At 41.6% G+C, this 42,345-nt stretch carries 41 protein-coding genes and 1 pseudogene; 21 read left to right on the forward strand and 21 right to left on the reverse strand.

What is annotated here, in order from left to right; all coding sequences use genetic code 11:
• From PGR74_RS13355 to PGR74_RS13455, 21 genes and pseudogenes are all read right to left on the reverse strand, one after another.
• Positions 1–105, reverse strand: a pseudogene (locus PGR74_RS13355) (UDP-GlcNAc--UDP-phosphate GlcNAc-1-phosphate transferase); the annotation flags it as partial.
• Positions 106–174: 69 nt separating this feature from the next.
• Positions 175–1,155, reverse strand: a complete 981-nt coding sequence (locus PGR74_RS13360; RefSeq protein ID WP_270517313.1) for an NAD-dependent epimerase/dehydratase family protein — start codon at positions 1,153–1,155, stop codon at positions 175–177.
• A 4-nt stretch (positions 1,156–1,159) separates the two neighbouring features.
• Positions 1,160–2,362 (reverse strand): glycosyltransferase family 4 protein, encoded by a 1,203-nt coding sequence (locus tag PGR74_RS13365; RefSeq protein WP_270517314.1) that lies wholly within the window; start codon positions 2,360–2,362, stop codon positions 1,160–1,162.
• Positions 2,363–2,368: 6 nt separating this feature from the next.
• Positions 2,369–3,502 carry a non-hydrolyzing UDP-N-acetylglucosamine 2-epimerase gene (gene wecB / locus PGR74_RS13370; protein ID WP_270517315.1) on the reverse strand — a complete coding sequence of 378 codons (1,134 nt, stop codon included), beginning with the start codon at positions 3,500–3,502 and terminating at the stop codon, positions 2,369–2,371.
• Positions 3,503–3,522: 20 nt separating this feature from the next.
• Positions 3,523–4,656: a polysaccharide biosynthesis C-terminal domain-containing protein gene (locus PGR74_RS13375; RefSeq protein ID WP_270517316.1), complete on the reverse strand. Its 1,134-nt coding sequence runs from the start codon at positions 4,654–4,656 to the stop codon at positions 3,523–3,525.
• A 21-nt stretch (positions 4,657–4,677) separates the two neighbouring features.
• Complete coding sequence (locus PGR74_RS13380; RefSeq protein ID WP_270517317.1) at positions 4,678–5,694, reverse strand: polysaccharide biosynthesis protein; 1,017 nt, start codon at positions 5,692–5,694, stop codon at positions 4,678–4,680.
• Position 5,695: 1 nt separating this feature from the next.
• Positions 5,696–6,847, reverse strand: a complete 1,152-nt coding sequence (locus tag PGR74_RS13385) for an N-acetyl sugar amidotransferase (protein ID WP_270517318.1) — start codon at positions 6,845–6,847, stop codon at positions 5,696–5,698.
• Positions 6,844–7,617, reverse strand: a complete 774-nt coding sequence (locus tag PGR74_RS13390) for an AglZ/HisF2 family acetamidino modification protein (protein ID WP_270517319.1) — start codon at positions 7,615–7,617, stop codon at positions 6,844–6,846. Before PGR74_RS13390 ends, PGR74_RS13385 begins: the two co-directional genes overlap by 4 nt.
• Position 7,618: 1 nt before the next feature.
• Entirely contained in the window at positions 7,619–8,233 is a 615-nt protein-coding gene (gene hisH, locus PGR74_RS13395; RefSeq protein WP_270517320.1) for an imidazole glycerol phosphate synthase subunit HisH, read from the reverse strand.
• The gene (locus tag PGR74_RS13400) at positions 8,230–9,465 is read right to left on the reverse strand and encodes a glycosyltransferase (protein ID WP_270517321.1); all 1,236 of its coding nucleotides are present in this window, start codon (positions 9,463–9,465) and stop codon (positions 8,230–8,232) included. The genes hisH and PGR74_RS13400 overlap by 4 nt, the downstream gene beginning before the upstream one ends.
• A 1-nt stretch (position 9,466) precedes the next feature.
• On the reverse strand, positions 9,467–10,639 hold the full coding sequence (locus tag PGR74_RS13405; protein WP_270517322.1) for a glycosyltransferase family 4 protein: 1,173 nt from the start codon (positions 10,637–10,639) through the stop codon (positions 9,467–9,469).
• A gap of 27 nt (positions 10,640–10,666) precedes the next feature.
• Positions 10,667–11,755: a glycosyltransferase gene (locus PGR74_RS13410; RefSeq protein ID WP_270517323.1), complete on the reverse strand. Its 1,089-nt coding sequence runs from the start codon at positions 11,753–11,755 to the stop codon at positions 10,667–10,669.
• A gap of 27 nt (positions 11,756–11,782) precedes the next feature.
• A complete protein-coding gene (locus tag PGR74_RS13415; protein WP_270517324.1) occupies positions 11,783–13,762 on the reverse strand; it encodes an alginate lyase family protein in 1,980 nt (659 codons plus the stop codon).
• Positions 13,763–13,793: 31 nt separating this feature from the next.
• Positions 13,794–15,143, reverse strand: a complete 1,350-nt coding sequence (locus PGR74_RS13420; RefSeq protein ID WP_270517325.1) for a lipopolysaccharide biosynthesis protein — start codon at positions 15,141–15,143, stop codon at positions 13,794–13,796.
• On the reverse strand, positions 15,133–16,437 hold the full coding sequence (locus tag PGR74_RS13425) for a hypothetical protein (RefSeq protein ID WP_270517326.1): 1,305 nt from the start codon (positions 16,435–16,437) through the stop codon (positions 15,133–15,135). The genes PGR74_RS13420 and PGR74_RS13425 overlap by 11 nt, the downstream gene beginning before the upstream one ends.
• The gene (locus tag PGR74_RS13430; protein ID WP_270517327.1) at positions 16,418–17,557 is read right to left on the reverse strand and encodes a hypothetical protein; all 1,140 of its coding nucleotides are present in this window, start codon (positions 17,555–17,557) and stop codon (positions 16,418–16,420) included. The genes PGR74_RS13425 and PGR74_RS13430 overlap by 20 nt, the downstream gene beginning before the upstream one ends.
• 193 nt (positions 17,558–17,750) lie before the next feature.
• On the reverse strand, positions 17,751–19,040 hold the full coding sequence (locus PGR74_RS13435; RefSeq protein WP_270517328.1) for a nucleotide sugar dehydrogenase: 1,290 nt from the start codon (positions 19,038–19,040) through the stop codon (positions 17,751–17,753).
• Positions 19,041–19,068: 28 nt separating this feature from the next.
• Positions 19,069–20,220: a non-hydrolyzing UDP-N-acetylglucosamine 2-epimerase gene (gene wecB / locus PGR74_RS13440; RefSeq protein WP_270517329.1), complete on the reverse strand. Its 1,152-nt coding sequence runs from the start codon at positions 20,218–20,220 to the stop codon at positions 19,069–19,071.
• A 2-nt stretch (positions 20,221–20,222) separates the two neighbouring features.
• The gene (gene wecC / locus PGR74_RS13445; RefSeq protein ID WP_270517333.1) at positions 20,223–21,431 is read right to left on the reverse strand and encodes a UDP-N-acetyl-D-mannosamine dehydrogenase; all 1,209 of its coding nucleotides are present in this window, start codon (positions 21,429–21,431) and stop codon (positions 20,223–20,225) included.
• A 128-nt stretch (positions 21,432–21,559) separates the two neighbouring features.
• Complete coding sequence (locus tag PGR74_RS13450) at positions 21,560–22,135, reverse strand: acyltransferase (RefSeq protein WP_270517330.1); 576 nt, start codon at positions 22,133–22,135, stop codon at positions 21,560–21,562.
• Positions 22,136–22,147: 12 nt separating this feature from the next.
• Positions 22,148–23,272: a DegT/DnrJ/EryC1/StrS family aminotransferase gene (locus PGR74_RS13455; RefSeq protein WP_270517334.1), complete on the reverse strand. Its 1,125-nt coding sequence runs from the start codon at positions 23,270–23,272 to the stop codon at positions 22,148–22,150.
• Positions 23,273–24,047: 775 nt separating this feature from the next.
• Between PGR74_RS13455 and PGR74_RS13460 the strand changes: the two genes are divergently transcribed.
• The 21 genes from PGR74_RS13460 to PGR74_RS13560 all read left to right on the forward strand — a co-directional run.
• Positions 24,048–25,322 carry a lipopolysaccharide biosynthesis protein gene (locus PGR74_RS13460; protein WP_041502349.1) on the forward strand — a complete coding sequence of 425 codons (1,275 nt, stop codon included), beginning with the start codon at positions 24,048–24,050 and terminating at the stop codon, positions 25,320–25,322.
• Positions 25,323–25,325: 3 nt separating this feature from the next.
• Entirely contained in the window at positions 25,326–26,255 is a 930-nt protein-coding gene (locus tag PGR74_RS13465; protein ID WP_052634387.1) for an AAC(3) family N-acetyltransferase, read from the forward strand.
• 4 nt (positions 26,256–26,259) lie between these two features.
• The gene (gene fabD, locus PGR74_RS13470) at positions 26,260–27,198 is read left to right on the forward strand and encodes an ACP S-malonyltransferase (protein WP_041504792.1); all 939 of its coding nucleotides are present in this window, start codon (positions 26,260–26,262) and stop codon (positions 27,196–27,198) included.
• Positions 27,195–27,422 carry an acyl carrier protein gene (locus tag PGR74_RS13475; RefSeq protein ID WP_041502351.1) on the forward strand — a complete coding sequence of 76 codons (228 nt, stop codon included), beginning with the start codon at positions 27,195–27,197 and terminating at the stop codon, positions 27,420–27,422. Before fabD ends, PGR74_RS13475 begins: the two co-directional genes overlap by 4 nt.
• Entirely contained in the window at positions 27,422–28,483 is a 1,062-nt protein-coding gene (locus PGR74_RS13480; protein WP_041504791.1) for a 3-oxoacyl-ACP synthase III family protein, read from the forward strand. The genes PGR74_RS13475 and PGR74_RS13480 overlap by 1 nt, the downstream gene beginning before the upstream one ends.
• A gap of 23 nt (positions 28,484–28,506) precedes the next feature.
• Positions 28,507–29,244: an SDR family NAD(P)-dependent oxidoreductase gene (locus tag PGR74_RS13485; protein WP_041502353.1), complete on the forward strand. Its 738-nt coding sequence runs from the start codon at positions 28,507–28,509 to the stop codon at positions 29,242–29,244.
• 7 nt (positions 29,245–29,251) lie between these two features.
• Positions 29,252–29,875: an acetyltransferase gene (locus PGR74_RS13490; protein WP_041502354.1), complete on the forward strand. Its 624-nt coding sequence runs from the start codon at positions 29,252–29,254 to the stop codon at positions 29,873–29,875.
• A 4-nt stretch (positions 29,876–29,879) separates the two neighbouring features.
• Entirely contained in the window at positions 29,880–30,518 is a 639-nt protein-coding gene (locus tag PGR74_RS13495) for an MBL fold metallo-hydrolase (protein ID WP_041502355.1), read from the forward strand.
• Between the two features lie 212 nt (positions 30,519–30,730).
• A complete protein-coding gene (locus PGR74_RS13500; RefSeq protein ID WP_147625513.1) occupies positions 30,731–31,798 on the forward strand; it encodes a hypothetical protein in 1,068 nt (355 codons plus the stop codon).
• A 62-nt stretch (positions 31,799–31,860) separates the two neighbouring features.
• Positions 31,861–33,066 (forward strand): UDP-N-acetyl-D-mannosamine dehydrogenase, encoded by a 1,206-nt coding sequence (gene wecC / locus PGR74_RS13505; protein WP_041502357.1) that lies wholly within the window; start codon positions 31,861–31,863, stop codon positions 33,064–33,066.
• Positions 33,067–33,068: 2 nt separating this feature from the next.
• Positions 33,069–34,214, forward strand: coding sequence for a non-hydrolyzing UDP-N-acetylglucosamine 2-epimerase (gene wecB, locus PGR74_RS13510; protein WP_041504790.1), 1,146 nt, complete (start codon positions 33,069–33,071; stop codon positions 34,212–34,214).
• A gap of 16 nt (positions 34,215–34,230) precedes the next feature.
• Positions 34,231–35,337 carry a glycosyltransferase gene (locus PGR74_RS13515; protein WP_041504789.1) on the forward strand — a complete coding sequence of 369 codons (1,107 nt, stop codon included), beginning with the start codon at positions 34,231–34,233 and terminating at the stop codon, positions 35,335–35,337.
• Between the two features lie 16 nt (positions 35,338–35,353).
• Positions 35,354–35,770: a sugar 3,4-ketoisomerase gene (locus tag PGR74_RS13520; RefSeq protein ID WP_041502360.1), complete on the forward strand. Its 417-nt coding sequence runs from the start codon at positions 35,354–35,356 to the stop codon at positions 35,768–35,770.
• Positions 35,754–36,170: a sugar 3,4-ketoisomerase gene (locus PGR74_RS13525; protein WP_041502361.1), complete on the forward strand. Its 417-nt coding sequence runs from the start codon at positions 35,754–35,756 to the stop codon at positions 36,168–36,170. The genes PGR74_RS13520 and PGR74_RS13525 overlap by 17 nt, the downstream gene beginning before the upstream one ends.
• Positions 36,167–36,688: an acyltransferase gene (locus PGR74_RS13530; RefSeq protein WP_041502362.1), complete on the forward strand. Its 522-nt coding sequence runs from the start codon at positions 36,167–36,169 to the stop codon at positions 36,686–36,688. Before PGR74_RS13525 ends, PGR74_RS13530 begins: the two co-directional genes overlap by 4 nt.
• The gene (locus PGR74_RS13535) at positions 36,685–37,785 is read left to right on the forward strand and encodes a DegT/DnrJ/EryC1/StrS family aminotransferase (protein ID WP_270517331.1); all 1,101 of its coding nucleotides are present in this window, start codon (positions 36,685–36,687) and stop codon (positions 37,783–37,785) included. Before PGR74_RS13530 ends, PGR74_RS13535 begins: the two co-directional genes overlap by 4 nt.
• Complete coding sequence (locus PGR74_RS13540; RefSeq protein ID WP_041502364.1) at positions 37,785–39,038, forward strand: glycosyltransferase family 4 protein; 1,254 nt, start codon at positions 37,785–37,787, stop codon at positions 39,036–39,038. Before PGR74_RS13535 ends, PGR74_RS13540 begins: the two co-directional genes overlap by 1 nt.
• A gap of 9 nt (positions 39,039–39,047) precedes the next feature.
• The gene (locus PGR74_RS13545) at positions 39,048–39,905 is read left to right on the forward strand and encodes a GNAT family N-acetyltransferase (protein WP_052634389.1); all 858 of its coding nucleotides are present in this window, start codon (positions 39,048–39,050) and stop codon (positions 39,903–39,905) included.
• Positions 39,906–39,949: 44 nt separating this feature from the next.
• Positions 39,950–40,807, forward strand: a complete 858-nt coding sequence (locus PGR74_RS13550) for a polysaccharide deacetylase family protein (RefSeq protein ID WP_041502365.1) — start codon at positions 39,950–39,952, stop codon at positions 40,805–40,807.
• Positions 40,804–41,700, forward strand: coding sequence for an NAD-dependent epimerase/dehydratase family protein (locus PGR74_RS13555; protein WP_041504788.1), 897 nt, complete (start codon positions 40,804–40,806; stop codon positions 41,698–41,700). The genes PGR74_RS13550 and PGR74_RS13555 overlap by 4 nt, the downstream gene beginning before the upstream one ends.
• 7 nt (positions 41,701–41,707) lie before the next feature.
• The coding region (locus PGR74_RS13560; RefSeq protein ID WP_270517332.1) for a UDP-GlcNAc--UDP-phosphate GlcNAc-1-phosphate transferase at positions 41,708–42,345 on the forward strand (638 nt) is incomplete at its 3' end.

Raw genomic sequence — 42,345 nt, forward strand, 5'->3', positions numbered from 1 at the left:
CGAGCTCCTTTCGTTCGGTTTATCGATAATATTGAATCGGTTCGCTATACGGAAGTAGATCAATTCTGTTAATAGTAACAGAATAAAAACGAGCAGATAATACATACTAAAATGAGATAAATAGCGTACTGGAGCGGATATTTTGTGGAATTTTAAATATCCCTCAATTCTTGTTTATTGCTGAAAGCTCCGGATTGTTTTTTCGAGTCCATCCCTGGCACGCACGGGCATCCGGCCGATCTCCAATGCTGCTTTTATTTTGGCGTTCGACACCACGTAAGTTTCGGTCAGTTTTTGAAGCCTTTCCAGGTTTAAAGGCAGATGAATGACACTGCCCAATCGGGCGCATCCCGTCATAAACCCTTTATTGACTTTCCAGATACGCGGTTTTTTGCCCATTGCTTCGCACATCAGGGCAATGAGTTCATTCGTCGAAAGTGCCTCATCGTCGGCCATATGGTAGATACCGGAAGGTATATCCTTACTGATCAGCCCGTCGATCACATAACAAAGATTGTCGATAGAGGTAAATGTCCGCCGGTTCTCGAAATCCCCCAGCGGCCAGGGCAGTCCTTTTTGCACTACTTTATACAAAAGGTTCAGGTTCCCTTTATTTCCCGGTCCGTGAATCATACAAGGTCGTAAGATATACACTTCCTTACGATTTGCCCACCGCGCCTTTTTCGAAAGGATATACTCTTCCGCTGCAATCTTACTCTCACCGTAGGGTCCTACCGGAGTAGGAATCACTTCTTCAGTCAACACGTCACCTACCACGAAATCCGCCGCCGCTTTTACGGAACTGAAAAAAATAAATTTTTTTGCATTGGATTGTAGGAAAAAGTCGAAAACTTTCTTGGTCAATCCCGTGTTGATATCGAAATATTCCTGTGCCTGCGTCCGGTTTTTCGTATCGTGGGCTTTCCCGGCCAGATGGATGATTGTGTCAATGTGATGTAGTAGTTTGGCTGTTTCCTGTTGGTACGGAGTGAAAGGTTGCCGGTATGTGTCCATGTCTTCCCAACTGAAAGTGGTATGTACGCCTTCTTTGGAAGGGGATATTATATCTAAACCGTATATGCAATGTTTTTTAGATAAGGATTTAGTCAGATTTGATCCGACGAAACCATGTATGCCGGTTATGAGTATATTCATCGTATCAAATTTTTAATATCTCAATTAGATGATCGATACATATTTGTTTATTAAAGTATTGAGAGCAATATTGTTTGCCTTTTTCTCCCATTTGCTTTTTTTGAGTTGTTGGAATAGTTTTCAAAAGCAAAATGTTTTTGGCAAGGTCTGTATAATCTCCGGCATTCACGACTAAACCACAAGCTGCTTCTTTTATGATTTCAGCACCTTCTCCGTTAAGCATGGCGATAACAGGTTTTCCTGCGGCCATATATGCCTGAAGTTTTGCCGGGACTGTGAGATTAAAAATCGATTCATCCTTGAGTGCCAACAACATAGCATCTGCTTGTTCAAAAAATGCGGGCATAGCCTCTAATGGAAACCGGCCTAAGATATGGACTGTTTTTGTCAGATTATGCTTTTTAATAAATTCTTCTATCCAGGGACGTTTTCTGCCATCACCAATAAAAATAAACTGAATGTCCTGTTTTTCTTTTAATAATAAGATTGCTTGCATTATATGCTCGAAATCTTGAGCTTCTCCGATATTTCCGGCGAACATAACTTTAAATCCATCTGGTAATGCAGGTATTGGGTAAGCGGTCGAATTTTTGAATACATCTTCTGCCCAATTTGGAAAATAGATCAATTTTTCAATAAAATTGCCTTTCTTAATAATGGAATCTTTGAATTTTCTAGAACTGATCAGGAGTTTATCTGCATTTTTGTATACATATTTGACTATTCCATTAAAAAATGAGAGGACTAATTTATTATGAACTCCTCCTGCTGAGATCAAACTTTCCGGCCAAAGATCCAATACCCAAAAATACAAAGGTATTTTCTGTATTTTTTTTACGATTATAGCAGGTATCCCTTGGGTAATCGGAGAGGGTTCATGTACGATAATTGCATCATATTTATACCAGATTCCTAACCAAAGAGCTTTCCAAGAAGCAAAAAATGCCCAACTGAAATAATTTAATGCCAAACGAAATCCACTGCAATGTCCTCGTGAGATAAGCCACGATCGGATGATCCTGACTCCTTGAATTGTTTGTTTCCTTTTTTTGAAAAGACCGTATCCTTGGAAAAATTTTCCAGAAGGATAATTAGGTATTCCGGTTAATACGGTAACTGTATATCCTTTTCGTTGCAGTTCAAAAGCAATATCATTACTTTTAAAATTTTCGGGATAAAAATATTGGGTGACTAAAAGGATTTTCATTCTGGTTTATTTTTCATTCCACACCACTCTTTTTACATAATCAGTATAAGAAATGATAATCCGTACGACTTTATCTGATACGTTCGGTATGCTGTAATCATATACCGGGCGAAAGTTCCGTTGCTTCAGGTGTTGGTTTTGTAGCTCTGCCAATCCCTGCATTATCCGTTCGGGATTCAATCCTACCATCATCACGCTTGCTTCTTCCATCGCCTCTGGCCTTTCGTGTGCTTCCCGTATGTTCAGCGCCCTGAAATTCAGAATAGATGACTCCTCGCTGATGGTGCCGCTGTCCGATAATACGGCACAGGAATTGATTTGTAGCTGGTTGTAATCGCTCAGGCTCATAGGTTTCATTAGCCTCACCAACGGATTGAATGTTACCTCTTTTTTCTCTATCATTTTTCGGGTGCGGGGATGGCAAGAGACGATGAGCGGATAACCGTAGGTCTGCGCCACGTTGTTCAGGATCTCTACCAGGTTGAAGAAATGCTTTTCATCGGCTATATTTTCCTCGCGGTGGGCCGATACCACAAAATATTTACCTTTCTCCAATTGCAGGGTTTCCAGAATTCCGGAAGCTTTTATTTTGGGCAGGTACTGGTTCAACACCTCGTACATGGGGCTTCCGGTTTTGATAACCCTGTCTGCCGGCAATCCTTCCCGGAGAAGGTATTCCCGGGCGATGGAACTATAAGTAAGGTTTATATCGGAAATGTGATCTACGATCTTCCGGTTGCTCTCCTCCGGCACCCGTTGGTCGAAACACCGGTTACCGGCTTCCATATGAAATATCGGGATATGTCTTTTCTTGGCGGCTATGGCACACAAACAGGAGTTGGTATCTCCCAGTACCAGAAAGGCATCCGGAGCTACTTCGGCCAGCACCGGATCTATGTTGATAAGTATCTGTCCGGCGGTTTCCGTTGCATTTTTACCGGCCGCATTGAGAAAATAATCCGGTTTCCGCAGTCCCAGGTCTTCAAAAAACAGCTCGTTTAATTCGTAATCATAGTTCTGTCCGGTATGGACCAATGTATGCTCTATGGCTGGACTTTTATCTAATTTTTGCAGTACACAGGCCAGGCGGATGATCTCCGGACGGGTTCCTACTACTGTTAAAACCTTTAATTTTTTCATGATATGGATGGATGATTTTATTATACTTTTTCAAAATAGGTATCTCCGTCTGCCGGATCATACCATTCATTTATCCAAAACTGGGTGTACAGTTCTTCTGTACCTGTATTGGTAATGTTGTGGGTATACCAGACCGGCATATCCACATAGGCCGGTTCCCGACCGTCCAGGTAGAAATCAAGCACCTCCGGTGTCCCTATTTTCCGGAGTTGTATTCTGGCCTTTCCTTTAATTACTATGAAACGCTCTATTTTCCGGGTATGGAAATGATTTCCCCGGGTGATCCCCGGTACGGTAGTGGAAAATGAAACTTGACCGCCAATGCCGAGTTTTATCGTTTCGACAAAGATACCCCGGGGATCGGCATGTTGCGTTAATTTTACTGGAAAATGGCCTGGCAGGTCTATATAGCAGCGGAAAGTGTTGAAAAGATTGACTTCATTCCGGTCCTTTAGTTCTGGGATGATGCCCTGATCGAAATAGAGTGTTTTGTAATTTTCGAACAGAGTAAGAATGTCGGTTACTTTTTTTTCAAAATCATGAGGGATGTCTGTTCGTTCGACGACAGGTTCATCGTGTCGTGCTTTTTGAAATATCTTTTCGAGTATGTATTGGCATAGTGAGTCTACATAGATCAGGCGGACATTGCTGTCTACCAGTACTTCGGGTTGCTCTCCGTGTGTCAGTTTATGACAGAAGGTAGCGATAAACGAATTGTAGCCGGGACGGCCAAAAGGACCGTATACGTTCGGTACTACCATTCCCGTGAACGATGCTCCGTTGCGTTCAGCCCATTTTTCGAGCAAGGCTCTTCCTTCCCGTTTGGATTTTCCGTATTCATTCTCTCTCTCTTCCTGGGTGGAAGAGGAGAATAAAACATGCGGAGTTACATTTTCCGCCTCCATGGCCTCTATGAGCTGGTCTACCAGCCGGATGTTGGTCTCGTAAATGACTCGGGGGTCCGGGTGCCGGTTCATCGCGGCCAGGTGTACGATCACATCGCATTCTCTGACGAAGGAGCGAAGCTGCTGTCGGTTCTGAAAATAACTGTCTTCAAAGGGAATCCGCCGGATTGTATCGGGATACAACCCCAATGTGTTGTAAAGATGTGTTCCTACAAAGCCGGCCTGCCCTGTAATACCGATTCTTAGCATAGGATAGTATTTTTTGAATTATTACAGCGATTGCAGGTCTGCCCGGATCATATCCAGCTTCAACAGGAGTTGTTTCATTCCTTCTACATCCAGACGGGCCGTATTGTGCGAATGGTAATCTTCTATTCCGGATACTTTTTCGTTTCCCTCTACAAAGAACTTATCATAATTCAGGTCCCTCGTATCGCAAGGTATCCGGTAATAGTCTCCCATATCTTCCGCCTTTGCCATCTCTTCCCGCGTAACCAGGGTTTCATAGAGTTTCTCGCCGTGGCGGGTCCCGATGATTTTTACCTGTGTCTCTGCCCGGTAGAGTTGCTTTAAGGCTTCCGCCAATACCGACAATGTGGCGGCAGGGGCTTTCTGTACGAACAGATCCCCGTTCTCCCCGTGTTGGAAAGCGTAAATCACCAGATCCACCGCATCATCGAGGGTCATCATAAAACGGGTCATATTCGGATCGGTAATGGTAATGTTGTGCTTGTTTTTGATCTGCTCTATCCAGAGGGGGATAACCGAACCGCGACTGGCCATGACATTTCCGTACCGGGTGCAACAGATAGTGGTAGTGCTGTTTTTCCCCAATTGCCGTCCTTTGGCTATCGCTACCTTCTCCATCATAGCCTTACTGATACCCATTGCATTGATGGGATAGGCCGCTTTATCGGTGGAAAGTACCACTACGTTTTTTACGCCGTGCGCAATGGCCGAGTCCAGCACATTCTCCGTACCGAGCACATTGGTACGGACAGCCTGTGTGGGAAAGAACTCGCAGGAGGGAACCTGTTTCAGGGCTGCTGCATGGAAGATATAATCTACGCCGGGCATTGCCCCGTCCACGGATCGTTTATCGCGTACGTCTCCGATGTAAAATTTAACTTTCGGATTTTGCAAAGCATGACGCATGTCATCCTGCTTTTTTTCATCGCGGCTGAAAATCCGTATCTCTTTAATGTCCGAGTTCAGGAAACGCCGAAGAACGGCGTTCCCGAATGAGCCTGTACCGCCCGTGATTAATAACGTTTTGTCTTTGAACATTTTATTTAAATTTTCGTTTTTCAATACCTACTAACTGCATGATACGCGTCCCAAGCGTAATGATTCTGAATTTGTTTTTATAGTCCCGGAAGGTCTTGTTTTCTCCTTCGAAGATATTTTGTAGTTCTTCTCTGGAAATTCCGAGTTTGCTGCAAATAAAATTCTTGTCCTGCTCCATTATTTCGTCGCTTACTTCGGGACGGGATAATCTTTCCAGCGCCTCGTCTCGTGTCATTTGGCCCGTCAGGATCAAACTGGAAAAATGGGCGCGGCGTTTGTCATACCCGAATTTTTCAGGCAGCCAGTATGTCTCAAAAAAGCGGGTGAAATAAGATTCGTGATGTTTATGCTGATAGGGTTGCCATCCGAATTTTTCGTTTAGTTCGGCGATGGCCGTCTCTTTAAAATAAGGCATCAGATCCAGCGGCTTGATCACTTTGATTCCTTTAAAATACCGGTAGAATATCTTATATTTTAAGATATCCGATAACGGAAAACTTTTTAACTTTTTCTTCCCGTACTTTTTATGAACATCTTTTACAAATGTGACATCTGTTGCATAATAGCTGCCCCACTCCAGCGGTTCCCGTACACATTCGGTAGAATAGTTGCCTCCGGTTAAAATATATTTTATATTGTTTCTGGAGGCGTAATTATATAAGACGGAGAAGAAGGCGACATCCTGCGGCGTATCTGCATCCGGCACCTGCGATTTGAGAAACGCAAGCTGCAGATCTTTCATCTCTTCCCAATCCACTACAAATGTTTCCAGATCCAGTCCCAGTCCGTCTACGATACATCTGACATTGTTAATGGAAACAGGAGTATTCCAGCCGGCATCCACATGCAGCAACAAAGGCCGCAATCCGAATTTCTCTTTGGCATAATAGGCCACAAATGAACTGTCCAGACCTCCGCTTAATCCTATAAGACAATCGTATTCTTTCCCTTTTCCCTCCGCTTTTATTTTTTCGATCAACGGTTTCAGCTTCTCCATTCCGCTCTGATCCGGATGCCACATGGGCTTGATATTTTCATAAAAGTTATGGCAGTGATCGCACATGCCATTGGCATCAAATTCAATTAATGAATCTGACGTATCCATTACACAATTGGTGCAAATTCTATATTCTTTCTCCTCTTTTCTTCTCATAATGATTGTTGTTCAAATAATTTATCAAAATTCTCAGATCCGGGATAGTTTATCAGCACGGCCCTGCGCACTCCTTTGTAAATGAAAAACGAACCGGCGGCTACGGCCGAGGCATAACCTGAGGTTACGGCATCTCTGAAATCTTCCATTTTGCCTGCGCCTCCCATCGCTACCACGGGGATGGTTACGGCTTCGGATACCGATTTTATTAACTCCGTATCGAAACCTTGCATGGTTCCGTCCCCGTCAATGGAATTGATAATGATCTCTCCTGCTCCGTTCGCTTCCATTTGCCTGACGAATGATAACAGGTCTGCATCGGCTTGTTTTCTTCCGTTATGAATGAATATCTTGTATTTGCCAAAGAAGTTCTTTTTTACATCCACGCATACCGATAAGGTAGAGGAGCCGAACTCGGCCGCCGCCTGTTTAATGAAAGCGGGATTTTTAACGGCGGCGCTGGAAATGATTACCTTTTCAGCCCCTATATGAATAATATCCCGGATGTCTTCTATACTCCTGATACCGCCTCCGGCTGCAAAAGGCATACTGGCTTCATCGGCAATACGTCTGAGCAGGTCCAGATCCATTAACCGTTTTTCATTGGTAGCCTCAATGTCCAGAAAACATAGTTCATCCACCTTTAATTGATTGAAAAGATTGACGGCATTGATGGGGTCACCGATATACCGGTGGTTTTTAAATTTTTCTGATTTTACCAACCCGTTGTTCTGGAGCAAAAGAGTAGGTATGATTCGGGGCCTGAACATATTACAGATTATAAAAATTTTTCAGAAGCTGCGCTCCGTGTTCGTGACTTTTTTCCGGGTGGAATTGTACGCCAAAGAGATTTTCTTTAGCCAGGGCCGATACGAACGGATATTCATAATCGGTTGTTGTTAGCACCTCTTCCGCGTTATGCGATATAACATGGTAAGAATGTACAAAATAAAATTTTTTAGCAGGATCTATTCCGCAGGTCAGGGGCGAGTCTTTTTTATAAGTTACGTCATTCCATCCGATATGCGGGACTTTGTATCTCAATTTATCTTGTACGTGAAAACGGACGACATCCGCATCAAACCATCCGAACCCTTTCGTATCGCCTTCCTCGCTGCTCCGGGTCATCAGTTGAAGACCTAAACATATCCCCAGAACAGGCGTTTGTTTCTCCAGCGCCATGTAATTCAGCAGATCCCACAGTCCCGATTCCCTGAGTTTCCGGACGGCCGATCCGAAATGGCCTACGCCGGGGAGGATCAGTTTATCCGCTTTTTCTATTTGGTTTAAATTACCGGAAATGACAGCCGTTTTTCCGTCCCGGTCGATTTTTCTTTGAATGGACCGCAGATTTCCCATTCCGTAGTCCACAATAACGATATTCATTTTTTTGTTCTGCCTAATAGATTATTATACAATTGAATATAGTCTTCAAAACGGTTGTTTTTGTCATATAGCCCTGCGGCGCGGTCCAGGCAGGCGTTTTTGTAGCTCTCTTTTGTATTTTTAAGTATATCGGATGTACGCTCCTTAAGCGCCTGTATATCCCCTTTTTCCACCACATACCCTGTTTCGCCGGAAACGGACTCCACACTTCCTCCCGTATTGTAAGTTATGACGGGGGTGCCGCATGCCATGGATTCCAGGTTGGTGGTCGGAAAGGTATCTTCCCAGGTCGGATTGATAAAAACAGTAGACATCGTATACAGAGTAGCCAGCTGCCGTACGTTTTCTGTTCGCTCCATACCGGTAATATTGGCCGGCAGCAGTTTTAACTGCTTCTTTGTCAGTCCTACCAATACAATGCGCCAGTCGGACGGGATAATCTGCGACAACCGGATAAAGTCCGCCAATCCTTTGCGTTGATCCCAGGTACTGGCTACCCCGAGTAAAATGGGAGCGTTCCCGGGGATTCCCAGCTTTTTCATCATATTCTCCGTGTCGCATAAAGGTTGGGGGGAGAAAGTATGCAGATCTATGCCGTTTTGGATTATTTTTACCGGATATTTCTGTAAAAAAGACTGTTTTACAATTCTGCCCAGCCATTCTGAAACAGGAACGATCGTCATGTTGGGAACCGCATTGAATAACTCTTTCTTAAGGGTATAATTTTTATAGGATCTGTCTGTCATATAGCTTGCCGGATATACTTTTTTCTGAATGCAGTCGCTGCATTGGGTTTGCCATTTGTAACATCCTGCATAATCGAAATGGGCGCAGTGACCGGTAAAGGCCCAGCAATCATGAAACACCCATACCACCGGCGTATTTATAGAGGATAAATACCGGAATAGCACCTTCATATTCAGAAAATAACCGTGAATGTGGTGCAATTGGATAATATCGGGCTTTATCTCTTCGATTTGCCGGATCAGTTTCCGGGTAGCCCTGGTTGAGTGGAGACAGTGGCGGTCAAACAACCGTGTCATGATGCCGTGCCAATATATGCCGGGTTTTGCTCCTATTTTGATGGTTTGGGATCTGCTTGGCAGGTGATTCCGGGCGTAGGTAATGTAACTTTTCCAGCCGTGCGATATGGCCGTTTGCCCTATTTGCTCCGCGATCCGGCCTACGGAGCCGGAGTTTACTTCAATACTTATCTGAAAAAGAGTTGGCATGCTACAATGAATTGTAATCTTCTATAACGGATTGTGCGATCCTTTCATAGCTGAAATACTCCTTGCCTTTCGTCCTGGCATTGTTCCTCATGTTTTCCAGCATTTCCGGGTTTGAAATCATCTGCCGGATGCACTTTTGCAGATCATCTGCGGAATCTTCTTTTGTAAATAATATGGTATCGGCCGTATTCAAATATTCCGCACCGTCCCAGTATTTGCAGATCAACGGCAGTCCGCAGCAAATCGCCTGTTGCCATAGAACGGACTGACTGCCTGGAAAACAGGCAAAATCAGATGCCATAAAGAAATTATATATTTCGGAGGGACTTTTCCAGCCTGTAAAAATAATGTCGGGATCATTACCGGCCAATCGGGATAATTCATCCCTGTATTGCGGATCTTCAATGCTCCCGATAAGCAATAACTTGGAATGGGCCGGTTTATGCGTTTTCTTATAGGCTTCAATTAAAAGGTGGATATTTTTTTCTCTGTTCATTTTTCCGGCCGATACGATCATCAGATCTTTTTCACCCATCTTCAATCCGGTTCGGATCTCTGTCCGGATGCTGCCGGCACGGGCTACGTTCATCTTGTCCCAATCGCCTCCGAGCGGCAAAAGCTTAATTCTGGAGTCTGGAATGCCGTACATCTCTTTCATAAACTTACCTGTTCCGGGGGTCACCGCATATCTTATCCCAACATATTTATCTGTGACTTTTGTAAGAAATCGGTATAAACCTTTGTGAAGAATGAGGCGGGATATAAGATTATTCCCGGAGTTATGTATATCACAATGATAGTCGATAAATAATTTGCAATTCCTGTTTTTCCGGATATATTTTACAATATCCCAGAGACAGAAATAGGGCAATTCATGAAAATAGATAAGATCGGGCCGTTCGGCAACCAATGTACGGTACAGCCCCCTGTACATAATAAACCTGTAATTTGCTTTGTACCGGAGCGGGAGTCTTATGATCCTGCACCTGCCGACGGTATAAGTATATGATTCAAGTGCCGACAGATCGGGAACTTTATAATTGAAGCATCCCGCATAGTCCCGGGTGGAAATAACCGTAACATCCGCTCCTAATTTAGCCTGCGCTTCGGGAAGCTCGTTTTCCTGGTAGGAATAATTGTCAATATATGTATGTGCGATATGAACGATCTTCATTCTCTTTTTATAGCCGGCAGTTAAATCTTATTTATATATCTCCTGTAAAATATGTTCCTGGTTTTCCCATGCATATTCTGTCCGGTTCATTTGCTCTCCGGCATGGCTTTGGATCTGTCGTATGGACATAGCGATCTCTTCCGGCCGGATCTGATTCACCAGAAAAAGATGCGGGTCCTCTAATCGCAATAATCCCGGCGTGCAATAGGCAATAACAGGGGTGCCGGAAGAGAGATATTCATAGATTTTATTACTTGCGGAAAAATAATTGTTAATACTTGTCGGCCTGTACAGACAGATGCCTATATCGGTGGACTGGGCTATGGAGAGCACTTTTTCCTGGGGAGCGAGAGGTTTCAGATAGATCCGGTCGGTGAGATTCTCTTGCCGGATAAGTTTTTCCAGGCTCTCTTTATAGGTTTTACCGGCGTTGCCTATCAGGAATAGAACTGCCTTGTCTACGTATTTCATAGCGCAGATCAACTCTTTAATGCACCGGTCGTCATCCATCACGCCGGAATAAGACAGAACGGTGCGTCCTTCGGGCCGGAAGTCATATTCCGAAGTAAAAAAGCCGGTTTGGCCCGGTGTGATCCGGGCCGGAAAATTTTCCAGCAGAAAAAGTTTCTCCGGAGCTACCCTGTATTTCATCCGGATCAGATTCAGGCGGTCCGTCTGGGGCACAATCACAGCATGCGCGCGGCGGATCAGAGAGCTTTCCAGCCTGGTAAGAATGTATTCTTTAAATAATGCCGGAATACCCATATTCATTTCATGGGCGTCATACACATATTTAACCCCCTTTATCCTGAAAAACGACATTACAAAAGTGTTCAGATCATTGCAGTGAACGTAATCCGGTTTTATTTTTTTTAATGTACGGCGTACTTTCCTGTAAAATAAAAGATTTCTGAAAAGTATGGAGAATGTGCTTCCTCCGCTGTTTTTGGGGATTAAAATAGTCCGGATACCCAGGCTCTCATCCGGCTGTTTCTGCCTGGAAGCTGAATAGATCAGGATCACTTCGTGCCCTTGTGATTTTAAAGACCGGATCTCTTTTTTTACCCGTCCGTCGTGGGCTATATCTCCAATTAATAGAACCGCAATTTTTGACATATATATATTCTGATTATAAGCTGATTTTTAGATATTGCCGGAACTTATATTCAGTAAAAACCTGAAATTCCCTTTTTGCCGGAATTCAATAATGAGTTGAGTGGTGGCGGTCAGACAGCCGTAGTCGTAAGAGACCGATGCGGGTTCCGTCCGGATAGTTACCTTATAATCGGTCAGAATTTCCAGTTTTAATTTCCGGTTATGCGGTCCGTGATGTAATTTTATCACATTATCTTCCACGGATTCCACTTTTATTCCGGCATCCAGCATAAAGCGGGATTGATACAGATGTTCCCCGGTAGCGGAGATTTCGTCTGCTAACAAGACCCTTCCGGGGTGTAATTCCAGTGTACGTTTATGTGTTACGGTATCTCCGGGCAATGTCCAAGTGTATGCTCCCGCTATACGCTGGCAATCCTTGTCTTGCGAATATTCCAGGCAGGAGGGCATGTTAAATCCGGAATAGGCCCAGAAATTCTCCTGTTCAACATGATATTGATCGCAACCGTCTATATTGATGGTATTGTGTTTTCCGGTAGACCTGAATTCATTATGCGCTTTCAATGACGAAGTATATACATAGGCTCCGGCATCGGTGAATACATTGCATTTTCCATACGAAAGGTCGAAGGAGAGCAGATCGGCATGATTGTGTGTTGCGATCATTTTTTTATTTAATTCCGGGTAATACATTCCTATCCCGGAGTTATTGAAAAAGATGTAGAAATGTTCATTTTTCAAAACGGCAAATCCGGCGTCCGGAAATATTTTCGACCCGGAAGAAGTGGATTCGGGCGGTACGGATACGGAGAGCGGATAATGCTCCGGCAATAGAAAGAAAGCATCGGCTCCCGTCCCGGATTCGTAATCCGTATTGCCGAACATACGTGCAGATACGGAGAGCAGGTAATCATGTCTGTTAAATGCATGCTTTACGAAGGGCAGCAGGCGTCCGTCGTCATTGTCTCCCACCAGCGGAGCGCTCCCGTCGGGTTTGGTATAGGCCCGGATAAAATCGAACATGGACCGGATGCGGTAATGTATATCCGGAGGAATATCGTATCCGTTTTTTTGCAATAAGATAACCGGATAGGCAAATAACTCCGTCATTAACCGGTGGTAAGAGATGCTTTTTTCATAATGAACGCCGGTGGGCAATACTTCATTGCGGATCTCGCGGAACAATTCGGCTTTTCCGAACTCAAAGCAGCTTTTTATATGCTGATCGTCCTGAAATAATAACCCCAGCATAACTAGCCCGGTTAGATTGGAGGCATAATGATTCCCGCTGTACGGGGCTCCTTTTTCCAGGTTCTGATAAATAAAATGGATATGTTCCAGTAAGCTCCCGGTAATTTGTTGGCAAAATCTGTCGTCTACCGCATCCGAAGAGATTATCATATTCAGGGTATAGATCCAGTTTACGGCCCGGATAGCCACATCCATAGCGCAACTCCAGTTAATACTGTATGCGTACGGGTTTTCTTTTATCCAATTGCGGATCTGGGCTACGATCTCTTCCGGGTATCTTTCATCTCCGGTTATTAAATAGGCTTCGCCCAGCCATAGCAGGTGATGACAACGGCTAAGTTCGATAGGCACTTTAACGTCGGAATCATCTGTTTTATTGATACGTATGTATTTTTTGTAATATTTGCCCCCGGGCCATCTGTGTCCACTCTTGAAATCACAATGCCAGTCGATCGGATCGGAAGTGACCGGCCCGGAGCCTAAAAGTTCGAACCGGTGAGACAAAGCGTTACCGGCATCCCGGAGGATGATCTCTTTTTCCCGCTCCGAAATGTATTTCTCCGGAAAGTTCTGAAAATTCCCCAGCGTTTCCGCCAGCCGTTTTTGCAACCGGGCTTTGGTGATTTTCGCTGCGGTCTTTTTATATCCGGACGGAAGTAAAAAATGTGCCGGAACAAAAGATAAGAGACGATTGTAACGATCGTTCAGTACGATAAGTAACTTTGTGAAAAATATATATCTTGGAATGAAGTTCATCTGTTTATTGCATTGTCGAACAAATAGATATCTATTTTAACCATATGCCGGTTGCCGTGGAATTCAGGATCTTTTTTAATTGGATATGCCCGGAGATACATTGCCCCGCATAAACCAATGTGGTTACCATGATAATTCCTGTCATGCCGTACAGTTTACAGAACAGGAGCATCAGCGGGATGGCTACCGTCCCGAAAATAAGATAAATAATCATTTGGATATTAACGGTTCCGATGCCGTTTAACAAATACATATAGAGACTGGCCCGTGACATAATGAGTATATACAGGAACATTCCGGCCGAAAGCGTGTATGGAATACTGATGACATCATTCAGCCAGAAATGATAGAATACCGGGGAAATGAGCAGCATGAGGGTGGCTCCTATTGCCGCGATGCCCCATACTTTGGACAATGATCTGTATGTATTCTGCATCCATTTCGTATCCTTTACGGTATAGGCCTCGGTAAAAGCCGACCAATAGGGGGTAAGTATAATGGTCATTACCATATTGATGGAAAAAAAGTACTTATAGCAAACGTTATAAATAGTTACGGATTCAGGCCCGAGTACCCGGGACAAAATGATGTTGGAAGTCTGGAAGATGACCAACAACGCAAGCTGGATAATGAAAAATTTGGAACCGAGTCCGAATATATTTTTGAATAAACTGAAATTGATATACCGTATTCCGGGGGCATATTCCCTGAATTTGGTGGCAAATAACAAAACGGAAATGATGAGTAATACAAGGCATTGCATGCCGCTGAAGACAAAAGTCAGCATCAAAAGCGATCCGGTGGTGGTTTTTGTCAAAATAAAGATAATGATGAGTATAACCAGCTGACTGGCGGCGGGGATCAGGGCGGACAAGGCGGTCTTTTGAAGGGCCAGCAAGAATGTGGTAAAAACATTCAGGATTGCATTGAGGCAGAAAAAGACAATCAATACCCCGAAAACATTCGATAATTCCCGGTCCATCGAAGGGGCCAGTTTAAGTAAGCTGCTCCAGTCTACATAAAAGTTTACAATGAGGGCACATACCAGGATGGAGGTGAAAATGATGGTAAGGATAACATAGGTTGTACTGATGTATTCCCTGGCCAGTTTTTTATCCTTTCTGGCGGTTGCTTCGGCAAATTTATTCCGGAAACCGTGCGTCAGCCCCATATCAAAATAGGCAAACCATCCTACAAGGGAGGAGATCGTCAGCCATATTCCGTATTGTACGGGATTTACAAAATCAATGGTCAGCGGAACGAGTATAAATGATACCAATATAGATATTCCTTTTATGAAGAACGAATAGGCTATATTTTTTTTGGCGGTAAGGGTTCTCTCGCTTCCCCTGGTAAAAAAAGTCCGTATTTTATCCGGCATTATAGGCATTAACAGCATGGATAAATTTTGTTTTGAACGCTTTACATACATTGGGCAGGCTATGCCGGGATACAGCCAGTTTATAGGCATTTCCTGTTAATTCGTCTCTTAATCCGGAGTCGGTTATAAGCCGGGTCACGCCTTTTAAAAGCAGCTCCGTACTACTTTCGCTAACGCAGTAGGCCCATCCGCTTCCGGCGGCATATTTATATATTTCCAGTTCCGGCGGACAATAAAGTAAAATGGGGACTTTGGAGACCATGTATTCTGCTGTTTTGGTGGACATGGATAATTTGGCATAATACCGGGTCCTTTCTGAAAAACAGAGCGGGAAATATACAATATCATACTCTTTGATATAACGGCATACCTGTTCATGCGGAATGCCGGGACATAAATTACAGCAAGGCGAATCTGCAAACAGACCGGCTATCTCTTTTACGGAATTCGGAGAAAATATATCAAACCGGATATTCCGGCCTTGCTTGTTTAATTTGGTGACAACGTGGTACATATCCACAAGGGCATCTTTTGTGTCCTCATTTATCTTTCCGAAAAATGCAATTTTTTTTACGGAATTATCCTGCCTGTATTCTTTATCGGGAACGCTGTCCCAGAAATCTATGTTTACAGGATTGTGGAAAGGATAAAACTCCCGGTTGTATCTGGATGCATACTCTGCCGACATACCTTCCGAGATGGAGAAATTCAAAATAGTTCTCGTTAAAATATCCGTAAATGCTTTATGGTATCTCTTTTGCCATGCTCCCCGGAAATATCGTCCGTTGAATAGCGTTGCCGGCCAATCGTCCATAATATGGATGGCCAGCGGATAACGGTTACCGGTAAGCCGGGAGATTTTATTCACATATTTTATCATGCCGTAATTTCCGAGACACGTATATATAATATCCGGGTGGAAATTATCTATAAAATCTATTAATTCCGTTGAAATCGTATTTCTGTCGATCAGATCGTTGATTCCTATCTTTTTGTGTAAAAACGAGCTGATTTTTCTTCTTATCCGGGATCTGTTGTCTTTTAGATAGGACGGGAGTTTTACCTCCTGTGGTACAATATTTTCAGCTATCGTATAGCTTTTATTTTCGGATGTATTGAAATATCTTTCGCATATTTGATTCTGAGTTAAAAATGCAGTGGCTATTACCGGAGAGACAATTGCAATTTTATCTTTGGGCCATGCATGGAATAAATTGGACAGTGTTATGCCGATACCGTCGTAATTATTAAAGGAATGTCCCAGAATCAGTACTTTAGGCAATGATTGTTCCATTTTGTTCAGGGGTTGATTTCGGTTTATGTATAAACTCGTAAACGAGGTAGGCGAACAGCAGCATGTAGAGAGAGATGGCTGTGAAATTATCTGTAATACTCATAAAGAACAAAAGCGAGCAGAGGCCCAGCGCCGAAATGGAAAAGTTATTTATGGTATCCATAATTGGCTTCAGGTACATCAGCAGCAGGGATATCAGCATAGCGAATACTCCGTATGAAATTCCATATAATAGAAATAACTGGTGCGGAGAAGGAATATTCTCCTTGAGGGTCTGCCCCAAAAAGAAATGCCCCAGAAAGAAATCCAACTCTTCCACGATTAGCGTATGCCTGCTCTCCAGTGAAGTATTAATCGAATCTACAAAAATATTATTGTAAGCGTAAATAAGCGCGTAGACAGAGACCGGCAATATAATCATCAGCAAGGCAATCGCCAGTATGGCGTTTTTCTTCATTGATTTATAGTAATAGACAAAAATTACGAGCAGCATGGCTGCTACCGGTGCTTTCGTTCCCGTATCTATCCATACGATTATCCCTGTGATGAACATGATTGCCGAGAGCAGTTTCCTTTTGTTATTCAACAGATCCTGTAAAAAGATCAGGGCGAAGGAGCCCGCATAGAATCCCAGGATATTGGCATTGTGGAAACAACTGTCTACGAAATATAAGTATTTATTAGCTAACGTTCCCAGGAGATCCCCCCGGATAAGTAACGGCGCACTGGTAGTGGGAACGGATGAATAATCATCCAGGTGCCAGTAGGTATACTTTAAAAACTCAAAATAGGGGAAATGAATATACGGACCATATATTACCAGTACGGTCAGGAACATGTGACTTCCCAGGAATATATATAAATAGCGCTTGAAATTGAAGGTGTTGAAAGTCGACAGGAATAAAATGAAGATGACCGGTCCGTACTGAACGGAAAAATTGATAATTCTGGCGAAAACCTCCGGCAAGCTCAGTTCCATGCCGTATTTGATTAACGCTATAAGGAAGGTACACCCGATAAAAAGGAGCGATAGCCCTATATAATTCTGCTGCTTCCTGCTTAGTTTATTTTTGTTCTGCCATAATGCTACGAAAGCTGCCGCGAATATTAACATTTCCATGATCCTTGTGAATAAGGGCAATTGCATCGACAAAATTTCGCTGGATATGAGCGCATCTGAAGTTGAGGCCGTGAAAGAAAAGATTAATATCAGATACCTCTGATTTTTGAATACGAACAGAGTAGATATTAAGATAATCAGATAAGATATCAGCGACATTTTACTTATTATAACTTATTCGGATATTTCTACGCTACAGACTCCAGTATTTCAGTTGATGGATTTTATCTCTGTATAATCCTTTGATGTCTACTAATACCGCATTTTCACAGGTAATTGCCGTGAAATCATTTTCAACCAGCTCTTTGTACGGATCATGAGCTACCGCTATGACAACAGCGTCATAATTCCCTTTGGGTTTTTCCATCAGCTTGAACCCATACATTTTCATGACATCTTCCGGGTCCGCATATGGATCAACAACATCCACATCTGTTCCAAAATCCTTTAATTCATTGATAATATCCACCACTTTTGAATTTCTTATATCTGCAACGTTCTCTTTAAATGTCATGCCCATCACCAGCACTTTGGACCCCAGTACGCCTTTTCCCATCGCTATCATTTTCTTGATGAGTTTTTTGGCTATGTACCCCCCCATCGTGTCATTAATGAATCTTCCGGCGCTTATAAGTTGAGGATGATATTTCAGTTCGCTGGCTTTGTATACCAGATAATAGGGATCCACCCCTATGCAGTGGCCTCCCACCAGACCCGGATAAAATTTTAAGAAGTTCCATTTTGTTCCGGCTGCCTCCAGTACATCGTATGTATTGATCCCTATCCGGCTAAAAATAATGGAAAGTTCATTCATCAGGGCGATGTTTACATCCCGTTGCGTATTTTCTATGATCTTGGCGGCTTCGGCCACTTTTATATTGGGTGCCCGATGAACCCCGGGTTTGACCACCAGCTCATATACTTTTGCAATGGTATCCAGCGCCTCTCCGTCACAACCGGAGACGATTTTTATCGTGTTCGGGAGCGTGTGGATTTTTTCTCCCGGGTTAATCCGCTCCGGAGAGTATCCGTATTTGAAATCCACTCCGGCTTTCAGGCCGCTGATTTCTTCCAACAACGGCAGGCAATCCTCTTCCGTGCAACCCGGATAAACCGTGGATTCATATACGACGTAATCTCCTTTCTTTAATGCCTGGGCCACACTTCTTGTAGCGCTTAATAACGGAGCCAGGTCGGGCTGGTTATGATTGTCAATAGGCGTGGGAACAGCCACGATAAAAAACGAAGCCTCCCGTAGCTCCGTTACAGAAGAGGTGAATTTGATGTCTTTATTTTCAAAAGCATCCTTGCCCAGCTCTTTGCTCGGATCCGTCCCCTGGCGCATCATAGCCAGCCGTTCCTCATTTATGTCGAATCCTATAACGGGAATTTTTTTCGCAAACTCCAATGCTATGGGCAAACCTACGTATCCCAGCCCTATTAAAGCCAGTTTTGCTTGTTTGTTTTTCAGTTTGTTATACATATGTATAATGAATCTTTACGTTGTAATATTAATATTGCCTGATGTACTCTCCTATTCTTCCACAGGCTTTGCCGTCCCCGTAAGGATTTACGGCTTTGCTCATTGCGTTATAACACGCAGGATCATCCAGTAAAGCCGATACCTGGGTTACTATCTTGTCATAACAGGTACCTACCAGTTTTACCGTACCCGCTTCCAGCGCCTCCGGTCTTTCCGTTGTGTCCCGCATCACGAGTACCGGTTTTCCCAGTCCCGGCGCCTCTTCCTGGATTCCCCCGCTGTCGGTCAGTACTATGAAGGATTTCTCCATCAGCAGGACGAAACTCAGGTATTCCAACGGCTCGATAAAAAATATATTGGTATTGGATTGTTCTCCGAATATCTCATGGATAGGCTGTCTTACATTGGGATTCAGGTGCATCGGGTAAACGAAATCTACCTGCGGATATTTTTCCGTTAAGGTTTTTATAGCCCGGCATATCTGGAGAAAGCCGTCCCCGAAATTTTCCCGGCGGTGGCCCGTTATCAATACCAGCTTTCTACCGCCTGTTAACCTGCCGGTATCAAATCCGGCACGTTTTAGCTGCTCCTGTAATTGGGTATTAAGTACCGTATCGTTTTTGATCCGGTCTACAACCATGTACAATGCGTCTATGACCGTATTCCCCGTAACCAGGATATTCTGTTCCCCGACACCTTCGTTGAGCAGGTTCCGGCGGCTTAAAGGGGTAGGGGCGAAGTGGTGCGTGGCGATCCGTCCGGTGATCTGCCGGTTCATCTCTTCCGGCCAGGGACTGTAAATATTATGAGTACGGAGTCCTGCTTCCACATGTCCTACTGGGATCTGCTGATAAAAAGCGGCCAGTGCAGCAGCCATAGAAGTGGTCGTATCTCCGTGAACCAATACAATGTCGGGACATACCTCTTTCAAAACATCCCGCATTCCCGTTAATACCCGGGCCGTCACATCATACAGATCCTGTCCGTGTTTCATGATGTTGAGGTCGTAATCGGGCCTGATGCCGAATATGTGAAGCACCTGGTCGAGCATCTCCCGGTGTTGTCCGGTGACGCATACGGTGGTCTGAAATGTATCGGGATACTTCTGGAACTCCTTAACCAGGGGGGCCATTTTAATGGCTTCCGGACGGGTCCCGAAAACCAGCATTACCTTCTTCATAGTTAACTCTTTTTGTAAATGCCGCAGAAATCCAGGATTACTTTATCATTGCGGTACGGTAATGTTTTGAACTCTTTATGGGCTACCAGGAAAGCCACGATATCGGCTTTCTCATACGCTTCTGTATAATTTGTCAATTTGAAAACCTTGTGTTCCGCAACATTGGGTTCCACCACGAGAATATCTGCGTTGTTACAACTTTGCATGACTTTGGTGGCGATATATTTTGCCGGGGCTTCCCGCAGGTCATCTATATCGGGTTTGAAAGCCAATCCCATCATGGCAATGACAGGCGGTCGGTTATGCTTTAATTCAAATTGTAAGATCGCATTCTCGATTTTCTCGGCGCACCAGAACGCTTTATAATTGTTGATTTCCCTGGCTTTGGCAATAATCTGCGACTCCAGGGGAAAATCCGCCGTAATAAAGTAAGGATCCACTGCTATGCAATGCCCCCCTACGCCGCTTCCCGGCTGGAGGATATTGACGCGCGGATGTTTATTTGCCAGCGCTATCAACTCCCATACATTCACGCCGGCTTTGTCGCATATCAGGGATAACTCGTTGGCAAAGGCAATCTGCACGTCGCGAGAAGAGTTCTCCGTCAATTTGCACATCTCGGCCGTGCGAGCGTTTGTTTTATGTAATTTACCCCGCACGAATTGACTGTAGAAAGCGATGGCTTTATCCGTGGATTCAAGGTTAATGCCCCCGATTACCCGGTCATTATGAATTAACTCGTGAATCACGTTCCCCGGTAAAACTCGCTCTGGACAATAAGCGATGTAAATACGGTTTTCCAATTCCGGTCGTTCGCCGTAAATGATCCGAGTCATCATCTCGGTAGTCCCTACCGGCGAGGTTGATTCAATTACAAATAGATCTCCCGTTTTTAACAGGGGAAGTACTGTGCGGGTGGCGGCCTCTACGTAGCTGACGTCGGGTTCATGGTTGCCCGTGAAAGGGGTGGGGACCACCATGAAATAGGCATCACTAACTTCGGGTTTTAAGGAGGCTTTCAATTTTCCATTGTCAATTACTTCTCGTAAATATGCCTCTAATCCGGGTTCTATGATGTGCAATTTTCCTCGGTTTGTCATCTCAACCACGCGGGGATTAATATCTACACCGGTAACCTGTACTCCGTGTTTAGCGGCAATAATAGCCGTTGGCAGACCGATATAGCCTAACCCCATAAAACAAGCTTTCATCATGCTAATATTTTAAAGTGGAATAAATACTAAATTTACATAAACTTATAGCATAAAAAATTATTGAAGTTTATGCTGTCAAGTTGCCAACGAACCCGCTCTTTGATCATTATTGAAAAATGATATTTTTAAATTTTTGACACCAGCCCGTCTTTCAGACGGTACTTCTCGTGACTCTCCGGGCATTCGGCAACACCATTTTCGTCGAAATGAAGACGGTGACCGTACTCGCTCATCCAGCCTAATTGCCGGGCGGGATTGCCCACTAACAGGGCGTAGGCAGGAACGTTCTTCGTCACCACGGCGCCCGCCCCGATAAAGGCATAAGCCCCGATATCGTGACCGCAAACAACGGTGGCGTTGGCTCCGATGGTAGCCCCTTTCCCGACATGCGTCTGCGCGTACTGTGATTTTCGGTTAACGGCACTCCGAGGATTGGTCACGTTCGTGAACACGCAGGAAGGCCCCAAAAACACGTCGTCATCACAGGTCACCCCGGTGTATACCGACACGTTGTTCTGCACCTTCACGTTATTTCCTAACACGACTTCCGGGGAGATCACCACGTTCTGCCCGATATTGCAATTTTTGCCGATCGTGCAACCGCTCATGATGTGGCTGAAATGCCAGATTCTCGTTCCTTCCCCGATCCGGCAATTCTCGTCTATCACCGCCGTCTCGTGGGCGAAATACTCTTGTTTCATGAACAATATATATTATTTGTAAAACTCCTTTATCCTCTCGATAACGATATCCTGTTGGCCGGGTGTCAGCTCCGTGTGGATCGGGAGCGATAACACGGAACACGAGAGTCTTTCTGCCGTGTCGAGCGTTCCCGCCGCCCGGGCGATCGATTTGAACGCCTCTTGTTTTTGCAAAGGCAAAGGATAATAGATCATGGCCGGAATTCCGGCTTCTTCCAAGTATTTTTTCAGGGCATCCCGTTTTCCATTCAACACTTTCAACGTGTACTGGTGATACACGTGAGTGGTGTAAAGCATCTCCTCCGGGACCACGATTCCCGGAATATTCCGTAACCGGGCCGAGTAATACCGGGCCGCCTCGTGCCGGGCCTTCCCGTACTCGTCGAGGTGTCTCAATTTCACGTCCAACACGGCAGCCTGAATGGTGTCGAGCCGGGAATTACATCCCAAAACGTCATGGTGATATTTCACCCGTTGACCATGATTGGCAATCATTCGGATTCTCCCGGCCAACTCCTCGTCATCGGTCATCAACGCCCCCCCGTCACCGTAACAACCGAGATTTTTCGACGGGAAAAAGGAGGTACAGCCGATATGGCCCATGGTTCCGGTTTTTTTTCTCGTTCCGTCCGCAAAGGTATACTCTGCCCCGATGGCCTGCGCGTTGTCCTCCACCACGAACAGCCCGTGTTCGGCAGCAAAAGAGAGGATCGGTTCCATGTCACAACTTTGCCCGAACAGATGCACCGGCACGATGGCTCTCGTCTTCGAAGACAAGGCATTCCTTATGTTATCGACAGTGACGTTAAAAGAGGCGTAATCCACGTCCACCAAGACAGGCGTGAGCCCCAGCAAGCCGATGACCTCGGCCGTGGCCACGTAAGTGAAGGCAGGCACGATTACCTCGTCGCCGGGTTGCAAACCTAAAGCCATGAGAGCGATCTGCAAAGCGTCCGTGCCGTTTCCGCAAGGAATCACGTGTTTCACCCCGCAATAATCGGCCAGGTGACCGGAAAATTCCCTAACTTTAGATCCGTTAATAAACGCCGTCGAATCCAACACCTCCTGTATTCCGGCATTTACCTCTTCTTTTATTTTATCATACTGACCTCTCAGGTCCACCATCTGAATGTTCATCATATAAACTAATGATTATCTCACCATTAAAATGGATTAATTAAAGTAGAATAAAGATTCTTGAACGAGCTCTACTCCAAGATCAAATAACGACCGATTAATGATATTTTCAGTTGATGTTTGATATGTAATTATATATATAATTAAGTTAATTTATATACATAATAAATCCTGACAGAACTTTACGTTCTATGAAGAATGGTTTATATAAAAAATAAATGTCGGCAACAGAAAAAATGAATTCAACAATAAAATGATAGTGAAGAGCATGATCGATAAAAAAGCTTGCTAAATGCGAGATAAAAGAGTCGTTTATTTTGTATGTAGTATTATTTTTTTACTTTTGCACTCGTTATAATGCGGTCGAAAATGTATCATTTATGATACAAAACTGAAAAGTCTGATTAGATCCCACATGGGATTGACCGGGCGGAGCTATGAAATAACTCATGAGTCTCTAATCAGAAAATACAGTATATATTAACATATATTTATTTTACTCTATATTTGAGGATATATATCATTAATCGGTCGTTTATTAAAAGATTTTTCACAACATAAAAAAACATTTAATAAGGTTATATAAACCACTAACAAACAATAATTTGACATAGTCAAATATAATAAAAAACAACTAACAATATTTTATAATTTAAAGTACTAAATATCCGCTTGCTGAGAATTAAAATACAATTACAAATTAGTTATATCCCAAAATAAGTAATCATTGAGATACAATCGCTCATCAGGATAGTACTTCGCAATTTATTAAATAATGGCATTTGATTTTTTAGGTTTTTATAAAAACAGTTCTTTTGCGAGAAATGCACTGACCTTAACCATAGGTACAACCATTGCTCAATTTTTGCCACTATTAATTTATCCTGTTCTTGCGCGAATTTATAGTCCTGAGCAGTTCGGCATCTTGGCATCATTAACTTCGCTCATATCGATTCTAACTGTTATCTCTACAGGAAAATACGAATTTGCTATTCTGGTAGCAAAAGATGATAAAGATGCCGCCAACATCACTTGTTTGTCACTGGTAATCAGTGCTCTATTCTTATTATTTATTTTATTGCCATTGTTTTTCTTCCGGGACGAAGTTGGGAGATTATGTGGTAATAATTCGGAATATTGGATATTAATTTGTCCGTTTGCTGCTTTCTTTATCAATATTTTTAACTGTTATAATGAATGGTGTGTCAGAAAAAAATATTATTTCAATTTATCTATAAATAAAATTACCAATTCCGTATCCGTAACGTTAGGCAAACTACTATTCGGATTTACAAAATTTCAAAATTCAGGTTTGATCATCGGAGATATCATTGGGCGAATAATCACTGCCTTATGTTGTGTTTTCCGTGTGTTAAATAAAGATTGGGATATCTTTAAAAAGGTTACCTACAAAGGGATAAAAACAATGGCTCTTAAGTTCATCGAATTCCCTAAATATACAATGCCAGCCCAATTACTGAATACTATAGGAGGATCTGTTCCAATATTAATACTCGGAGCTTATTACAATAACACTGACGTCGGTTATTTTTCTATGGCAATAACAATACTCAGCGTACCGATCAGTGTAATAAGTATATCAATACGAGACACTTTTAGACAAAAAGCGAATGAAACATATTTGGAACAAGGAAATTTCAGGGGACTATTTGTGAAATTATTTAAGATTCTTTTTGTATTAACTTTAATGGCTTCCCTAACCGTTATCTATTTTTTACCCGATCTTTTTGCATTCGTATTAGGTAAGCCATGGTCAGTAGCAGGCAAATACGCCCAAATATTACTTCCCATGATCGCCATTGATTTTATTGCAATATCCTTATCTGGGGTATTAATCATAACCAACAAACTAAAACAAAATTTAATATGGCAATTATACTATACATTCGCCTCTATCGCACCGTTAATAATCGCTTATCTATGGGATTGTAACATTTACTATGCGTTAATATTATTTAGTGCCTTCAGAGCTTCTGCCTATATATACTTATTGTTTTTATCGTTCTATTATTCAAAAGGAGAAAAATAGACTATGATTCATTATCAAGGTTTAAGAAAAAAATTAATTAGAATCGCAAAAAGAATTTTGGGTATACCTCAAAATCAAACATTAACTCTTAGAAGTTTTCAGAAGTATTTTAGGTTAAGATTCGGACCTTGGGTATATAAAAAGAAAATAAATACTAAAGATATTATAGAGGAGATGAAAAAAATGGGAATGAAAAATGGAAGTAATATCTTCATTCATTCTACCTGGGATGAAATGTATAATTATAACGGCTCTGAAGAAAATCTGATAGATGCGATTTTAGAAGTAATCGGCCCTGAAGGGACATTAATCATGCCGGCCTTGCCCCTATTACGTAAAGGGAAAATTTTTGATGTGAAAAAGAGTATTACAGGAGCAGGGACTTTGGCCGAAACTTTTAGAAGGTATCCCGGCGTAAAAAGAAGCATCAATGTGCAACATTCAGTTTGCGCTTTAGGTCCCCAAAGTGACTTCTTACTCAAGGAACACCATTTAGGAGAATCTTGCTGGGATGAGAAATCTCCTTATTTTAGGTTGTCTCAGATTGACGCATTAGTTTTTACACTCGGTCTAAGAAGATATTATATCGGAACAATGCTACACTGCGTAGAATCTGTATTAAGAAAAAGTTATCCTTATTATTCTTCTTTTTACACCCGGGAGCCGGTCAAACATGAATATATAGATTATGACGGCGAACATAAGTATTATTACTGCTATGATAATAGATATGTCAGGTATAAGTTTTTCGCAACCAAAAGAATGACAAAAAAGCATTTCAATAAAAATTGGTATGCCTGTTCTCAAATCTCAAATTTAATTATCGGAGTATATCACGCAAAAGAGATAATACCTCATTTAATCAACTTGGGAAAAAAAGGAATCGACGTGTATCAAAACTCAGGAAAAAGAGGTTATAAATTTGACAAGTAATAAAATGAAGAAAGCATTCATATTTCCAGGCCAAGGCTGCCAGAAAGAAGGCATGGGAAAAGAACTTTACGAAAACTTTCCCCGGGCCAAGGAACTTTTTGAACGGGCTAATGATTTTTTCGGCAGGCGTATAACCGATGTTATGTTTCGTGGAGATGAACTGGAATTAATGGAAACTAAAAATACACAGCCTGCCGTTTTCGTGTATGAGGTCGCCACGGCCTTAACACAAAATGAAATTCAACCGAATGTTGTCGCTGGACATTCTTTAGGAGAATTCGCCGCTTTGGTTGTAAACGGTTGTTTATCCTATGAAGATGGTTTAAATCTTGTTTTGAACAGAGCTTTAATCGGCCAAAAAGTATGCGAAAAATTTGACACGGCCATGGGAGCCGTTATCGGTTTTCCGGATGAATATATTCAAAAAAGATTAAAAGAAATCTCTGAAGAGTCCGGTGAACCTATCTACTTTGCGAACTATAACGGCCCCGGTCAGGTAGTCATTACAGGCTCGAAGGCAGGAGTAAAAATAGCCTGCAAAACATTTAAAAAAGAAGGAGCCAAAAAGGCCGTACCCTTAGCCATCGGGGGATCGTTCCACTCCCCGTTTATGTTAGAAGCGGAAAAAGAATTAGGTAAAATAATCAAAGACACGGAATTCAGAAAACCACGTTGTCCCATTTACCAATGCGTGGACGGGAAAGCTCATGTCAACCCCAAAGAGATCCAAGATAATCTCGTTATCCACATAACACATTCCGTATTATGGACTGACATGGTCAATAATATGGTAAAAGACGGAGTAACGGATTTTTACGAAGTCGGCACGGACGATACGCTGCAAAAGATCGTTACTCGCATGTATCCCGATAAAAAAGTAACTTCCATTTGGGAAATAGAAGAGTATAATAGTATAAATCCATTTAAAGAAAAAGAATCATGAAATTAGAAGAATTCGTACAGTTATTCGCAGAACAATTTGACGATACCCCGGTTGAAAAATTCACACCTTCAACAATCTATAAAGACTTAGGTGAATGGGGATCATTGGTGGCACTGTCTATAATTGCCATGGTCGACGATGAAATGGGGAAACGCATTTCGGGAGGAGATTTAAGATCTTGCAAAACCATAGAAGATTTGTATAATTTGATTGAGTCCAAGTAATGGCATTTCTTGAAGTCAAAAAAGTAAAGATAGCAGGAATTTCAGCTTGTGTTCCTTCCGGCGTGGAAGAGACATTCGATTACGATCTTTTACCAAGAGAGATGCTGGAAAAGTACGTAGAATCAGTAGGTGTATTGAAAAAACACCGGGCAAAGGAAGATCAATGCACCTCTGATCTCTGCTGTGAATCGGCTGAAAAATTGATAACGGATCTGCAATGGGATAAATCTGAAATCGATTTGTTAGTATTTGCCTCGCACACGGGAGACTATAAACTCCCTTCCACGTCTTGTACTCTTCAGCATCGTTTGGGTCTACCGACAGACATCATGGCATTTGACATAAACCACGGGTGCTCCGGGTATTTATACGGTCTGAGCATCATCGGCAATTTGATGTCAACCGGATCTTTTAAAAAAGGTTTACTTCTGGTCGGAAATACGCAATCCAAAAATGTCAGCTATTACGACCAAAGTACCTATTTGATATTCGGCGATGCGGGAACGGTTACCGCTTTGGAATATCAACCGGACAATTACGACTTAATGAAGTTTCACTTTCTCACGGACGGTTCCGAGTTCAGCTCCGTGTATATTCCCGAGGGGGGATACCGGCATCCTATCACTCCGGACTCTTTCGTCATGGAAGAAGACGAGGAGGGCATAAAGCGGAACAAGACACACCTGAGAATGAACGGGACAGATGTCTTCTCTTTTGCCAATTCTTATATGCCTAAATCTATCGGGGCCTTGATGAATCACTACGATATCAATAAAGACGATATCGATTTCTTAGTCATGCATCAGGCCAACAAATTTTTATGCGAAAAGATTCGCAAAAAAATAAAGATACCGGCAGAAAAGACTCCTTATACGTTTCCCGATTACGGAAATACGAGTGGGGGTTCCATCCCGTTAACCATGACGTTAAAATTAAACCAGCCGTTAGCGAAAGAGAAATTAAAGTTACTGATGTCGACTATTGGAGGTGGGTTCTCCGTGGCATCTGCATACATCGAAACGCAAGGTGATATACATTGCTCTGACCTTGTATATTTATAAATCTACATGAATAACGCGAATACATGAATCCCTTCAATTTACAAAACAAGACCATACTTGTCACGGGAGCCTCGTCGGGGATAGGTAGGGCTACCGCCATAGAATGCTCAAAAATGGGGGCCTCCCTGATCATCACGGGACGTAACGAGTCCCGTCTACGGGAAACATTGAATTTATTGGAAGGAGAAAATCATCAATCCGTGCAGACCGATTTAACTTCCGATGCCGGAATTGAAGCACTATGCCATCGGATTGATAAAATAGACGGGGTCGTGTTATGTGCCGGTATTAATGATAAATCGTTAATTAAGCATGTCAATCGGGATAAAATAGACCGAATGATGAACATTAATTTATTCGCACCGATTTTATTAATTCGCTCTCTATTAAAATCAAAAAAACTGAACAAATTCGCATCGGTGGTCATATTATCATCCATTTCCGCCTACTATCCGGCAGTTTCCAATGGATTGTATGCAGCCTCAAAAGGAGCATTAAATTCATTCTCTAAAATATTAGCGTTGGAATTACTACCTCTAAAAGGCAGGGTTAATTGTATCCAGCCCGCTTTCGTTGAAACCGAGATGCTAAAAAAATATACATTGCAAGAAGAGATTGAAAAAATAAAAGAAGATTACCCATTAGGAAGATTTGCCCGACCGGAAGAGATCGCCTATGCAGCCATCTATTTTTTGTCTGACGCATCCCAATGGGTAACCGGTAATTTTTTCATCATGGACGGAGGATTTACTTTAAGGTAAGTATGTTATGAAAAAACTGATCATAATCGGCACCGGCAATTTCAGCAAAGTCGTTGAAGAATACGCACGCAAAAGCATGGCATACAACAAGGAGTGGGTGATAAAGGGATATCTAAAATCTGAATTCGATACACCGAATGACACACCCACCCTCACTTCAACGGTAGAGGAATACTCCATAGAACCGGAAGACGTTTTTATCTGTTCGTACGTGAACGGACAGGAACGGGAGATTGTAACACGGTTCATAGAAGCTAAAGGCGGACATTTCATCAACATTATTCATCCTTTCGCTAATATTTGTTCTTCCGCCAAATTAGGAAAAGGGAATATAGTAGGAGCTTTTACTACGATATCGGTCAACACGACAATCGGGAACCACACTATTGTACAAGATCATTGTAACGTGGGACACGACTCGGTAATCGGGGACTATTCCCATCTTTACGTTGGAACACTTGTCAGCGGTAAAAACAGGATCGGGAACGGAGTATCCGTTTTCACGGGATCGGTTATTTATCCCGGTTTACCAATCGGGAATAAAGCAACCGTAGGAGCGGGAAGCGTCGTGATGAGAAAGGTGAAAGAAAATTCGATCGTGGTGGGAAATCCGGCAAAGGTAATGGATTAAAGACTTGGTTCAGATAAAAAGAATAATAAATTCTCCGGTCTCTTCCAATTGCTATATCGTGTCGCTCCCGAATCGGAACGATTGCATTGTGGTGGATCCGGGAACACCCGATCCTGTTTCAATCGTTTCTTTCTGCCGGGAGAATAATTTGGAACCAGAATATGCCATACTGACACATGAACATTATGACCATTGTATCGGATATAACGAATTAAAAAGATATTACCCGGACATCAAGTTAATATGCTCATCCGTCTGCGCCCAAAATATCCGGTTACCGGAATGGAATCTTTCCAAATATGCAGAAAATGTCATGCAGACAAGTATTCAAGAGGCAGATATCCATATTGAAGATACAAGTAATCCGCTAAATTGGAATAATTGTTTCATTCGCTTCTTTCTAACCGAAGGGCACAGCAAGGGAAGTATCTGTTTCAGTATCGACGAGAAGTTTTTATTCACGGGAGATACTCTTATACCTGGTTATAAAACGATTACCAAATTAAAAGGCGGTTCAAAAGAAAAATTATCGGAATCTTTGAATAGATTATCAAATTATTTCAAGGGTAAAGAAAGTGAACTAATAATCTACCCGGGACACGGGGAAAGTGTTTTGTTCAAAGAAATTAATCATAAAGATTGAATCTTATTACAATTCGAAAAATGTTTGAAAGCAAATACGGCAATCTTTGGATTATTCTTTCAATTATCTTATACAGAATAACATTAGATTATTCTTATGAATTGGTTATATCAGATACATTCGCCTATATGGGACTTGGTAATAATTTTAATACAAGCAATTACATCATATCATGGTGTTTTTTATTGACATTCGTTCCGTTTATCACGAATATGAATAGAAATATCACATATTCCAATTGTGTATTATTACTGCTTTCCGCCATATCGCTCGTTCCTTCCACGACTTTAATAGCCTATTTGGATTTCGATGCTAAGTTTGTTTTACTGCTGTATATTTATTGGTTATGTTTTTTTTCATATAACGCCTTTTTTCCTAAATTTCAAATCAAAACGAATAGTAATAAAAAATTGTTTCTTCTGATAAGCCTGTTATTATGCATGAGCGTACTGTACATATCGTGGAAATACACCGGATTCAGATTCCATTTCGGGCTTAAAGATGTTTATGATCTGAGATTAGAGGCAAGAGAATACAACGTCGGAGCGATCGTCGGTTATTTAGCAACAGCAGCCAATAAATTATTGCCCATTATTTTGATTTATTGTATTTTAAAAAACAAGAAAATCGCATCTATCGCATTGATAGTTGTTATCCTTCTCAATTTTGGTATAGAAGGTAGTAAAGGTGTTTTATTTTCATTGTTTTTGTGTGTATTAGGTTTCTATTTTTTTAGGTATAAACGAACGATACTGGTATACGGAATGCTTGCTCTAATGAGTACTTGGAGTATTGTGGAATTTATTTTTCTTAAAAAATTTTTTTCCGGTTTTATAATTTATAGAATGTTATTGATTCCGAGTCAATTGAATTATTGCTATTATGACTTTGTTAAAGATAACGAGCTCGATTTCTTCAGACAAGGTTTTTTAAGACATTTGGGATTCGAATCTCCCTATGAAGGGGGAATCGAATTTTTAATTGGTTCCAGATATTTCAATGATTATGAGACACGGGCAAATAATGGATTATTTACCGATGCCTATTATAATTGCGGGATCATAGGAATATTAATGTTTCCCCTGATATTGATTTTTTTATTAAAATTAATAGAATCCGTATCGAATGGAGTAGATGAAAGATTGATGTTTGTTCCTGTGTATATGGTCGCTTTGGCATTTTTAAGTACGACATTTACAACGGCACTATTAACCCATGGCCTTTTATTGTTGATGTTGATGTTATACTGTATTCCCCGGAATAAAGATGTCTATCAATAAACTATTTCCACCCAACTATTCTTCTGTATTCTGGATTGTTTAAATTAATATATAAATAATTTATGAAAGCATGTTTTATGGGGTTAGGCTATATTGGCTTACCCACAGCTATTATTGCCGCCAAGCATGGCATACAAGTAACCGGTGTAGACATTAACCCTCAAGTGGTAGAACTTACCAGCAAGGGACAACTACATATTATAGAGCCCGGACTGGAAGAATATCTTCAAGAGGTAGTTCAAAACGGATATTTGCGTGCTTCTTTGCAACCTGAGACAAGCGATGCTTATTTCATCGTGGTCCCCACTCCTTTCAAAGGGAATCATGAACCGGATACCTCTTACGTTGAAGCTGCGACCCATAGTGTTTTACCTTTCTTAAAAGAAGGAGATTTATATGTCATCGAATCAACGTCCCCGATCGGCACCACGGATAAAATGAAAGAATTAATATTTTCTAAACGCCCGGAACTAAAAGATAAAATTTACATTGCTTATTGTCCTGAACGGGTTTTACCGGGAAACGTGATTTATGAGTTGGTCCACAACGATCGGGTAATCGGGGGTATAAATCCTGAATCTACCGAGAAGGCTTCTGCTTTTTACGGTCAGTTTGTTCAAGGGACCTTACATAGGACCAATGCACGAACGGCTGAGATGTGCAAACTTACCGAAAATTCCTCCCGAGACGTCCAAATCGCCTTTGCCAACGAGTTATCATTGATTTGTGACAAAGCCGGGATCAACGTGTGGGAATTAATAGAACTGGCCAATAAACATCCGAGAGTCAACATCCTTCAACCGGGTTGCGGAGTCGGTGGACATTGTATAGCGGTAGATCCTTATTTTATTACGGCTGATTTTCCCATGGAATCCAAAATTATTGCCGACGCCCGGGAAATCAATAACTATAAATCATTTTGGTGCGCAGAAAAAGTACAGAATGAGATGCTGAAATTCGAATTGAAGAACCATCGTAAGCCGGTCGTAGCTATGATGGGACTTGCGTTCAAACCCAATATCGACGATCTCAGAGAATCTCCGGCCAAATACATAACCAGCAAAGTAATGCAAAGCTGCAATAACGCCGATATTTTAGTTGTTGAACCTAATGTTCAGGACCATAAAGTATTCAAACTGACTAACTATAAGGAGGCTTACAACAAAGCTGACATCGTTGTTATGCTCGTCGCACACAATGAGTTCAGGGAACTACCTTGGACAACTCAAAAAATAATGCTCGATTTCTGCGGAATCTATAAAAAATAAGGATGAAAAAAATAATGCTCGTTTTTGGAACGCGTCCGGAAGCAATTAAAATGGCTCCTCTGGTAAAAGAGTTTCAGAAATACCCGGAACAATTTCAGACTGTTATCTGTGTTACAGGTCAACACCGAGAGATGTTGGATCAGGTACTACAAATTTTTGATATAAAGCCAAATTATGATTTGAATATCATGAAACAAGGCCAAGACCTGTATGACATAACAGCCAGGGTCTTAACAGGTATGCGAGATGTATTGAAGGAAGTTCTACCGGACGTCGTGCTTGTTCACGGGGACACTACCACCTCGACAGCCACGGCTTTAGCTTCTTTTTATCAACAAATCCCGGTCGGACACGTAGAAGCGGGATTGCGCACGCATAATATTTACAGTCCCTGGCCGGAAGAGATAAATCGACAAATTACAGGAAGAATTGCAACTTATCATTTTGCCCCGACGTCTTTGAGTCGGCAAAATCTATTATCGGAAGGGATACAAGAGGGAACAATCACCGTAACGGGTAATACCGTGATTGATGCCTTATATATGGTAGTTGAAAAAATAAAACAAGATGCGGCTCTAAGCTACCGATTAAAACTCTCTATACAAAACAGCGGCTATGATGTGGAACGGTTAAAAAACAATCGCCGCCTGGTTTTAATTACCGGCCATCGTCGGGAGAATTTTGGGGAAGGTTTCATTCATATGTGTAACGCAATAAAAACTTTGACAAAAAAATACCCTCAGGTAGATTTTGTTTATCCTATGCACCTTAACCCAAATGTTCGTAAACCTATTCACGACATTTTCGGTTCAGAGCAACTAATCAATATGTTTTTTATCGAACCGTTAGAATACCTGTCGTTTGTTTACCTCATGGAAAAAAGTACTATCGTACTCACGGATAGCGGCGGCATACAAGAGGAAGCTCCAGGGTTGGGAAAACCAGTTCTGGTAATGCGAGACACAACAGAAAGACCAGAAGCCGTAAATGCCGGAACAGTAAAATTAGTCGGGACTGATTATGAAAAAATCATTTATGAAGTATCCGAACTATTAGACGATATGAACTATTACAATCAAATGAGTAAAGCAGTAAATCCTTACGGAGATGGAAAAGCATGCGAAAGAATTATAGATAAATTAAAATAATCATCATTGAACAATAATGAAAATTTGTCATTTGACGGTAGCACACGGACGTTATGATGCACGTATATTAAAAAGAGAGTGTTACAGTTTGAAAAAAGTCGGCCATGAAGTAATACTACTATGCGCTGACAATAAACCGGATGAGGTTTTAAACGGTGTGAGAATTGTCTCCTGGGGTAAAAAAACTTTATCTAAATTTCAACGCGCAAAATTACTACTATTCCCAAGGAGGTTAGCGAAAGATGCATTAAAACAAAATGCTGATATATATCAATTTCATGATTTGGAACTTATCGTCTTGGGATTATATTTAAAAAAAAGAGGAAAAAAAGTAATTTTCGACGCTCATGAAAACTGGGAAGCCTATATAACGGAGATAAATTTTTTACCGAAATTTCTTTCTAAAATTTTATCAAAAAGGCTGACCTTTTTCTACAAAAAACATTTGAATGACTTTGATGCGATCTTCACGGTCTCCCCTAATATGGTAAGCAATCTGAAACAATATTCGGATCAGGTATATTTCGTTCCTAACTATCCAATAATAAATCATTTACATGAAATATCCCAACAAAAAGATCAAACATTCATATATGCCGGAACCGTATATGAAATGAGTAATCAAAAACAGATTTTACAAGCCCTCACTCGCGTGCCAGCAGCCAAATATACGATTGTAGGCAAGATTAATCCCGAATTAAAAAAACAACTTCAGACCATGCCGGCATCAAAACGTGTTACATTTATAGATTGGGTTTCCAAAACGGATTTAGACCAATATTATTCTAAAGCACTCGCCGGACTTGTCGTTTTTGATTACGTGGGAATCTGTTGTTATACCGAGGGACAGTTGGGATCGAATAAAATCTTCGAATACATGGACATGGGATTACCTGTAATCTGTACAGACTTTCGACTATGGAAAGAATTGATCATAGACAAGTATCACTGTGGAATATGCGTACCTCCAGGAGACAGCAAAGCCATTGCCCAAGCCATGCAATACATCATTGACCATAAAGATGAAGCTTACCAAATGGGTAAAAACGGACAAAAAGCAATCTCGGAAGAGTTTAATTGGGGAAAATACGAAAAAGAATTTTTGTTGAGATACAACGATTAAGTAATAATTTTAAATTATGACGTTAAATAACGTAGAGATTATACATCTCCCTCAATTTTTAGATAATCGAGGGAATTTATCTTTTATAGAGCAAATGAAGCACATTCCTTTTGATATAAAACGCTCCTACTGGATATACGATGTGCCTGGCGGACAGATTCGAGGAGGACATGCTTATCGTAAAAACGAGGAATTCATCGTGGCTTTGTCTGGAAGTTTTGATGTCGTTTTGGATGACGGAAAAGAAAAAAAGATTTTCTCCTTAAATCGTTCCTATTTCGGATTATACGTTCCTAAATGTATTTGGCGACAAATGCAGAACTTTTCAACGAATTCCTTAGCCTTGATATTAGCGTCAACTCCATTCGATGCAAACGATTATATCTACGATTACGAACTATTTAAATCATTATCAAATGAGGAAAGAGAGTAGAGTTTACGATTGTACGATCATCGAGCTGGATAAACACCATCAAGAAAGAGGAAATATTTCCGTTGTAGAGAATAACAAGACCATACCTTTCGCAATTAGACGGGCTTACTATTTATACGATATTCCGGGAGGAGAATCAAGAGGAGGGCACGCTCATAAAAATTTGTATCAATTGATAATTGCGGCAAGCGGTAGTTTCAATGTTACTCTCGATGACGGAGACGTGAAACGTACTTTCACATTAAACCGCCCTTATCAAGGCTTGTTAATCGTTCCGGGAATATGGAGAACATTGGATGATTTTTCCTCCGGTTCGGTCTGTTTGGTTTTGGCTTCGATGGAGTATGACGAAACGGATTATGTAAGGGATTATCAAGAATTTTTAAATCTCAAAAAATGAGTTTTATTCACCATTTATCTGATGTCCAGTCTAAGAAAATAGGAAAGGGGACAAAAATATGGCAATACTGCGTTGTACTTCCCAATTCGATTATTGGAGAAAATTGTAATATTTGTGCACACGTGCTGATCGAGAATGAAGTACAAATAGGGAATTACGTTACGGTAAAATCGGGTGTACAGCTTTGGGACGGAGTTATCGTGGAAGATCATGTTTTCATTGGCCCTAATGTTACATTTACAAATGATTTAGTCCCTCGTTCCAAAATTTATCCTCCCGCATTTATAAAAACTTACTTAAAAAAAGGATGCAGCATCGGAGCCAATACCACGATTATAGCAGGAGTAGTGATCGGTGAATACGCATTTATCGGAGCAGGGAGTGTTGTTACTAAAGATATTCCTGCTAATACGGTTTGGTATGGAAATCCTGCAAAACAAAAAGGGTACATAACGTGTGACGGAATTCTTTTAGACATGGAGATGAAGGATAAAAACGGAAAACAATACAAGATATGATTAAATTTTTAGATTTACAAAAAATAACGACCAAGTATCAGGGAGAAATCCATGCAGCAGTTAAGCGAGTTATAGATTCCGGTTGGTATTTGCAGGGAAAGGAAAACGAAGCATTTGAAATTAATTACGCCCGATATATAGGAACGAAATATTGTGTCGGTTGCGCAAATGGATTAGATGCATTAATTTGGATATTTCGAGCATATATAGAGATGGGAATCATGCATCCCGGCGACGAAATCATTGTTCCTGTAAATACTTATATAGCTTCCATATTAGCGATTACGGAAAACGGTTTAAAGCCTGTCTTGGTAGAACCCGATATAGAAACCTACCAAATAGACGATACAAAAATAGAAGCTGTGATCACGCAAAGAACGAAAGCGATTCTAATTGTTCACCTGTATGGGCAATGCGCCTATTCCGAACAAATCGGAGAGCTTTGTAAAAAATACAATCTGAAATTGATTGAAGATAACGCCCAGGCTCATGGGTGCCAGTTTAACGGTAAAAAAACCGGTTCGTTAGGAGACGTCAGTGGTCATAGTTTTTACCCGGGCAAAAATTTAGGAGCATTAGGAGATGCAGGTGCAGTTACCACGAATGACAAAGAGTTGGCAGAAGTAGTCAGAGCTTTGGCTAACTACGGGTCAAGTCAAAAATACATTTTCAAATATACAGGACGGAATAGTCGCTTGGATGAAATTCAAGCAGCCGTACTAAATGTAAAATTAAAATACCTGGATCAAGACATTGCGATCCGCAAACAAGTAGCCCGACATTATATAAAGAATATTAACAATCAAAAAATTACTCTTCCGATCGTGAAAGATTGGAAAGCTCATGTATTTCATTTATTTCCGATCCGTTGTAAATACAGGGACGAGCTTCAACAGTATCTTACTCAAGAAGGAATTCAGACTATCATTCATTACCCAATCCCTCCACATAAACAGAAGTGCTATAAAGAATGGAATGATCTATCATTCCCCATTACAGAGCAAATTCACAGAGAAGAACTTAGTCTCCCGATAAGTCCTGCTATGACTGAATATGAGATACACACGGTTATTGAAACTGTAAACTCCTTCAAATAATGGAACAGAAAAAAACGGTTTGGTTAGTTTGTGTAAACGCACAACCCCCAGAATTAGATACACATTTAAGACATCAAAAATTTGCAGAAATGTTAATAAAGAAGGGGTATCATGTTATCATTTTTGCAGGTAGCTTTTTACATTATAATAAATCGAACTCTATCAACAACTCTCAAAAATACCTCCTATCAAAATACGGGGACAAACAATACGTTTTCATAAAAACTCCATCTTACACTTCCAATGGATTAAAACGAATATTTTCCATTTTTTTATTTGCATGGAGATTATTGTATTACAGGAAAAAATTTCCCAAACCTGATATTGTAATACATAATTTAAGGGTCCCTTTCGATTTTCCCGTATATGTTGCCGCTCGAAAGTTAAAAGCTAAATATGTTACAGAAGTATGGGATTTATGGCCGGAAGATTTTGTTGCTACCGGACTCATGAAACCCAAAAATCCATTTATTAAAATAGCATATCGAATTGAAAAATTTCTTTACGAAAAAGCTGATCGATTGATATTCACAATAGAGGGAGGAAAAGATTATATAGTAAACAAGGGGTGGGATACGGAACACGGCGGAAAAATAAATATCGATAAATACAATTACATCAATAATGGCATCGATTTAGATGAATTCGAATATAACAAAAAGAACTACATCCTACAAGACGATGATTTATCAGACAACTCTCACTTTAAAGTCATCTATTTAGGTTCAATACGTTTAGCAAATAACATACAGCAATTAATAGATGCCGCCGCTTTTCTTCGTGACAATTCTAAAATCAAGTTTTTGATATACGGAGATGGAGACGAAAGAGAAAGACTAATAGAATATTGTAAAAAGAATAACATAAAAAACGTCATTTTCAAAGAAAAGTGGGTCGACATAAAATACGTTCCCTATATCTTGTCGTGTAGTTCTCTAAACTTAATGAATTATAAAAAAGTAGAAACTCAAAAATACGGAGGAAGTCAAGGTAAATTATTTCAGTATTTGGCGAGCGGTAAACCAATCTTATCCAATAACGTGATGGGATACGATATTGTAAACAAATATAAAGCGGGTATATCGAAAAATATAAGTAACGCCCAAGAATACGCGGAAATTATCAATGAATTTGCATCGTTGGATAAAGAGGAGTATAATATGCTATGCAATAATGCGCTAAAGGCTGCTCAATTTTTTGATTACAAATATTTATTCAAAGCTTATTTTAAACTTATAAACGAATTATCATAAAGATACTTTATGGACTATGAAATCAGACAATTATTTTTTGATGACGGTATAGCATCATTGCAAAAGATAGTTGATTTACAAAATATCGTATATGCCGGCTCTAACCACGAGTTCTCTGTTGCCGGGTTTAAATACCTGTACTTGGACAATCCTTTAGGAAGAGTAATTTCATTCAACGCTTTTCAGGGCAACGATCTTGTCGCTCATTACGCTTGTATCCCCATGAAAATGAACATCGCCGGCAAGCTTGTTCTCGGCTTGTTGGATATAGCGACGGTAACACACCCGGATCATCGAGGTAAAGGACTCTTTAAAATGCTGGCTCAAAAGACATTCGACCACGCTAAAAAGAGCGGTTTCGGGTTCATTTTGGGAGTGGCCAATGCCAACAGCATACACGGTTACATGAAGTACTTCAACTTTACCCTTATCTCTAAACTAACGGTAAAATACGGCTGGGGAACGAGCATAAGACCCGCTTCGAACAAGACGTATAGCGTTTACTGGGACGAGGAGTTGTTGAACTGGAGATTAAGAAAACAGGAATACGCTGTCCATAAAACCTCTATCGTCGGGAAAACGAACTTCTACAAATTCCGAAACGTGTTGGGAGTAAAAACATTCATGGGTGTTTTCCCGGAAAAATTGCTGTCTAAGCTAAATTTGAAAAAATCCAACAATTTCTTGCGACCGCTAAATCTTTACGTGGGGCTGGGGGCAGACTTGAAAAATGGCCACTATTTCGGTATACCGAGTTTTATCAAACACTCTCCTTTCAATTTAATCTTCATGGATTTAACAGGTAACTTACCTCCTGTTACGAAAGACAATATCTTTTTCCAACTGATCGATTTCGATGTGGCTTGATCCCAATTTATCATCCGGCATAACCCTTTTACCACATTATTATAATGAACATTCTGACCTTTGATATAGAGGACTGGTATTGTCATGACAATTACTCCCAAAACATGGAGTGGGACAAGCACGAAGTTCGAATACACGAGCCCCTGGAAAGAATATTATCGGAACTGGAAAAAAAGAAAGTCAAGGGAACTTTTTTCTGCCTGGGATGGCTCGCGCAAAAACATCCCGAAGTGATCCGGACGATTCACGAGAAAGGACACCACGTGGGATGTCACTCTTACCAGCATGAACTGGCATTAAGATTAGATTATAAAGCATTCAAAAACAACACTTTCAAATCGAAAGCTCTGCTGGAAGACATCACCGGAGAAGCGGTGGATGCTTTCAGGGCCCCCTCCTTTTCCGTCATGAAACAAAACCTGTACGTTTTTGACGTGCTTGCGGAGCTGGGTTTTAAATACGATTGCTCTATATTTCCCGCCAACCGGGAATTCGGGGGATTAAAAGAATACGGAGAAGGTGTTCCCGGGATTATAAACGTCAACGGTTACCGATTAAAAGAATTTCCGATGAACGTGTATCGTTTCCTCGGTAAAGATATCATTTTTTCCGGCGGCGGGTATTTCCGGATTTTACCTTACCGGTTAACAAGGTATTTCATGCGACATAGCGATTACGTGATAAACTATTTCCACCCGAGCGATTTCGACCCGGCACAACCGAGGATGAAACACTTGCCTTTGATGCGCCAAATCAAAAACTCGATGGGCTTACGAGGCGCTTTCGAGAAATATCAGAAACTCATCCGGGATTTCGACTTCGTCGATATTCGCCAAGCCGATTCCCTGATAGATTGGGACAAAGCAAAAACTTTCGACATCAAAAACATACAAGTAATATGAATTTACTTTTCACGGGAGCTTCCGGTTTTTTAGGGAAAGAGGCAGGTCCTTTATTATCAAAAAAGTACGAGTTAGAAACGATCGGGTTAACCTCGTTTGATAATTACACGGTAAACCTGGCCAAAGAGGTACCGGTCTTGTCCAAGAGGTACGACGTGGTACTGCATGCTGCCGGTAAGGCTCACGTCATTCCCGGAACGGAGAAGGAAAAACAGGAGTTTTACGAAGTAAACCTGCAAGGCACGAGGAATTTATGTGAGGCGTTGGAAAAAGCGGGAGTACCAGGTTCATTCGTTTTCATCAGTACAGTTGCCGTTTACGGGTGCGAATCGGGAAGGTTGATCGGTGAAGATCACCCGTTAAACGGGAATACTCCTTACGCCGACAGTAAAAAACAGGCGGAAATCTATTTACAAGAGTGGTGCTCGATACATAACGTCATATTAACAATCCTGCGCCCCTCTCTATTAGCGGGAAAAAATCCCCCGGGAAATTTGGGATCCATGATCGAGGGGATCAGAACCGGACGTTATTTAAGTATTGCCGGAGGGAAAGCCCGTAAGAGCGTGTTGATGGCGGAGGATATAGCCAGGTTATTATTCATGGCTGTCGACAAGGGGGGTATATACAACGTGTGTGATAACGAACATCCGAGTTTTCGGCAACTCGAAAAAACGATCTCGGTTCAATTGGGCAAGAAATTACCGGTGAACATACCTTACTGGTTGGCTAAAGCATTAGCGTTAGCAGGCGATTGTTTGGGAAACAAGGCCCCGATCAATTCCTCGAAATTAGACAAGATAACGAGATCGTTGACTTTCAGTAACGAGAAAGCGAAGAGAGTGTTGGGCTGGGAACCGTTAAACGTGTTGGAACATTTTAAAATTCATTGATCCGGTCGTGTATTATTTTTTAGTTTTTGCTTTATTGCTGGTCCTCGAATTGATCTACTTCCATATAGCGGACCGATTCAATATTATCGATAAACCGAACGAAAGGAGCTCGCATACACGAGTTACCCTACGGGGAGGCGGAATTATTTTCTATCTCGGAGCCTTGCTCTATTTTCTTGCGAACCATTTTGAATACCCGTGGTTCATGGCCGGCTTGACCTTGATTACAATCGTGAGCTTTATCGATGACATCCATTCCGTGTCCAAGAGAGTGCGTTTAGCGATACACTTTACGGCCATGTTACTGCTATTCTACCAGTGGGGGGGCACGGCCTTACCCTGGTGGTATATCCCGATCGCCTTGATCTTCTGCACAGGACTGATCAACGCTTACAATTTCATGGACGGTATTAACGGCATTACCGGGGGATACAGCTTGGTCGTAACGGGAACTTTACTCTATATAAACGAATACCAGGTGAATTTTATAGAAGCGCAACTATTATGGGTTATGGTGATCGCCATCACGGTATTCAACATTTTTAACTTCCGCAAGAAAGCGAAGTGTTTTGCCGGGGATGTCGGATCAGTCAGCATAGCGTTTATCATTTTATTCCTGTTAGGGAAGTTAATTATACAAACACG

This window comes from Sanguibacteroides sp. AM78-02pH3A (assembly GCF_027666085.1).
Lineage (GTDB): Bacteria > Bacteroidota > Bacteroidia > Bacteroidales > Marinifilaceae > Gabonibacter > Gabonibacter massiliensis.

What these genes read in the sequence shown, in the direction of transcription:
- PGR74_RS13520 (WP_041502360.1), top strand. Translation starts at nt 35,354, where the DNA reads ATGACGTTAAATAACGTAGAGATTATACATCTCCCTCAATTTTTAGAT.
- PGR74_RS13430 (WP_270517327.1), bottom strand. Translation starts at nt 17,557, where the DNA reads ATGGAAATGTTAATATTCGCGGCAGCTTTCGTAGCATTATGGCAGAAC.
- PGR74_RS13450 (WP_270517330.1), bottom strand. Translation starts at nt 22,135, where the DNA reads ATGAAACAAGAGTATTTCGCCCACGAGACGGCGGTGATAGACGAGAAT.
- PGR74_RS13490 (WP_041502354.1), top strand. Translation starts at nt 29,252, where the DNA reads ATGAAAAAACTGATCATAATCGGCACCGGCAATTTCAGCAAAGTCGTT.
- PGR74_RS13385 (WP_270517318.1), bottom strand. Translation starts at nt 6,847, where the DNA reads ATGAGAAGAAAAGAGGAGAAAGAATATAGAATTTGCACCAATTGTGTA.
- PGR74_RS13545 (WP_052634389.1), top strand. Translation starts at nt 39,048, where the DNA reads ATGGACTATGAAATCAGACAATTATTTTTTGATGACGGTATAGCATCA.
- PGR74_RS13480 (WP_041504791.1), top strand. Translation starts at nt 27,422, where the DNA reads ATGGCATTTCTTGAAGTCAAAAAAGTAAAGATAGCAGGAATTTCAGCT.
- fabD (WP_041504792.1), top strand. Translation starts at nt 26,260, where the DNA reads ATGAAGAAAGCATTCATATTTCCAGGCCAAGGCTGCCAGAAAGAAGGC.
- PGR74_RS13460 (WP_041502349.1), top strand. Translation starts at nt 24,048, where the DNA reads ATGGCATTTGATTTTTTAGGTTTTTATAAAAACAGTTCTTTTGCGAGA.
- PGR74_RS13435 (WP_270517328.1), bottom strand. Translation starts at nt 19,040, where the DNA reads ATGTATAACAAACTGAAAAACAAACAAGCAAAACTGGCTTTAATAGGG.
- PGR74_RS13365 (WP_270517314.1), bottom strand. Translation starts at nt 2,362, where the DNA reads ATGAAAATCCTTTTAGTCACCCAATATTTTTATCCCGAAAATTTTAAA.
- PGR74_RS13500 (WP_147625513.1), top strand. Translation starts at nt 30,731, where the DNA reads ATGAATAGAAATATCACATATTCCAATTGTGTATTATTACTGCTTTCC.
- wecB (WP_270517329.1), bottom strand. Translation starts at nt 20,220, where the DNA reads ATGAAGAAGGTAATGCTGGTTTTCGGGACCCGTCCGGAAGCCATTAAA.
- PGR74_RS13390 (WP_270517319.1), bottom strand. Translation starts at nt 7,617, where the DNA reads ATGTTCAGGCCCCGAATCATACCTACTCTTTTGCTCCAGAACAACGGG.
- PGR74_RS13475 (WP_041502351.1), top strand. Translation starts at nt 27,195, where the DNA reads ATGAAATTAGAAGAATTCGTACAGTTATTCGCAGAACAATTTGACGAT.
- PGR74_RS13515 (WP_041504789.1), top strand. Translation starts at nt 34,231, where the DNA reads ATGAAAATTTGTCATTTGACGGTAGCACACGGACGTTATGATGCACGT.
- PGR74_RS13405 (WP_270517322.1), bottom strand. Translation starts at nt 10,639, where the DNA reads ATGAAGATCGTTCATATCGCACATACATATATTGACAATTATTCCTAC.
- wecB (WP_041504790.1), top strand. Translation starts at nt 33,069, where the DNA reads ATGAAAAAAATAATGCTCGTTTTTGGAACGCGTCCGGAAGCAATTAAA.
- PGR74_RS13550 (WP_041502365.1), top strand. Translation starts at nt 39,950, where the DNA reads ATGAACATTCTGACCTTTGATATAGAGGACTGGTATTGTCATGACAAT.
- PGR74_RS13425 (WP_270517326.1), bottom strand. Translation starts at nt 16,437, where the DNA reads ATGGAACAATCATTGCCTAAAGTACTGATTCTGGGACATTCCTTTAAT.
- PGR74_RS13525 (WP_041502361.1), top strand. Translation starts at nt 35,754, where the DNA reads ATGAGGAAAGAGAGTAGAGTTTACGATTGTACGATCATCGAGCTGGAT.
- wecC (WP_270517333.1), bottom strand. Translation starts at nt 21,431, where the DNA reads ATGAAAGCTTGTTTTATGGGGTTAGGCTATATCGGTCTGCCAACGGCT.
- PGR74_RS13380 (WP_270517317.1), bottom strand. Translation starts at nt 5,694, where the DNA reads ATGTTCAAAGACAAAACGTTATTAATCACGGGCGGTACAGGCTCATTC.
- PGR74_RS13455 (WP_270517334.1), bottom strand. Translation starts at nt 23,272, where the DNA reads ATGAACATTCAGATGGTGGACCTGAGAGGTCAGTATGATAAAATAAAA.
- PGR74_RS13415 (WP_270517324.1), bottom strand. Translation starts at nt 13,762, where the DNA reads ATGAACTTCATTCCAAGATATATATTTTTCACAAAGTTACTTATCGTA.
- PGR74_RS13555 (WP_041504788.1), top strand. Translation starts at nt 40,804, where the DNA reads ATGAATTTACTTTTCACGGGAGCTTCCGGTTTTTTAGGGAAAGAGGCA.
- PGR74_RS13540 (WP_041502364.1), top strand. Translation starts at nt 37,785, where the DNA reads ATGGAACAGAAAAAAACGGTTTGGTTAGTTTGTGTAAACGCACAACCC.
- PGR74_RS13465 (WP_052634387.1), top strand. Translation starts at nt 25,326, where the DNA reads ATGATTCATTATCAAGGTTTAAGAAAAAAATTAATTAGAATCGCAAAA.
- PGR74_RS13360 (WP_270517313.1), bottom strand. Translation starts at nt 1,155, where the DNA reads ATGAATATACTCATAACCGGCATACATGGTTTCGTCGGATCAAATCTG.
- PGR74_RS13400 (WP_270517321.1), bottom strand. Translation starts at nt 9,465, where the DNA reads ATGCCAACTCTTTTTCAGATAAGTATTGAAGTAAACTCCGGCTCCGTA.
- wecC (WP_041502357.1), top strand. Translation starts at nt 31,861, where the DNA reads ATGAAAGCATGTTTTATGGGGTTAGGCTATATTGGCTTACCCACAGCT.
- hisH (WP_270517320.1), bottom strand. Translation starts at nt 8,233, where the DNA reads ATGAATATCGTTATTGTGGACTACGGAATGGGAAATCTGCGGTCCATT.
- PGR74_RS13530 (WP_041502362.1), top strand. Translation starts at nt 36,167, where the DNA reads ATGAGTTTTATTCACCATTTATCTGATGTCCAGTCTAAGAAAATAGGA.
- PGR74_RS13375 (WP_270517316.1), bottom strand. Translation starts at nt 4,656, where the DNA reads ATGCTAAGAATCGGTATTACAGGGCAGGCCGGCTTTGTAGGAACACAT.
- PGR74_RS13420 (WP_270517325.1), bottom strand. Translation starts at nt 15,143, where the DNA reads ATGCCGGATAAAATACGGACTTTTTTTACCAGGGGAAGCGAGAGAACC.
- PGR74_RS13410 (WP_270517323.1), bottom strand. Translation starts at nt 11,755, where the DNA reads ATGTCAAAAATTGCGGTTCTATTAATTGGAGATATAGCCCACGACGGA.
- PGR74_RS13485 (WP_041502353.1), top strand. Translation starts at nt 28,507, where the DNA reads ATGAATCCCTTCAATTTACAAAACAAGACCATACTTGTCACGGGAGCC.
- PGR74_RS13535 (WP_270517331.1), top strand. Translation starts at nt 36,685, where the DNA reads ATGATTAAATTTTTAGATTTACAAAAAATAACGACCAAGTATCAGGGA.
- wecB (WP_270517315.1), bottom strand. Translation starts at nt 3,502, where the DNA reads ATGAAAAAATTAAAGGTTTTAACAGTAGTAGGAACCCGTCCGGAGATC.